This window comes from Rhodococcus sp. WAY2, from assembly GCF_009859915.1.
GTDB classification, from domain to species: Bacteria; Actinomycetota; Actinomycetes; order Mycobacteriales; family Mycobacteriaceae; genus Rhodococcus_F; species Rhodococcus_F oxybenzonivorans.
On record NZ_CP046572.1, the window covers coordinates 2,241,132 to 2,298,279 of the forward strand.

The 57,148-nt window shown below is 67.0% G+C and carries 55 protein-coding genes and 1 riboswitch (1 of these 56 running past the window's edge); of the genes, 19 read left to right on the plus strand and 36 right to left on the minus strand.

Annotated features, from left to right (window positions below):
* Positions 1-99 precede the first annotated feature (99 nt).
* The 5 genes from GFS60_RS10430 to GFS60_RS10450 all read right to left on the minus strand — a co-directional run bounded on the left by GFS60_RS10430 (position 100) and on the right by GFS60_RS10450 (position 4,340).
* Positions 100-1,515, minus strand: coding sequence for a phytoene desaturase family protein (locus tag GFS60_RS10430; protein ID WP_159921016.1), 1,416 nt, complete (start codon positions 1,513-1,515; stop codon positions 100-102).
* 86 nt (positions 1,516-1,601) lie between these two features.
* The gene (locus GFS60_RS10435) at positions 1,602-2,852 is read right to left on the minus strand and encodes an APC family permease (protein WP_159921018.1); all 1,251 of its coding nucleotides are present in this window, start codon (positions 2,850-2,852) and stop codon (positions 1,602-1,604) included.
* A gap of 81 nt (positions 2,853-2,933) precedes the next feature.
* Entirely contained in the window at positions 2,934-3,218 is a 285-nt protein-coding gene (locus tag GFS60_RS10440; protein WP_159921020.1) for a YciI family protein, read from the minus strand.
* Positions 3,219-3,300: 82 nt separating this feature from the next.
* On the minus strand, positions 3,301-3,534 hold the full coding sequence (locus GFS60_RS10445; protein ID WP_236603434.1) for a hypothetical protein: 234 nt from the start codon (positions 3,532-3,534) through the stop codon (positions 3,301-3,303).
* Between the two features lie 128 nt (positions 3,535-3,662).
* The gene (locus tag GFS60_RS10450) at positions 3,663-4,340 is read right to left on the minus strand and encodes a DUF998 domain-containing protein (RefSeq protein ID WP_236603435.1); all 678 of its coding nucleotides are present in this window, start codon (positions 4,338-4,340) and stop codon (positions 3,663-3,665) included.
* Positions 4,341-4,505: 165 nt separating this feature from the next.
* Here GFS60_RS10450 and GFS60_RS10455 point away from each other — a divergent pair, with 165 nt between their 5' ends.
* From GFS60_RS10455 to GFS60_RS10470, 4 genes are all read left to right on the plus strand, one after another.
* The gene (locus tag GFS60_RS10455; protein WP_159921022.1) at positions 4,506-7,385 is read left to right on the plus strand and encodes an FAD-binding and (Fe-S)-binding domain-containing protein; all 2,880 of its coding nucleotides are present in this window, start codon (positions 4,506-4,508) and stop codon (positions 7,383-7,385) included.
* 161 nt (positions 7,386-7,546) lie between these two features.
* Positions 7,547-9,142 carry an FAD-dependent oxidoreductase gene (locus GFS60_RS10460; RefSeq protein ID WP_159927054.1) on the plus strand — a complete coding sequence of 532 codons (1,596 nt, stop codon included), beginning with the start codon at positions 7,547-7,549 and terminating at the stop codon, positions 9,140-9,142.
* Positions 9,139-9,477 carry a 4Fe-4S dicluster domain-containing protein gene (locus GFS60_RS10465; RefSeq protein ID WP_159921024.1) on the plus strand — a complete coding sequence of 113 codons (339 nt, stop codon included), beginning with the start codon at positions 9,139-9,141 and terminating at the stop codon, positions 9,475-9,477. The genes GFS60_RS10460 and GFS60_RS10465 overlap by 4 nt, the downstream gene beginning before the upstream one ends.
* Positions 9,478-9,614: 137 nt before the next feature.
* Complete coding sequence (locus tag GFS60_RS10470) at positions 9,615-10,031, plus strand: pyridoxamine 5'-phosphate oxidase family protein (protein WP_284707866.1); 417 nt, start codon at positions 9,615-9,617, stop codon at positions 10,029-10,031.
* A gap of 23 nt (positions 10,032-10,054) precedes the next feature.
* Here the strand turns inward: GFS60_RS10470 and GFS60_RS10475 are convergent, their stop codons facing one another.
* The gene (locus tag GFS60_RS10475; protein ID WP_159921028.1) at positions 10,055-10,207 is read right to left on the minus strand and encodes a hypothetical protein; all 153 of its coding nucleotides are present in this window, start codon (positions 10,205-10,207) and stop codon (positions 10,055-10,057) included.
* 335 nt (positions 10,208-10,542) lie between these two features.
* Here GFS60_RS10475 and GFS60_RS10480 point away from each other — a divergent pair, with 335 nt between their 5' ends.
* Positions 10,543-11,190 (plus strand): restriction endonuclease, encoded by a 648-nt coding sequence (locus tag GFS60_RS10480; RefSeq protein ID WP_159921030.1) that lies wholly within the window; start codon positions 10,543-10,545, stop codon positions 11,188-11,190.
* Positions 11,191-11,195: 5 nt separating this feature from the next.
* Here the strand turns inward: GFS60_RS10480 and GFS60_RS10485 are convergent, their stop codons facing one another.
* Both GFS60_RS10485 and GFS60_RS10490 read right to left on the minus strand, forming a co-directional pair.
* Entirely contained in the window at positions 11,196-11,654 is a 459-nt protein-coding gene (locus GFS60_RS10485; RefSeq protein ID WP_159921032.1) for a 6,7-dimethyl-8-ribityllumazine synthase, read from the minus strand.
* A gap of 23 nt (positions 11,655-11,677) precedes the next feature.
* Entirely contained in the window at positions 11,678-12,190 is a 513-nt protein-coding gene (locus GFS60_RS10490) for an Lrp/AsnC family transcriptional regulator (RefSeq protein WP_109328528.1), read from the minus strand.
* Between the two features lie 138 nt (positions 12,191-12,328).
* Between GFS60_RS10490 and GFS60_RS10495 the strand changes: the two genes are divergently transcribed.
* Both GFS60_RS10495 and GFS60_RS10500 read left to right on the plus strand, forming a co-directional pair.
* Positions 12,329-15,838 carry an indolepyruvate ferredoxin oxidoreductase family protein gene (locus GFS60_RS10495; RefSeq protein WP_328799827.1) on the plus strand — a complete coding sequence of 1,170 codons (3,510 nt, stop codon included), beginning with the start codon at positions 12,329-12,331 and terminating at the stop codon, positions 15,836-15,838.
* 6 nt (positions 15,839-15,844) lie between these two features.
* Positions 15,845-16,939 carry a Glu/Leu/Phe/Val family dehydrogenase gene (locus GFS60_RS10500; protein WP_159921036.1) on the plus strand — a complete coding sequence of 365 codons (1,095 nt, stop codon included), beginning with the start codon at positions 15,845-15,847 and terminating at the stop codon, positions 16,937-16,939.
* A gap of 54 nt (positions 16,940-16,993) precedes the next feature.
* Here the strand turns inward: GFS60_RS10500 and GFS60_RS10505 are convergent, their stop codons facing one another.
* Positions 16,994-18,295, minus strand: a complete 1,302-nt coding sequence (locus tag GFS60_RS10505) for an ISL3 family transposase (protein WP_159918917.1) — start codon at positions 18,293-18,295, stop codon at positions 16,994-16,996.
* Between the two features lie 152 nt (positions 18,296-18,447).
* Between GFS60_RS10505 and GFS60_RS10510 the strand changes: the two genes are divergently transcribed.
* Positions 18,448-19,572, plus strand: coding sequence for a methyltransferase (locus GFS60_RS10510; protein ID WP_159921038.1), 1,125 nt, complete (start codon positions 18,448-18,450; stop codon positions 19,570-19,572).
* Between the two features lie 51 nt (positions 19,573-19,623).
* Positions 19,624-20,934, plus strand: coding sequence for an MFS transporter (locus tag GFS60_RS10515; RefSeq protein WP_236603436.1), 1,311 nt, complete (start codon positions 19,624-19,626; stop codon positions 20,932-20,934).
* Here the strand turns inward: GFS60_RS10515 and GFS60_RS10520 are convergent.
* The 6 genes from GFS60_RS10520 to GFS60_RS10540 form a co-directional block, all read right to left on the minus strand.
* Positions 20,909-21,934: an ABC transporter substrate-binding protein gene (locus tag GFS60_RS10520; protein WP_159921040.1), complete on the minus strand. Its 1,026-nt coding sequence runs from the start codon at positions 21,932-21,934 to the stop codon at positions 20,909-20,911. The two genes, GFS60_RS10515 and GFS60_RS10520, sit on opposite strands and share 26 nt — an antisense overlap.
* Before the next feature lie 163 nt (positions 21,935-22,097).
* On the minus strand, positions 22,098-22,232 hold the full coding sequence (locus GFS60_RS39925) for a hypothetical protein (RefSeq protein ID WP_257792473.1): 135 nt from the start codon (positions 22,230-22,232) through the stop codon (positions 22,098-22,100).
* A gap of 95 nt (positions 22,233-22,327) precedes the next feature.
* Entirely contained in the window at positions 22,328-23,719 is a 1,392-nt protein-coding gene (locus tag GFS60_RS10525; protein WP_159921042.1) for a T3SS (YopN, CesT) and YbjN peptide-binding chaperone 1, read from the minus strand.
* A gap of 70 nt (positions 23,720-23,789) precedes the next feature.
* Positions 23,790-24,491, minus strand: coding sequence for an ESX secretion-associated protein EspG (locus GFS60_RS10530; RefSeq protein ID WP_236603437.1), 702 nt, complete (start codon positions 24,489-24,491; stop codon positions 23,790-23,792).
* A 2-nt stretch (positions 24,492-24,493) separates the two neighbouring features.
* Positions 24,494-25,483, minus strand: coding sequence for a hypothetical protein (locus GFS60_RS10535; RefSeq protein WP_159921044.1), 990 nt, complete (start codon positions 25,481-25,483; stop codon positions 24,494-24,496).
* A 125-nt stretch (positions 25,484-25,608) separates the two neighbouring features.
* On the minus strand, positions 25,609-26,172 hold the full coding sequence (locus GFS60_RS10540; RefSeq protein WP_159921046.1) for a hypothetical protein: 564 nt from the start codon (positions 26,170-26,172) through the stop codon (positions 25,609-25,611).
* A 172-nt stretch (positions 26,173-26,344) separates the two neighbouring features.
* Between GFS60_RS10540 and GFS60_RS39930 the strand changes: the two genes are divergently transcribed.
* Positions 26,345-26,467, plus strand: a complete 123-nt coding sequence (locus GFS60_RS39930; RefSeq protein ID WP_257792474.1) for a hypothetical protein — start codon at positions 26,345-26,347, stop codon at positions 26,465-26,467.
* Between the two features lie 3 nt (positions 26,468-26,470).
* On the opposite strand, the gene GFS60_RS10545 is transcribed toward GFS60_RS39930, so the two are convergent.
* Complete coding sequence (locus tag GFS60_RS10545) at positions 26,471-27,496, minus strand: alpha/beta hydrolase (protein ID WP_109328548.1); 1,026 nt, start codon at positions 27,494-27,496, stop codon at positions 26,471-26,473.
* A gap of 175 nt (positions 27,497-27,671) precedes the next feature.
* Between GFS60_RS10545 and GFS60_RS10550 the strand changes: the two genes are divergently transcribed.
* Positions 27,672-29,036 (plus strand): WS/DGAT/MGAT family O-acyltransferase, encoded by a 1,365-nt coding sequence (locus GFS60_RS10550; protein WP_201453546.1) that lies wholly within the window; start codon positions 27,672-27,674, stop codon positions 29,034-29,036.
* Positions 29,037-29,068: 32 nt separating this feature from the next.
* Here GFS60_RS10550 and GFS60_RS10555 read toward each other — a convergent pair whose 3' ends face one another.
* From GFS60_RS10555 to GFS60_RS10570, 4 genes are all read right to left on the minus strand, one after another.
* A complete protein-coding gene (locus GFS60_RS10555) occupies positions 29,069-29,881 on the minus strand; it encodes an ABC transporter ATP-binding protein (protein WP_159921050.1) in 813 nt (270 codons plus the stop codon).
* Complete coding sequence (locus GFS60_RS10560) at positions 29,874-30,695, minus strand: ABC transporter permease (protein ID WP_159921052.1); 822 nt, start codon at positions 30,693-30,695, stop codon at positions 29,874-29,876. The genes GFS60_RS10555 and GFS60_RS10560 overlap by 8 nt, the downstream gene beginning before the upstream one ends.
* Entirely contained in the window at positions 30,673-31,701 is a 1,029-nt protein-coding gene (locus GFS60_RS10565; protein ID WP_159927060.1) for an ABC transporter substrate-binding protein, read from the minus strand. Before GFS60_RS10565 ends, GFS60_RS10560 begins: the two co-directional genes overlap by 23 nt.
* A complete protein-coding gene (locus GFS60_RS10570; protein WP_159921054.1) occupies positions 31,698-32,420 on the minus strand; it encodes a TenA family protein in 723 nt (240 codons plus the stop codon). The genes GFS60_RS10565 and GFS60_RS10570 overlap by 4 nt, the downstream gene beginning before the upstream one ends.
* Positions 32,414-32,509, minus strand: a riboswitch (TPP riboswitch). It overlaps the preceding gene by 7 nt.
* A 110-nt stretch (positions 32,510-32,619) precedes the next feature.
* Here GFS60_RS10570 and GFS60_RS10575 point away from each other — a divergent pair.
* A complete protein-coding gene (locus GFS60_RS10575) occupies positions 32,620-34,173 on the plus strand; it encodes a carboxylesterase/lipase family protein (RefSeq protein WP_159927062.1) in 1,554 nt (517 codons plus the stop codon).
* On the opposite strand, the gene GFS60_RS10580 is transcribed toward GFS60_RS10575, so the two are convergent.
* The 6 genes from GFS60_RS10580 to GFS60_RS10605 all read right to left on the minus strand — a co-directional run bounded on the left by GFS60_RS10580 (position 34,166) and on the right by GFS60_RS10605 (position 39,527).
* Positions 34,166-35,407 (minus strand): MFS transporter, encoded by a 1,242-nt coding sequence (locus GFS60_RS10580; RefSeq protein ID WP_159921056.1) that lies wholly within the window; start codon positions 35,405-35,407, stop codon positions 34,166-34,168. The genes GFS60_RS10575 and GFS60_RS10580 overlap by 8 nt on opposite strands.
* Positions 35,408-35,491: 84 nt before the next feature.
* Positions 35,492-36,016, minus strand: a complete 525-nt coding sequence (locus tag GFS60_RS10585; RefSeq protein WP_159921058.1) for a DUF3558 domain-containing protein — start codon at positions 36,014-36,016, stop codon at positions 35,492-35,494.
* Positions 36,013-36,555 carry a DUF3558 domain-containing protein gene (locus tag GFS60_RS10590; RefSeq protein ID WP_159921060.1) on the minus strand — a complete coding sequence of 181 codons (543 nt, stop codon included), beginning with the start codon at positions 36,553-36,555 and terminating at the stop codon, positions 36,013-36,015. Before GFS60_RS10590 ends, GFS60_RS10585 begins: the two co-directional genes overlap by 4 nt.
* Positions 36,539-36,814: a GNAT family N-acetyltransferase gene (locus GFS60_RS10595; RefSeq protein WP_109328564.1), complete on the minus strand. Its 276-nt coding sequence runs from the start codon at positions 36,812-36,814 to the stop codon at positions 36,539-36,541. Before GFS60_RS10595 ends, GFS60_RS10590 begins: the two co-directional genes overlap by 17 nt.
* Before the next feature lie 56 nt (positions 36,815-36,870).
* The gene (locus tag GFS60_RS10600; RefSeq protein ID WP_159921062.1) at positions 36,871-38,043 is read right to left on the minus strand and encodes a DUF4185 domain-containing protein; all 1,173 of its coding nucleotides are present in this window, start codon (positions 38,041-38,043) and stop codon (positions 36,871-36,873) included.
* A gap of 110 nt (positions 38,044-38,153) precedes the next feature.
* Entirely contained in the window at positions 38,154-39,527 is a 1,374-nt protein-coding gene (locus tag GFS60_RS10605) for an FAD-binding oxidoreductase (RefSeq protein ID WP_159921064.1), read from the minus strand.
* Positions 39,528-40,040: 513 nt separating this feature from the next.
* Between GFS60_RS10605 and GFS60_RS10610 the strand changes: the two genes are divergently transcribed.
* Positions 40,041-40,370, plus strand: coding sequence for a hypothetical protein (locus GFS60_RS10610; protein WP_109328568.1), 330 nt, complete (start codon positions 40,041-40,043; stop codon positions 40,368-40,370).
* Between the two features lie 42 nt (positions 40,371-40,412).
* Here GFS60_RS10610 and GFS60_RS10615 read toward each other — a convergent pair whose 3' ends face one another.
* Both GFS60_RS10615 and GFS60_RS10620 read right to left on the minus strand, forming a co-directional pair.
* Positions 40,413-41,093, minus strand: coding sequence for a Type 1 glutamine amidotransferase-like domain-containing protein (locus tag GFS60_RS10615; protein ID WP_159921066.1), 681 nt, complete (start codon positions 41,091-41,093; stop codon positions 40,413-40,415).
* A 5-nt stretch (positions 41,094-41,098) separates the two neighbouring features.
* Entirely contained in the window at positions 41,099-41,917 is an 819-nt protein-coding gene (locus GFS60_RS10620) for a maleylpyruvate isomerase family mycothiol-dependent enzyme (RefSeq protein ID WP_159921068.1), read from the minus strand.
* A 161-nt stretch (positions 41,918-42,078) separates the two neighbouring features.
* On the opposite strand from GFS60_RS10620, the gene GFS60_RS10625 reads away from it, so the two are divergent.
* Positions 42,079-43,632: an AMP-binding protein gene (locus GFS60_RS10625; RefSeq protein ID WP_159921070.1), complete on the plus strand. Its 1,554-nt coding sequence runs from the start codon at positions 42,079-42,081 to the stop codon at positions 43,630-43,632.
* A gap of 19 nt (positions 43,633-43,651) precedes the next feature.
* Here GFS60_RS10625 and GFS60_RS10630 read toward each other — a convergent pair whose 3' ends face one another.
* Positions 43,652-45,025, minus strand: a complete 1,374-nt coding sequence (locus tag GFS60_RS10630) for an APC family permease (protein ID WP_442972196.1) — start codon at positions 45,023-45,025, stop codon at positions 43,652-43,654.
* 242 nt (positions 45,026-45,267) lie between these two features.
* Positions 45,268-45,663, minus strand: coding sequence for a DUF488 domain-containing protein (locus GFS60_RS10635; RefSeq protein ID WP_159921074.1), 396 nt, complete (start codon positions 45,661-45,663; stop codon positions 45,268-45,270).
* 269 nt (positions 45,664-45,932) lie between these two features.
* Between GFS60_RS10635 and GFS60_RS10640 the strand changes: the two genes are divergently transcribed.
* Genes GFS60_RS10640 through GFS60_RS10650 form a run of 3 tightly spaced genes read left to right on the plus strand, consistent with a single transcriptional unit; the run spans position 45,933 to position 48,802 of the window.
* Positions 45,933-47,045, plus strand: coding sequence for a Re/Si-specific NAD(P)(+) transhydrogenase subunit alpha (locus GFS60_RS10640; RefSeq protein ID WP_159921076.1), 1,113 nt, complete (start codon positions 45,933-45,935; stop codon positions 47,043-47,045).
* Positions 47,046-47,378: an NAD(P) transhydrogenase subunit alpha gene (locus GFS60_RS10645; protein WP_159921078.1), complete on the plus strand. Its 333-nt coding sequence runs from the start codon at positions 47,046-47,048 to the stop codon at positions 47,376-47,378.
* Entirely contained in the window at positions 47,378-48,802 is a 1,425-nt protein-coding gene (locus GFS60_RS10650; RefSeq protein WP_159921080.1) for an NAD(P)(+) transhydrogenase (Re/Si-specific) subunit beta, read from the plus strand. Before GFS60_RS10645 ends, GFS60_RS10650 begins: the two co-directional genes overlap by 1 nt.
* Before the next feature lie 68 nt (positions 48,803-48,870).
* Here GFS60_RS10650 and GFS60_RS10655 read toward each other — a convergent pair whose 3' ends face one another.
* From GFS60_RS10655 to pdhA, 5 genes are read right to left on the minus strand one after another with little or no spacing between them, the layout of a single operon-like run.
* On the minus strand, positions 48,871-49,488 hold the full coding sequence (locus tag GFS60_RS10655; protein ID WP_159921082.1) for a hypothetical protein: 618 nt from the start codon (positions 49,486-49,488) through the stop codon (positions 48,871-48,873).
* A 32-nt stretch (positions 49,489-49,520) separates the two neighbouring features.
* Positions 49,521-50,747 carry an MFS transporter gene (locus tag GFS60_RS10660; RefSeq protein ID WP_159921084.1) on the minus strand — a complete coding sequence of 409 codons (1,227 nt, stop codon included), beginning with the start codon at positions 50,745-50,747 and terminating at the stop codon, positions 49,521-49,523.
* A gap of 19 nt (positions 50,748-50,766) precedes the next feature.
* Positions 50,767-51,993, minus strand: coding sequence for a dihydrolipoamide acetyltransferase family protein (locus GFS60_RS10665; protein WP_159921086.1), 1,227 nt, complete (start codon positions 51,991-51,993; stop codon positions 50,767-50,769).
* Positions 51,994-52,036: 43 nt separating this feature from the next.
* Positions 52,037-53,020: an alpha-ketoacid dehydrogenase subunit beta gene (locus GFS60_RS10670; RefSeq protein ID WP_159921088.1), complete on the minus strand. Its 984-nt coding sequence runs from the start codon at positions 53,018-53,020 to the stop codon at positions 52,037-52,039.
* Positions 53,017-54,114, minus strand: a complete 1,098-nt coding sequence (gene pdhA / locus GFS60_RS10675) for a pyruvate dehydrogenase (acetyl-transferring) E1 component subunit alpha (protein ID WP_159921090.1) — start codon at positions 54,112-54,114, stop codon at positions 53,017-53,019. The genes GFS60_RS10670 and pdhA overlap by 4 nt, the downstream gene beginning before the upstream one ends.
* A gap of 342 nt (positions 54,115-54,456) precedes the next feature.
* Here pdhA and GFS60_RS10680 point away from each other — a divergent pair, with 342 nt between their 5' ends.
* On the plus strand, positions 54,457-55,485 hold the full coding sequence (locus GFS60_RS10680; protein ID WP_159921092.1) for a phosphotransferase family protein: 1,029 nt from the start codon (positions 54,457-54,459) through the stop codon (positions 55,483-55,485).
* 30 nt (positions 55,486-55,515) lie between these two features.
* Here GFS60_RS10680 and GFS60_RS10685 read toward each other — a convergent pair whose 3' ends face one another.
* Positions 55,516-55,998: an acyl-CoA thioesterase gene (locus GFS60_RS10685; RefSeq protein WP_159921094.1), complete on the minus strand. Its 483-nt coding sequence runs from the start codon at positions 55,996-55,998 to the stop codon at positions 55,516-55,518.
* 81 nt (positions 55,999-56,079) lie between these two features.
* On the opposite strand from GFS60_RS10685, the gene GFS60_RS10690 reads away from it, so the two are divergent.
* On the plus strand, positions 56,080-57,148 hold the 5' portion of the coding sequence (locus GFS60_RS10690) for a benzoate/H(+) symporter BenE family transporter (RefSeq protein ID WP_159921096.1). Its footprint extends 122 nt past the window's final position; 1,069 of the gene's 1,191 nt are visible here — the first part of the coding sequence; its start codon is at positions 56,080-56,082; the stop codon falls past the right edge of the window.

Here is a 57,148-nt window from a genome sequence, read left to right on the forward strand (position 1 = left end):
GGCCACCCGGTACTTGACGGTGATGCGGTGCACTGTTAGCAGCTCGGCCGTGTGGACGTAATTCTCACCGGTGAGGAAGCTCGCCCGCGGTTATGACCATCAGTTCTCGAGATGCTTCAGCGCCGACTGGGCTGCGTTGAAACCGCACATGCCGTGGACACCGCCCCCCGGCGCGGTCGCGGAGGAGCACAGGTACACCCCCGGGATTCCGGTGGAATATGGGTCGAGGCCGATGCGGGGCCGCATCGCAATCTGCAGTGCGGTGTTGGCGCCCACTCCGATGTCGCCGCCGATGTAGTTGGCGTTGTACTGTTCTATCTGCGCCACCGAGCGCACGTGCTGCCCCACGATGCGATCCCGGAACCCGGGTGCGAACCGCTCGATCTGGTCGATGATCGCCTGCGTGGCATCGCCCGAATACCCATGGGGGACGTGCGCATACGCCCAGATCGGGTTGATATCCCCAGCGGAGCGGGACGGGTCCGCGAGGTACTGCTGCCCGACGAGCACCGTCGGCCTCGCGGGCATGACACCCCGCGTGATCTGTCCTTCGGCCTCGGCGACCTCTTCGAACGTTCCGCCGAGATGCAGCGTCCCCGCCGCGCGGCAGTGCTCGTTGGTCCACGGAACATGGGCGTCGACGGCGAAATCGACCTTGAAGGCCGCCGGCCCGTACTTGTATCGGCGGTAGGCGCGGGCGACCCTGCCCGGCAACCGATCACCCGCTATTCGCAGCACCGCACGCGGTGCCACGTCGAGCATCACGAGGTCCGGTGAGCCCAGCGAATCGAGCGAATCCACGTACACCCCGGTCTCGATGGTGCCGCCGAGCTTGCCGAGCAGTGACGCCATCGCGTCGGTGATCGACCGGGAACCGCCCTCGGCGACCGGCAACCCGTACGCATGGCCGGCGGCGGTGAGCATCAGACCCACGGAACTGCTCATCGGGGTGTGCAGCGAACTGAACGCGTGCGCCGCCACCCCGCCGAACAGTGCTCGTGTCTCCGGTCGCTTCCACCGGCGGGCCGTCAACGCCGCCGGGACGAGCGCGTTGACGCCGAATTTGGCGAGCTGCAGAGGATGTGCAGGCCAGTGCGCGATCGGACGGAACACGTCACCGGTCAGCTCGTCGAACGACGTCGACAGCCGGCCGAACATCCGCTGCCAGGCCTTGCCGTCCTCACCCATGTTCGCGGCGGTGCGGTCGATGTCGCGCCAGAGCACCCCGGCCGATCCCGAGTCGAGGGGGTGGACCAGGTCGATCTCCGGCCACAGCCACCGAAGTCCGTAGTCGCCCAGACCGAGCGACTGCAGAAAGGGCGAAGCCACCCCGGTGGGGTGGAACGCCGAGCAATCGTCGTGGATGAGGCCCGGGAGGGTGAGTTCGGAGGAGCGGGTGCCGCCACCGATCGTGTCCTTGGCCTCGAGGACCCGCACCGACACCCCCTGTCTGGCCAGGTGGATGGCGGCAGCGAGCCCGTTGGGCCCGCTGCCGACCACTACCGCAGTTGTCACGAGGTCGTCCTCACTTCAGTGCCGTCGGCTTCGGCGCCTCGGTCACCACTTCGTGCGCGCTTTGCGAGGCATCCCGCCAAGACCATTCAACCTCGAGGGGGATGGGCCCGTAACCAGTACACGGCGACGCCGACACCGAGGACGACGGTGCCCCACACCACCGAGGGAAGGGGAAGGAACGCGGCGAGGATCAGACATCCGGCCGCACCCGTCGCCGCGACTAGCCGGGGCCATAGCTGGCCAGACAACGTCCACGCAGAGGCGTTCGCGATCAGGTAGTAGACCAGCACGGCGAACGACGAGAACCCGATGACGCCCCGCAGATCCGCTGTCGCGGCGAGGACAGCCACGACGGTTCCCACGGCCAGCTCGGCGCGGTGCGGTACCGAGTACCGCGGGTGGACGGCGTCGAGGAACCGGGGCAGGTTTCCGTCGCGGGCCATCGCGAACGTGGTGCGGGATACGCCGAGGATCAGCGAGAGCAGCGAACCGAGTGCGGCGATCACGGCGGCCATCCGCACCACGGGCTCGGCACCAGCGAATCCGGCCGCAGCGACCGCCTCGGCCAGCGGGTCGGTCGCTGCGGCCAGCCGGTCCGGACCGAGGACGGTCAACACCGCGACCGCGACCAGCAGGTACACGAGCAGGGTGACGGCGAGCGCAAGGGGGATAGCCCGGGAGATGGTCCGGCGCGGGTCCCGAACCTCTTCACCCAAAGTCGCAATACGGGCGTACCCGGCGAAGGCGAAGAACAACAAGCCGGCCGCTTGCAGAACACCGGTGATGCCGTATCCCCGGGTCAGTACCGGGCCGTCGAAACCCGTGTCGGTGGCGGTGAGGCACAGCAACACGACCAAGGCCAGGACGGCGAGGACGAAGAACACGATTCCGCGGGTGGCCCACGCCGATTTCTGAACACCCAGATAGTTGACCGCGGTGATCACCGCGACGGCGACGACCGCGATGACGTGCTCGTAACCCGGCCAGGCGTAGGCGCCGACGGTCAGGGCCATGGCCGCACAGGAAGCAGTCTTCCCGACAACGAAACCCCAGCCGGCCAGATATCCGAAGAAGGGGCCGAGCCGTTCGCGGCCGTACACGTACGTCCCCCCGGACTGGGGGTAGAGCGCCGCCAGGCGGGCAGAGGAGTTGGCGTTGCAGTAGGCGATCACGGCTGCGACCGCCAACCCGAAGAGTAACGCGCCGCCCGCCGCGGCAGCAGCCGGAGCGAGCGCCGCGAAGATGCCGGCCCCGATCATCGACCCGAGGCCGATCACCACCGAGTCGAACACACCCAGTCGGCGTTTCAGCTGCGGCGCCGATAGTGGCTCGGTCATGCGGTCCCTTCCAGCGGTCGACGGTGGTCGGTGGCCGACGCTACCGCGCCCGGTCCGATACCGCCGACCACGCCGATCGGGTCACTCGCTGAATTCGCCCATCACCGGATGCCATTCGCTGACTCGCATGTTCGACACGAGTTTCGCCTGAACGAACGGATCCTGCTGGAACAGTCGAGTGACCGTTTCTTCGTCGGGCCCATCGGCAATGATGAAGGCGCCCGTGCCGTCGGCGAGGGGACCGGTCGAACGCACCACCTTCCGCCGGATCATTTCCGCGATCCAGCCGCGATGATCACCCCGGTGATCGTCACGCCGCGACGACGTCTCCGGGTTGTAGGTGTATTCCACGACGAACAGAGACATGCTGTTCTCACTTCCTCAGGAGAATCGCGATGTTCTCAGTCTGCAGCACTCATTCTTCGAGCGATTCGGTAGGCGCAGAGCCTCAGGGGGTGATGGTGTTGATCACGTCGAACACGGCCGGTGGCGGGATCTCCTGCGGCAACTTCGGGCGGATCACCTCGTCGAAGAACTTGTCGTGGTCGGCCTGGGACTCCCAGATCTCGGAAACCGTCATGCCGTCACCCTCAGCGAATGCGTAGTGGGCGATGAAACCGCTGGCATTCCGGAGCGCATCGGTGGTGGGCGTGGCAACCGCGGAGTACTGATCGGCCGTCATCCCTGAAGCGTGGTGTCGTACTACAACAGACATTGGTTTTGTCCTCTCGATGACTGGAGCCGTACCTGCCGGTCACACGGGACGGGAGAGCACGGTAGATACAACCCTTCTCGGTCGAAAACGGGCGGTCAAGGCTCGACACGCCGCGAGTCGAGGCCCCGGCTCACCACCAGTGCTGCGACTCCGGCGCTGACCACCCAGAGGGTGAAGGGGTACAACGCAAGCCGTTCGGCGGTGCCGAACGACGTGCCGGGGACGACGATGGCGATGGTGCCGAGCATTCCCGCGAGGCAGCACGACCCCGTCCATACGGCGAATCCTCGCCACCGCTCGAGCAGCGCCACAGCGAGGAAGGCGAGTGCTGCGTTGCGGGCCACGAATGTCGGGGTGGCAACGATCTGGTGCAGGTCGGCGTCCACGTTGATGGGCACCAGTCCGGTCAGTGCCGCGCTCAGTGCGGCCAGCCCGAGTAGAGCCAGGGCGGTCACCCGCAGCCGCCCAGCGGGGAGGAATCCCCGCAATCCGAAGGCACCGACGATGATCAGCACACCGGTCATGACGAAAGCGCCGTTCATCAGCGCGTGGAGGGGTGAGCAGATTCGGGCGACCGCCAGTTGGGACGCGGATCCGTCACATCCCGTGGCACCGAGCTTGCTGATCGAGTCGGTAGTCGCCTCGTACCGTCTGGGCCACGCTGCTGCGGTGACCACCTCCGCGACGAAGTACAGCGAAATCAGTACCCACGCAGCGCCGCCTACGCGCACGGCACGGGCATCGTGTGCTGAGCTGATGTTCAGAACGCTCACCTCTTGTGAACCGTCGCGTGGTGCGCGGCCTCGACCCACGCTACAGACGCTCGATCCACTATCGTGTGATTGTTGACAATCTCAGGGCGCGACTCGACCATGTAGCCATGGCCTTGCCGACTACGCTTCCTGGACGGGACTTCGAGACGGAGGGACAGGACACGCGTGGCTGAGCTGACCGGTGTTGGCGCCGGCCTCCGCGCTGACCTGGCGGCGCGGGGCATCGACCTCGACACCGGGTCGCGCAGGCGGGCCGAGTACTCCTTCGACGCCTCGAACTACCGCGTGCCGCCGCTGGCCGTGGCGTTTCCCCGCACCGTGGACGATGTGGTGTCGATAGTCCGGGCATGCACCGAGCGCGCGATACCCATCACCAGTCGCGGCGGCGGTACCTCGCTCGCCGGCAACGCCATCGGCAGGGGAGTGGTCCTCGACTTCTCCCGGCACATGGCCGCCGTCCACTCGGTGGATGCCGCCGCGCGCACAGCCGTCGTCGAACCCGGGATCGTGCTCACGGACCTGCAGAAAGAGGTCCAGCTGGCGACGGACGGGGCCTTCACCTTCGCCCCGGACCCGTCGAGTAAGTCCCGCGCCACCGTCGGTGGTGCGATCGGGAACGATGCCTGCGGCAACCACTCCGTGCGATACGGGCGCACATCGGACCACGTCATCGCACTCGACCTCGTCACCGCCGGGGGACATCGGTTGACCGCGACCCGGAACGGTGTCCGCGCCACCGACCCCGACGACGCGTCCGCCGTGGCCGAAGCGGAACGGATCGGGACGGGACTGCGGGACCTGGCCGACAGTCACCTCGGCGAGTTCCGGCTCGAACTCGGTCGGATCCCGCGACAGGTGTCCGGATTTCATCTCGCGAACCTGTTGCCGGAGAACAGATTCGACGTCGCACGCGCCCTCGTCGGCAGCGAGGGAACGTGTGCGGTGATCGTGGCCGCCACCGTGGCGCTGGTGCCGGTGCCCCCGGCGGCGATGCTGTTGTGCCTCGGCTACCGCGACCTGGTGGACGCGGCGCGAGACAATGCGATGCTCCTCGCATACGCACCGGCGGCGATCGAGGGCATCGACTCGGCGATCGTCGACACCATGCGACACCTCCGCGGAGCCGACTCCGTCGTGGGACTTCCCGAAGGCTCGGCGTGGCTGTACGTCGATCTCGACGGGGACGATTCCGCCGAGGTCGAGCGGCGCGGCGCCGAACTGGTGTCCAAGCTGCGGGCGGCGGGACGGCTCGTCGACGCCCGCGTGGTCGCGGATCCTGCCGAACGCGCGTCGCTGTGGCGGGTGCGTGAGGACGGCGCCGGACTGTCTGCGCGGCTCGTCGAGGGCGGTGAGTCGTGGACCGGCTGGGAAGATTCCGCGGTCGCTCCCGAGCAACTCGCCGACTACCTGGTGGACATCAAGGCGCTTCTCGCCGAGTTCCACCTCACCGGAGTGATGTACGGCCACTTCGGTGCCGGCTGCATGCATATCCGCATCAACTTCGATCAGCGCACCGAGGAAGGCCGGGACGTCATGTCGCGGTTCATCCATCGGGCGGCGGAACTGTGTGTCCGCTTCGGCGGTTCGATGTCGGGCGAGCACGGCGACGGACGCGCACGCTCGTCGCTGCTACCGCTCATGTACTCGCCGACCGTGATGTCGGCGTTCGCCCGGTTCAAACAGCTCTGGGATCCGGCCGCGCTGCTCAATCCGGGCAGCATCGTCGATCCGGAACCGTTGCTCGGAAGTCTCGCGCTCGACGGCGTCGACCCACGACCCTGGCAGACCAGCTTCGACCTCACACCCACCAGTGAGGTGCCCGTCGCCCCATTCGTCCATGCGGTGCAGGGCTGTATCGGCGTGGGGCGGTGCCGCGCGTCGACGGGCGGCGTGATGTGCCCCAGCTTCCGGGCGACCGGCGACGAGAAGGACTCCACCCGCGGCCGGGCGCGTGCCCTCCAGGAGATGGTGCGCAACTCGCCGACGATCGCCGACGGCTGGGCCTCCGAGGACGTCAAGGAATCCTTGGACCTGTGCCTGTCCTGTAAGGCGTGCTCCACCGACTGCCCGGTGGGTGTCGACATGGCCACCTACAAAGCCGAATTCCTCGACCACCACTACCGCGGCCGGATCCGTCCACTGTCGCACTACTCGCTCGGCTGGTTGCCGGTGTGGCTGCGGGCCGCGGAACGGTCGGCGCCCGTGGTCAACAAACTCACCACCGGACGGCTCGCGAAGATGGCTGCCTGCCTGGGCGGTATCACACCACACCGAGAGCTACCGGACTTCGCGTCGCGCAAGCAGATTCGACGCGAGGTAGGGAGCACGTCGGGAAACACGACCGCGGATGTCGTGCTGCTCGCCGACACCTTCACGCGGGGTTTCCGGCCGCAGGTAATCGGCGCGGCCACGCGGGTGCTCGAGCAGGCGGGGCTCAGTTCCCAGTGTCGCAGCGACGCATGCTGCGGCCTGACCTGGATTTCGACCGGCCAACTCGATCGTGCCAAGAAGACCCTGACCAAGGCGGCAGAGCTGCTCGACGACGGCACAGACCGTCCCATCGTCGTCCTCGAACCCAGTTGTGCTGCGGCACTGCGCAAAGATCTACCCGAACTCGTCCACACCGACGCCGCACGACGCGTCGCGGCCAGGGTGCAGAGCTTCGCCGGTGCGGTGCTCGACCGCGTCGCGGCGGGGTGGCAACCGAGCGCCGCGCTTCCGGAAGACGTCACCGTGCAGACCCATTGCCACGAGTACGCGGTGTTCGGTGCGGCCACCCAGCGCAAGTCCCTCCAGGCAGTAGGTGTGGCGCGGGTGCGGGAAGCTACCGGATGTTGCGGCGTCGCAGGGAACTTCGGATTCGAGGACGAGCACTACGACGTCAGCATGCAGGTGGCCGAACAAGCCCTCGCCCCCGCCCTACGCGCAACCCCCGACGAGGCCGCAGTCCTGACCGACGGATTCAGCTGCCACATGCAGGTCCGGCAACTCGAACCGTCGAGGTCGTCGATGCACCTCGCTGAACTCCTCGACCCGGGGCCCTAGGCGCTCCGCGCCCGTGCGCCTTTTTGGTTGTTCCAGCTACCAGAAAGGCGCACGGGCGGCGGAGCCGCCCGTTCGGTTCACGCTGATTCTGACAATGGCGGCGGCCGCGGTCGTGGTGAAGCGTGGAGGGGCAGATGTCCGCGCTGACAGGAGTGTCCTTCATGACCGAACTTCTCGACCTGAGTACCGACGTTCTCGTCATCGGCGGTGGGCCCGCCGGTGCGTGGGCGGCTCTGCGCGCCGCCCAGTCCGGCGCCGACGTCGTCCTCGTCGACAAGGGGTACTGCGGGACGAGTGGTGCGACGGCACCCTCGGGAACCGGGGTCTGGTACGTGCAGCCCGACCCGGCCGAGCGCGCCAAGGCGAAGGCCAGCCGCGAGACGCTCGGCGGTCACCTCGCCGACCACCAGTGGATGGACCGTGTCCTGCACCAGACATACGTCAACATGAACCTTCTCGGCGAGGACGGAAGGTACCCGTTCCCCGTCGACCCCGACACGGGACAGCAGATCCGCACCGGACTGCAGGGACCCGAGTACATGCGCCGGATGCGGGCGTGGATCAAGAGGGCGGGCGTCCGGATCCTCGACCACTCACCGGCGCTCGAGCTCCTCATCGACGCCGACGGCGTGGTACGCGGCGCGGCGGGATACCAGCGTCAGGATCACCACGACTATCGCGTCGCTGCCGGCGCGGTCGTGATCGCCAGCGGGGGTTGCGCGTTTCTGTCCCGCGCGCTCGGCACCAACGTCGACACCGGGGACGGTGCGCTGATGGCGGCGGAGGTGGGGGCCACGTTCTCCGGGATGGAATTCTCCAACGCCTACGCCCTAGTGCCCGCCAACTCGACCATCACCAAGACCGCCTACTACGGCTACGCCACCTTCTTCCGCGCCGACGGCAGCGTCCTCGAGGGTGCCGGCTCGACCAAGGGTCGCTCGGTGATAGCGCGCACGTTGCTGTCCGAACCGGTCTACGCGCAGCTCGACCGCGCCGACGACGTGGTGCAGCGACAGATGCGACTGGGTCAGCCCAACTTCTTCCTGCAGTTCGATCGTCGGGGCATCAACCCGTTCACCGACCGCTTCGAGGTGAGCATGCTCGCCGAAGGCACCGTGCGAGGGACCGGCGGCATCGAGGTGGTCGACGACAGCTGCGCCACCACGGTTCCCGGATTGTTCGCGGCCGGGGACGCCGCTACCCGGGAACGTATCTGCGGAGGGTTCACCGGTGGTGGCAGCCACAACTCGGCATGGGCGATGTCGTCGGGCAGTTGGGCCGGGACGGGTGCCGCTCGCTTCGCTCGCTCGGCCGGCCGGATTCGCGCGTCCGAACTCCGGACGGTGGGCCGAGCGGGACTGCGGCCGACGTCGCGATCCGAATTGGACGCCCCGGCCGTCGTGGCGGCTGCGCAAGCGGAACTGCTCCCGTATGAGAAGAATCTGCTGCGTGACGGAGGACGCGTGCAGGGTGCCCTCGACGAACTGGAGTCGTTGTGGACGGCGGTGTCTTCGGGCCTCGGCGCCGACTCCGGTGACCAACGGGTCCGGGCCCGGCAGGCGGCGGCGATCACTGCAGTCGGCCGCTGGATGTACCACTCGGCGCTGGCACGCACCGAAACGAGGGGCATGAGCAAGCGAGCCGATTTCCCCGACCTCGACCCCGCCCAGCATCATCACATCCTCACCGGCGGCCTAGAGGAAGTGTGGACCGCGGCCGGATCGCTCAAAGGTACAGAACTGCAGGTGGCTTCGTGATCGAGGTGGTGCTGGCCGAGGCGTGCATCGGCTGCGACAAGTGCGTCGACGCATGCCCCACCAACGTCTTCGACCGCACCGAGTCGGGGGTTCCGACGATCGCCCGCCAGTCCGACTGCCAGACGTGCTTCATGTGCGAGGCGTACTGCCCCGTCGACGCCCTCTACGTCGATCCCCGGTCCACGCCGCTGCCGGACGGTCAGCACATCGCCGACGAGCACATTGGCCGCTACCGGGAAAAACTCGGATGGGGGAAGGGTCGAATCGCCGGATCGCTCACGGCGATCGGCCCCACCCTGCCGCACGGCGCACCGCCGCCGAGACTCCGCCCGTGAGTGGTTGAGGAGTCCAGGGACTCGTTTACCGCTCACAGCGAGGAATACCGTCGTATCGTCGCGAGTTGGTGCTGTTGCCTGCACCGGCGAATCCGAGCGAATCGAGTAGATCGGAGCACGACGTGTCCGAGATGACCATGAGTAAAGCCGATCGTGAAAAGTTCCTCGCGGCACTCCATGTGGGCGTGATCGCGGTCGATAGGGAAGGTCGTGCGCCTCTCGCCGTTCCCATCTGGTACGGCTACGAACCCGGCGGTGAGGTTTATGTGTGGACCGGGCGGGGATCGCTGAAAGAACGCCTGATCCGGGCGGCGGGTCGGTACAGTCTCGTCGCCCAGGACGAGGCGCCGCCGTATCGGTATGTCAGCGTGGAAGGTCCCGCGACATTCGACGAGTCACCGACTGCCGACGACATCCGTGGCCTCGCCACCCGGTACCTCCCCGCCGACGAGGTCGACGCCTTCGTGGAGCAGTCCTTCGACGCAGCCAGTGCTGTCCTCATACGCATGCGGCCCGAACACTGGCTGAGTGTCGACTACGGCAAGGGTTCCTGACACCCGAACGCGCAGAGCAGCGCTCAGAAATCGACGTTATCGTCGGGGCCCTCGCCCGTGAGCGCGTCGACGACGGCAGCAAGGTCGGTGGTCGAGACCGCGCCGGCCGGTTCTCTGCGCCGGTCCTCGAGGCGGACCGGGCGCGACTGCTCGACGTGTGGTCGTGCATCCGTCATGGGAAACAACTCCTTCTGCGAGTGCCCGAGCGGCCCGGGAGGAACCGTCTCGACGCCCATCCTCCACCTGCCGTATTGCTCAGTAGTTACCAGCTAATTACTGGACGCTGCGTCCTGGGTAACGGAACACCGCGGGTCATGCCACCAGCTCATTCTCACCACTCGTGGTTCTCACGCTGTCTACCTCCACGATCCGCGACTTCGGTGGAAACCGCTGCACCGCCCACCAACTCGTAGGTCTGGCTGTGACGTTCGCCCGCAGATAGCTGATTTGGGCGAACGTCCGGGTACCGTCGACAGGAAGGACTGTTTTCGAGTTGTGGGGGAGGAATGGCATGGCACGCATACGCACGGCGGCAGAAGCAGAGGTCAACGCAGCCGAGCAGATGCAGCGACTCGGGTACCACGACGCCACCGCGCTGCTCGGTGGTGTGGACGGCGGTATCGACGTGTATTCGGCGCGGGCCTATGCGCAGGTGAAATGGCGCGGCGGACGCGCAGACCGGGCGGATCTGCAGAATCTCTACGGTGCCCGCGGCACGAGTTCCGGCCGCGACCTTCTGTACTTTGCAGCCGCCGGATACACCGACGACGCCGTCGAGTACGCCGAGGCACTCGGCATCGCCCTGTTTCGCTGCGAGCCCGACGGCGAGACACCGCCGGTGGGCAGCCACGCTCCGAAGTTGATTACCGCCGCGCGTCACTCGGCGGTTGCGGTGGCGTCGGCACCATCGCAGGCGCAGGCACCTGGCAAGGCGTCGCCCGTGCTCTCCGTCGCCCGCACCGTCTGGGCGCGGGTCGCAGCATTCCTCGGTACTCACTGGCGCCTGATCGGCGCGATCGTGTGCACGCTGGTCCTGCTGATCGCCCCCTTCGGCGAGGGAGACGTCGGACTGCGCGTCTTCGCCACCGTCGCGAGTGTGGTCGGCGCCCCGGTGTTCTGGTTGCTCTACCTTCAACACCGACAAGTGCCGGGCAGGTAGCAGGGCTATTCGGTGGGCAGTGCCTTCAAAGACCTGACGGTGGCGACGCAGGCGCGCGCGGCCTCGGCGCCCTTCTTGACGAAGTGCTCCCCGAAGAAGGTGAGGTGCTCCTCGTGCTCGTGGAAGTGGTGCGGGGTGAGCACCACCGAGAACACCGGCACATCGGTGTCGAGCTGCACCCGCATGAGGCCGTCGATCACGGCGGTGGCAACGAATTCGTGCCGGTAGATTCCGCCGTCGACCACGAGCGCAGCCGCCACGACGGCGTCGTATCGTCCGATGAGCGCGAGGCGGCGAGCGTGGAGCGGAATCTCGAAGGCGCCCGGCACCTCGAAGAAGTCCAGCTGGTCCTTCGAGTACCCGAGCGTGGCCACCTCGTCGGTGAAGCCGTCGCGGGCGCGATCGACGATGTTGCGGTGCCACGTGGCCTGGATGAACGCGATCCGTCCCTGACTCTCACTCATGGTCTGAAACTACTGCACCGGTCCTAGCGTTGCGAACGCGGCAGGGCCGTGGATCGACCCCAACCGGACTCGCCGGTGAGGTGCTCGAGTAACGGCTGGATCCGATACGGCAGCGGGCTGGTCAGGGCAATCGTGGTGGTGGAGTGGGTGATCCCGGGGAGATTGGCGATCTTCTCGAGCAGCTTCTGCAGTTCGGCGTGCGTCGACGTGGCCACGCGTACCAGCAGGTCCTCGCGGCCGGTGGTCGCATGAATCTCGATGACTTCCGGCAGATCGACGAGCCGGTTGCCGACCGCGGTGAGTTTGCCCTGCTCCAGTTCGAGTCCGACGAAGGCCTGAATCGGAATGCCCACCTGAGCCAGGTCGAGGTTGGGGCGGAAGCCGGTGAGCAGTCCGCTGGTCTCCATCCGCTTCATCCGGGACTGGACGGTGTTGCGGGCGACGCCCAGCGAGTTGGCGAGTTCGGCCACGCTCATGCGTGAGTCCTTGCCGAGCAGTCCGAGCAACTGCACGTCGAGCTTGTCGATGCTGAGCACTTTGGGCACCTCCGGGAAGTGACGACCGTCACCTGTTGCGTGAACTGATCAGTTGATCCGATTTGCGTTGACCAAATCTTAGACCAGATACAGGATCAAGCTCACGAAATGCTCAACGCGACGGATCGGGAATCGCAGATGACTCAGCTAGACGACGCTCGTACCAGTGCAGCATCCTTTGATCTCGCCGACCGATACCGGGCCGACTCGGGCCCGGTGTTGATGACCGGTGTCCAGGCCATCGCCCGCCAGCTGGTGGAGCAGCACGAACGCGACCGCCGCGCGGGACTGAACGTCGCAACGTTCGTCTCCGGCTACCAGGGCAGCCCCCTGGCCGGCCTCGACCGCACCATCGCCGCGATCCCCACGTTGAGCACCGATCACGACGTCAAGTTCGTGCCCGGCATGAACGAGGAACTGGCCGCGACGTCGGTCTGGGGCAGCCAGGTGGACCTTCCCGCCGGCGAGCGTACCCACGACGGTGTCGTCGGCGTCTGGTACGGCAAGGGTCCCGGTCTCGACCGCGCCAGCGACTCCATCCGGCACGCCGCCATGTACGGCGCCAACGCCCGCGGCGGTGTCCTCGTCCTGGTCGGCGACGACCCCAACGCCAAGTCCTCCACCATCCCTTGCGCCAGCGAGCGGTCGATGGCCGCGATGGGCATGCCGGTGTTCTTCCCGCGCAACGCCGAAGAGGTCATCGCCTTCGGCCTCTACGGGGTGGCGTTGTCGCGGATCTCCGGCTGCTGGTCGGGCATGAAGATCGTCGCCGACGTGGCCGACGGACTCTGGACCCTCGACCGCAACTTCGCCGACCTCGACATCGTGCTCCCCGAGATCGAGTGGAACGGCAGGCCGTGGTCGTATCAGCAGCGCGTGCTGGCGTCCCCGCCCGACAGTGTCTACGCCGAGGCCGACCTCTACGGGCCGCGCTGGGCGATGGTCGAGGCGTTCAACGCCGCCAACGATATCGACCGGATCGAGGTGAACCCGCGCAGCGCGTGGCTGGGCATTGCCGCCGTCGGCACCGCCTACGACTCGCTGCGCCAGGCCCTGCTCGACCTCGGGCTCGGCGACTCCCAGCTCGAGGACGCCGGCATCCGCATTCTCCGCGTCGGCATGCCCTACCCGCTGGGGGCCGACAAGGTTCGCGAACTCGCCGACGGCGTCGAGCAGGTCCTCGTGGTCGAGGAGAAGATGCCGTTCGTCGAGTCGCAGCTCAAGGACATCCTTTACGGCGCCGCGAGCGCTCCCGCCGTGCTGGGCAAGAAGAACGCGCAGGGCAAGAACCTGATCCCGGTCGACGGTGAACTGACCGCCGCTCGCCTCACCGGGCCGCTGCGCCGCGTCCTGAAGGATCGGGTCGCGCTGACGCCGGCGCCGCCGCCGCGTCTCGAGCTGACCGTCCTCCCGACATCGCGCACCCCGTACTTCTGCTCCGGCTGCCCGCACAACCGGTCCACCGCGGTGCCCGAGGGATCGATCGCGGGCGGCGGCATCGGCTGCCACACGCTGGTCACCATGTCGGGTCGCACCGACAGCTCCGTCACGATGCTCACGCAGATGGGCGGTGAGGGCGCGCAGTGGATCGGGCAGGCCCCGTTCACCGACGTCCCGCACATGTTCCAGAACGTCGGCGACGGCACCTACTTCCACTCCGGTCAGCTCGCCGTGCAGGCGTGCGTCGCCGCCGGCGTCAACATCACCTACAAGGTGCTCTACAACTCCGCCGTCGCGATGACCGGTGCGCAGGACGCCGAGGCCGGGCTGACCGTGCCGCAGCTGACCCACAAGCTGGCGTCCGAGGGCGTCAAGCAGATCATCGTCTGCGCCGAGGACCCCAAGCGGCACAAGGGTGCCCGCTTCGCGGCCAACACGCTGCTGTGGGACCGCACCCGTCTCGACGAGGCGCAGCGCGTCCTGCGCGACATCGAGGGCGTCACCGTGCTGATCTTCGATCAGCAGTGCGCCGCCGAGGCCCGCCGCAAGCGCAAGCGCGGCAAGCTGCCCGCCCGCCGTACCCGCGTCGTCATCAACGAGGCCGTCTGCGAGGGTTGCGGTGACTGCGGCGTGAAGTCCAACTGCCTGTCCGTGCAGCCCGTCGACACCGAATTCGGTCGCAAGACCAAGATCGACCAGACCAGCTGCAACACCGACTACTCCTGCCTCGAGGGCGACTGCCCGTCGTTCGTGACGGTCGAGCTGCCCGAGGAAGGCGCGCCGAAGACATTGCGCGAGATCCCGGTTCCGCCGGAGGTCGGCGACCCCGATCCCGCCGTGTGGACCGGAACGCACAACCTGTTCATGGCCGGTGTCGGTGGTACCGGCATCGTCACCGTCAACCAGGTGCTGGGCATGGCCGCGTTGCGTGCCGGGCTGCACGTCGAGGGACTCGACCAGACCGGTCTCAGCCAGAAGGCCGGACCCGTCACGTCGCACCTGCGGCTCAGTGATCAGAAGACGCGTTCGGGGAGCTCGGCGCCGTCCAACCGGATCAGCCCCGCGACCGCCGACTGCGTCCTCGCTTTCGACCTGCTGACCGCAGCCGACGCCAAGTACGCCGGATACGGCAGCTCCGAGCGCACCATTACCGTCGCATCGACCAGCCAGACCCCGACCGGCGACATGGTTTACGACCCCGCCGTCCGCTACCCGGACGAGGACAAGCTGCTCGAGCGTCTCGACGTCTCGGCCCGCGAACTGACCGCGATCGACGGGCTCGCCGCCGCCACCGCATTGTTCGGCAGCACCGCCGCTGCCAACTTCCTGCTGGTCGGCGCGGCCTACCAGGCCGGCGGACTTCCCGTTCCTGCCCGCTTCATCGAGGAAGCCCTCGAAATCAACGGGGTGGCCGTCGAGTCCAACAAGGCCGCCTTCCACTGGGGACGCGTCGCCGTCGCCTACCGGGAGGCCTTCCTCGCCGCCACCAGCTCGGCCGCCGTGCCGCAGCGCAGCGACACCGTCGTCCCGACGCACCTGTTCGCCGGGTCCACCCTCGGCGGTACGACGCGCGAGCTCACCGAACGCCGCGCAGCCAACCTTGTTGCCTTCCAGGGCGACCGGGTCGCCGCCCGCTACATCGCCCTGGTGCAGCAGGCGTGGGACGCCGAGCGTGACCTGGGTGACCGCACCGAGTTCAGCGAGTCCGTCGCCGCCGGGCTGCATAAGCTCACCGCCTACAAGGACGAGTACGAAGTGGCCCGGATGCTCACCGACCAGGCCTTCCTCGACGCCGCGGCGGGCGAGGTGCCCGGCGCCGGCAAGCTGACCTACAAGCTGCATCCGCCCGTCCTCAAGGCGATGGGCCGCAAGAACAAGATCGGCCTCGGGCCACGCTCGCACGTCGCCCTCAAAGCCCTCGCCAAGGCGAAGTTCCTGCGCGGCACCGCCTTCGACCCGTTCGGCTACGCCAAGGTCCGCCGGCTCGAGCGTCAACTGCTCGCGCATTACGAGTCGACGGTCAGCGAACTGATCGCCGATCTCACCGCCGAGAACTACGACACCGCCGCTCAGATCGCCGCAGCACCCGACCTCGTGCGGGGCTACGAAGACGTGAAACTCCGCAATGTCGCCGTCTACCTCCAGCGTCTCGCCGAACTCGGCGTCGACACCTCAGCCATCACGATCACCACTCCGGAAAGGTCCTGAGAAAAGATGACTCTCACCGTCGAACGTACCGATACTGCGCTGCCCGAGAAGGCTGGTGTCTTCGGACGCACCGACTTTCCCGCCGACTCGGCGCATGAGCAGGTCACGTTCTTCCAGGATCCCGCCACCGGTCTGAAGGCGATCGTCGCGATTCACGACACCACACTCGGACCTGCCCTCGGGGGCACGCGCTTCTACCCGTACGCCGACGAGGCCGCCGCGCTCGAGGACGTGCTGCGGCTGTCGCGGGGCATGACCTACAAGTCGGCGATCGCCGGAGTAGACCTCGGTGGCGGCAAGGCCGTCATCATCGGCGACCCGGCCACCGGCAAGTCGGAAGCGCTGCTCGAGGCGTACGCCCGCTTCGTCCAGACCCTCGGCGGCCGGTACATCACCGCCGGTGACGTGGGAACCAACTCCGACGACCTCGACGTCATGGGCCGCGCCACCGACTACGTCGTCGGCCGCAACACGTCCGCCGGCGGATCCGGCGACAGCGCGCCGATGACCGCGCTCGGTGTCTTCCAGGCCATGAAGGCCGGCGCCCAGGCCACGTGGGGGACCCCCAGCCTCGCCGGGCGCACCATCGGCGTCGAGGGCACCGGCAAGGTCGGCTACCAGCTGATCAAGCTGCTGCTCGCCGACGGCGCATCCGTGGTCGCCACCGACGTCAACGCCGCCGCCCTCGACCGGGTAGTCCGCGACTTCCCCGAGGTGAAGGTGGCGTCGAGCGTCATCGATCAGGAACTCGACGTCTACGCGCCGTGCGCGATGGGCGCCACCCTGACCGACACCTCCGTCGCCGCGATCACCGCCGAGGTGATCTGCGGTGCCGCCAACAACCAGCTCGCCCACCCCGCGGTCGAACACGACCTCGGCGAACGCGGCATCACCTGGGTCCCCGACTACGTCGCCAACGGCGGCGGCATCATCCAGGTGGCCGGTGAACGCATCGGCACCCCGGCAACCGACGTCCGCGCGCAGGTCGAGAAGATCTTCGACACCGTCGTAGAGATCCTCGACACGGCCCGACGGAACGGCATCCTCGCCGGCGCCGCAGCCGACGCCGTCGCCGAGGCCCGCATCGCTGCAGCCAGGTAGGCGGCTCCGCCGCCCGTGCGCCTTTCTGGTTGCTCCAGCTACCAAAAAGGGGCTCTACTGACTCATTCGTGGGTGGATTCGGCCGGGTAATTGTGGGCGGGCGCCCCCGAGGCTGAGCATCGCGAGTGCGATGACGGCCTCGGGGGTGTGGAACCCGAATCCGCGGCGGGTGATGAGGCGAATCTTGGTATTGACCGATTCGATCCGACCGTTCGAGAGCCCGTGCTCGATGGCGGCGAGGATCGCGGGTCTGTGGACGAGGATGCTTTTCTGCAACGCGACGAACGCCGGGATCCGGCACCGCCGGGCCCAGTCGATCCAGCGGTCGAGTTCGGCAGCGGCCTGCTCGACCGGGAGCTGGAAGATCAACCGCAAACTCTCCTTGAGCCGGTAGCCGCGGTGCAGGACCGGATCGTGGAGTTCGATCCACCGCAGCACCGCCTGCTGCTGCGCGGTGAGGGCGTCCGGGTTCTTCAGCAACGCCCACCGGCTGCGTTTGACCGACCGAGCCGGGCCGGCCTTCGGGCGACGCCGCGGTTTCCACCCACCGCCGCGGGAGGCGTTCTCGGTGGACCGTGCCCGGTTCCACGCCGCCCGCCGCACCGTGTCGAGGGCCTCGGTGGCCCAGGCGACCACATGGAACGGATCCGCGCAGCGCACCGCATCCGGGCAGAACCGGGTCACCACCGACCCGATCCATCCGGCCGCGTCCGAGGTGACGTGGGTGATCTTCGCGCACCGTTCGGGCCCGAGCAGGTCGAAGAACCCGGACAGGGTCGCCGCGTCACGGCCCGGGGCCGCCCACACCAGCCGGCCGGAGTCGTGGTCGACGACGACCGTCAGATACTTGTGGCCCTTCTTGTACGAGATCTCGTCGATCCCGATCCGCCGCAGCCCCGCCAGCGGGTCCCGGGCGGGTGTGGTGTCGGCCCACACCCGGTCCACGATCGTCCCGACCGTGCGCCACGCGGTGCGCATCAACTCACACGTCGCGGCCTTCGAGGTATGGGTGGCGAGCCACGCCACCGTCTGGTCGAACGCGTAGGTGTGCCCGGCCCGGTGCCGGGCCCAGGGCACCGCGGCCACCGTGACTCCGTGTTCGCGGCAGCACACCCGCGGTGCGTCGGCCTCGACGAAGGTGCGGACCAGGCCGCAGTCCGGGCCGCGCCACCGCCGCCGACCGGTGCCACCGTCGTAACCGGGGCTCCGACGACCACACACCCCGCACCGGGACCGGGCCCGGGCCTGCGGCCGGACCGCGACGATCACCGCCCCGGCCGTGTCGTCGAAATCGACGCCCTCGATCACCGTCTTTTCGACACCCAACACCTGACGCCATATCCTGGCTTCGCGCACGCCGTTCCCCACATATGTAGCCGACTGACCCTAGACAAGCCAGAACGCTACTGGGACAACGGCGTGCGCCCTCACCCGCACCGAACTCCACCCACGATCACAGCAGTAGAGCCCAAAAAGGCGCACGGGCGCGAAGCGCCTATGGTGGTGCGATGGAAAACGAGTTCGTCCGCTGGACCGAGGACGGCACCGAGCATTCGGCGGTGTGGCGGTCTACCAGCGGTGCGAGGCCGCCGAAGAAGATCCGGGTGGCAGACGACACCATGACAGCCGACGAGGCCTACCGTCTCGCTTGCGAGGGGACGGCGCTGTTGTGGCGCGGCGACTTTCACAACGCCCGGCAACTGTCCGTCGCCGTCGCGAAGCGGACCGACCGCAAACCGCGGAAGGCCTCGGACGACCCCGCGACCGCCTTTCACCTGCACCGGCAGACGCAGTCGAGGCGGGCGGGCATTCTCGGCATGCTGCTGGTCCCGTTCGACGCCGATCAGTCCGTTCCGTTGCGACGGGCCCCCGACGTGCGGCAGGCCGTGCTGGAGGCGTACGGGCCGAGCGATCAGCCCACGGTCACCACTCTGCGCGACCTGCTCGGCGCGATCGGTGCCCACGAATGGCAGAAGAAGGGCGTCGACATTCCGGCCCTGGGCGCCCGAATCCACCCCGGGTACGGCGTGTTCTCCCCGATCCGCGGCGAATACGTCGACCTGGTAGCGGAAACCCCGCTGCCGTCGCTCGAGAAGGCATTCGACATCGGCACCGGAACGGGCGTGCTCGCGGCGGTACTCGCCCACCGCGGCGTAAAGAAAGTGTTTGCCACAGAGGTTGATTCGAATGCCCTCGCCTCCGCCCGGGCCAACCTGGAGCGACTCGGCTACTCGGACCGCGTGCAGCTGGTGGAGGCGGACTTGTTCCCTGAAGGTCGTGCGCCCCTGGTGGTGTGCAATCCGCCGTGGATCCCCGCGAAACCCACCTCGCCCATCGAGTACGCCATCTACGACCCCGACAGCGCGATGCTCCGCGGCTTTCTTGCGGGTCTGATCGAGCACCTCGAACCCGGGGGAGAGGGCTGGCTCGTGCTCTCCGACATTGCCGAGCATCTGGGACTGCGCAGCCGGGACCAACTTCTGGCCCTCTTCGACGAAGCCGGACTTACTGTCGCCGGACGCCGCGACGTGACACCGCGGCACGGAAAGGTTGCCGACCGCACCGACCCACTGCATGCCGCGCGCGCTCGGGAAGTGACGTCGCTGTGGCGGTTGGTGCCCTCGACGCGATAGTCCGGGACGTGGCGCACCGAGAAATACCCGTGCGCCATAGGGTGGTGAGTTGTGCCGCCGCCTTATCCTTCTTCGCCTACCCGCTTCCAGGGTGTGTTTCCTCGGGCACGGGCGTTGCCGCCGCCGGTGAAATTGCTGTTGTCGTCGATGGTCTTGTTCAACGTCGGCTTCTATCTGGTGGTCCCGTTTCTCGCCGTCCACCTGTCCGACGACCTGGGCTTCGCGGGTTGGGCCGTCGGGCTCGTCCTCGGTCTGCGGATGTTCAGCCAGCAGGGCATGTTCTTTCTGGGCGGCAGCGTGGCCGATCGGTTCGGCGTCCGCCCGGCCGTGCTCGTGGGGATCGCGATTCGGGTGGTCGGCTTCCTGGTGCTCGGGTTTTCGGACACGATGATCGCGGTGGTTGTGGGCGTGCTGCTGATCGGTGTCGCCGCCGCCCTGTTCGCCCCGGCCGTCGAGTCGGCCAATGCCGTGTACGGCAGAAAGCTGCAAGAGCAGGGCGTCATGCGGCGCACGGATCTCTTCGCGATGGAACAGATGTGCAGCCGCACCGGGACGGTGATCGGCCCCGCCCTGGGGGCGGTGTTATTGGCCTTCCCGTTCTCGTGGACCGCGGTCACGGCGGCGATGCTGTTCGCGGCGATGTGGGTGGGTTTCTATCGTTGGCTGCCCGCCGACGACGACGCCGCCGTGGCAGTGCGGGAGGCAACCACGCTGCGGTTGGTGTGGCGAAGTGTGCTGACCAACAAGAGCTTTCTGGTGTTCGCCGCGCTGTGCAGCTTCCAGTTGCTGGCCTACAGCCAGCTGTATTTGATGTTGCCGGACCAACTCGAGCGGGGGCTCGGCTCGCAGGCCGCCCTCGGCTGGTTCTACGTCGGAGCCGCCGTGTTCGTGATCGTCGGTCAGACTCCGACGGTGGCCTGTGCCCACCGCATCGGGCACCGGGCGGCAATCCTCGGCGGGCTGACCCTGATCGCCGTGTCATTCCTCGCTCCGGTGGCCGGCGCCGGGCAGGCAGCTACGCCGCTGGTCCAGATCGTCCTGTTGGCAGTGTGGGTGGTCGTACTGCACCTGGGTCAGATGCTGATGATTCCTCCGATGCGCGACACGATCGGCGCCCTCGCCGGCGAGGCCAACCTGGGTGCGCACTTCGGGATGCTCAACACGATCGGCGGGGTGCTCTGCCTGCTCGGGTCGCTGGCGGTGGGGGCGATCTTCGACCTCGTCGATCTCGGTCGTGTCCCAGCGGCCACCTCCTGGGTGGCGGTGTCCGCTGCCGTGTTCGCCGCCACCGCCGCCCTCGCCGTGTGGAAGGCCCGCGCCGGAGCCGTGCGCGCGATTATGCCCCGACGGGTGTCCGGTTGATCCTGTCGACGAACTGGTCGAGAACGAACGGGATGGTCAACGGGTTCGGCATCGACACGGCATCGCTCACGACGGGATCGAGTCCGACGAGCCCACCGGATCGCACGACCTCGAGATTGGTGAACGCCGGCAGGGACGTGAGTCGCTCGCGGGCCGCGTCGTAGTTGTCGACGAGCAGCACATCGCCGTCCAAGAGGTCGAGGTTTTCGGGGGAGACGTCAAAGTAGAGCGCGTTGTCGAAGCGGGTGCTCAATGCGGCGGGCAGCACGAAACCGAGCTGGGTGAGCAGCTGGCTGCGAGCAGCGGAGGGGCTGAAGGCACGCAGCGACCCGTCACCACGGACCGTCACCAGGACGGCCGACTTGCCGGCGAAGTGAGGGTTGGCGGTGCGCGCGCGAACGACGGCTTCCTCCACCTCACGGACCTGCTCGGCGGCGCGTTCGGGCAGCCCGACCGCGGCACCGATCCGCTGGGTCACCTCCTGCCACGGCAGCACCCAGTCGGTCTGATCGGCCGCATGGAGCACGGTCGGGGCGATAGCGCTGAGCTGCTGATACGTGCTCTCGTTGATCGCGTTGTTCACCGCCACGATGAGGTCGGGAGTCGATGCGGCAATCGTTTCGACGTCGAATGAGCTGGTGGCGTTGGCCAGCGCTATCGGGTCGGCCCCGCCCAGGCTCGCGTCGGCCCACTGGCCGATACCGTCGTCGACAGAACCCTTCCAGACCGGAACGAGGACGGGAATCACGCCGAGGGAGAGCAGGACGTCGGCGTCACCGATGCCGACAGCAGCGACCCGTGTCGGTGCCTGGGTGAGGGTCGTGGATCCGTGCACGTGGTCGATGGTGACCGGAAAGGCCCCCGGCTCTGCGCCAGAGGCGTTTTCACCGGCTGCGGCGGGTGACGAGTCGCTGTCCGAGCCGCATGCTGACACGGCAAGACCTGCGACGGTCGCGAACGTCAGGGACAACACGGCACGTCGACTGAGGGTGGGAGGCATGAGGCAGGGTCCTTTCGAGCACTTTGGGTACCCTAATATAGGCGACGGGCCGGGCGGCCGGTTGGGCGAGCACTCGGGCCCCGATGGCGACGGGTGCGGGCTGGGGACAGCACAGTGCGCCGTCACGGTAGTCGGAACTACCACAACGGCGCACTGGTAAGGGTCAGCGCTTCTTGACGTGCGAGACGATCTCTGGATCGACCTGCCCGTTCGACTTCGACTTCTTGTCGGCGCGCTTTTCTTTCAACGACTTACCGGACTTCTTGGACATGGAATTGCGGGGCGATTTGTCGGCCATGGACTCATCCCTGAACAGCGGAACCTGGACGGCGCCGATAGTGCCGACACTACGCCACATTTCGCGTAGACCGGACCAATCACAGAAGAGGGCCGTCAGGACGACGGGTCGTCGAAAAGGGTCTGCTCTTCCGGGTTGTTGAACAGCCCCATCTGCTCCGGCCGGGGCTTCGTTTCGGAAGCTGGATGAGGGGGCGGAAGGACGATCGTGCGCAGCGCGTCACGCAGATCCCCGACTACCCGCTCCCAGCCGTCGGCATGCGAATCGGACGTCTCGGCCATCGCCGTCTCGGCGTGCTGACGGAATTCGTCGGCGTCCCGGCGGAGCTGCGCGACCCACTCGGTGCCGGTGTTGAGCAGCGACACGATGAGGTCGCGGTCGTGACCGCAGACGTCGGCGACGACCGCGGCATCGGTACCGCCGTCGCCCTCGGGGTCGAGGTGGAACAACGTGAGCAGTTCGTTGGGCAGTTCGGCGGCCGTCATGCGGCTTTCGACGATGATGGCCGGCTCCTCGTCGGGGTCGTCGTCCCGGCGGAAGAACAGCTGTCCGCCGAACCGCGCCGCGAAGTCGCCGTCGACGGTCCTCAGGAAGTCGGAGAACACCTTGCAGCTGTCGGTGAGGTGCTGCGGGACGAACGGATTGCCCGACACCTCGAGGAACGCCGACAACCGGTCGTCCACCAGCACGAACTTGATCCGCGACCACGTCCGGTTGAGGTCCGCGGTGACCTCGGCTGCCCGGGTGCGGTCGCTGATGTCGTGGATGAGCGGCGCGAAGAGCTGCACATCCACCGAGTCGGCGAGCGGGCCGATGAACAGGATGGTGTTGCCGACCCGAATCGGAACGTCGCCGTCGGGGTCCCGCTCGGGTAGCAGGCCGAGCATCGGGACCAGGGACAGCGTGATCAGCTCGTGGAGATGCTCCGCGTCGCGTGGGACGACTGCTGCGGCGGGATCGAGCTGGGTGACCAGGGGCGGACGCACGGCGACGGGATCGAATGCCGCGGCCGGGTCGGTGCTGGATGTTTCGGTGCTCAGGAACGCCGGATGCGTCACTCCCCACACGTCCCGGAACGCGGCGACGGTCATCGCGGCGAGCTGATCGGACCACGACCGCTTCTTGTCGACGAAGAACGCGGGCGACCCGTCGTCCGCCTCGTCGTCCGGACCGCGGGTCGGTCGATTCCAGCCCAACTCGGTGAGGTAGTGCTGTTCGGCGTCCGACAACATGCGGTCGGGGTGCAGATAGTGGTTGGACGGCACCTCGCAGCGCACCGTGTCGCCGTCCCAGGCGACGAATTGGATGCAGGGCATCAGTCCACGAGATTCGTCGAGCTCCTCGAAGCCCGATTCGAGTACCAGAAGGTCCTCGTCGTGCATCGCTGCCAGGTAGTCGGCGAGGCGACGCTGGAACTCGGCCCAATCGCGATTTACGCTGACGTCCAGATCGAAGTCCTGCATGTCTGCTCCGTCCGGCTCGGCCACGGGTCACCTACTTTCGCCCTACACGGTAGTCGCGAACGCCGACACCGCAGCGCGGGAGGGGACGAAACGCTCAGACGGGGTGCCCGGCGTCGATACGTCCGGTCAGCCGGTCGACTGCGGCGAGGAGGTCCCAGGACGTGCCCGGCTCCACCGCCACCGTCGTATCACCCCACACCAGGTAGCGACCGTCGCCGTCGATGTCGCGCCAGGCGAGACCGCCCACCGGTTGCGAGGAGTGCCGCCCACCCCGGATCACCGCGATGGTGCCCTGGCTCGTCGATGACTGCTCGAGCAGCTTCGTTACCGCACGGGACCGCACGGACCGCTCTGCTGGTCCGGTCATCTCGGCGCGGGTGACCACGGTGCCGGGGGCGTGGCCGGCGTTGACGTCCGGAAGCTGGGCAATCAACTGGCGGCCGAGGTCGTAGGGCTCGCAGCGGCGGAGCACCACTTCGGCGCCGGCATGCTGCTGGGCGGCGATCGCGTGCCCTCGGGCCGTCGCCCCGAGCAGTCGGATCGGGGTGTTGCTGCCTTCGCCCAGACAACCCGAAATCTCGATCCGCAGTTCCGGCTCGGCGAGTACCACGAGCGCGGCCGCGAGGTGGTCGTGTTCGGGACCGGAGAATTCGTCCCTGACTCTGCTCTGCTCGGCTGCATACTCCGCGGCGTCGGCTTGTCGGCTCCCACCACGGAAGGGAAACGGGAGACGATCCTGTCCGGTCTTAGCCCACAGCGCCGGGAAATGCCCGACGCTCAACGTCCACTGCGTCACGCTCAGCGGCCGATCACAGCCGGGGACACGTGGGACAGTGGGCCGACGACCGGACTCCCCGGATCGATGTTCTCGAGATACGCGGGCTCCTCTGCGGGCGCCTGCTCACCGGTGCCCGTCGACTGAGACTTCGCAGCCGGCTTCTGGGCAGGCGCGGCTGCCGCCGCCTGGTGCGCGGCGACCACCCGGTGCGCGTACTGAGCGACCCCGCCGCCGACCGCGCCGGCCAGGGCCGCACCCGCCACGGACCCGGAGCCCGTTCCGGCGGGCGCATCGTGCTGTCGGGGTGCGTCGGTGACATCGTCGTGAGGGCTTTCACTTCGTCGGTGCTCGTTGCGGAAGTCCTCCGGGCGAGTGTCTTCTGCTACCTGTGGAGCGCTGGGAATCCCGTGTATTCCGTTGGGGCCGTAGTCGAATCCGACGGGCTGGCCAGCGGCGGCAGCGTGCGTCGAAGTGATCTCGGCTGCGTCGGGCGTTCGAGCATCCAGGGTGGGGAGCTGTGCGCCCGCAGTCTGGTATGCCGACGAGTAGACAGAGCCCATCGCCGCTTTCGCCGCGTCCTCCGCAGCCACGGATTCGGCTTCACCGCTCCAATTCCACGGCATCACCCGCGTCCAGTCGGTGGCGTACCCGACCGGTTCGCCGACAGCCGCCCGGACCGCTTCGGCCCCGGCAATCGCCTCCCGTAGCGCCGCCCCGACGTCGCGGAAGCCTTCACCCGCCGGGTGCGCGCCCACGACGTAGGAGTCGATTGCGGAGGCGGCAGCCCCGGCAGCGGGTCCCCGCCACCCGCTCGCGAGCGCACTACGGGTGGCGTCATGAAAAGCGGTGATCGAGTCCTGGAATCGGCGGCCGATCTCGTCCCAGGCGGCCGCCACCGCCTCGGACGTCGCCGGCGACATCGCCTCGACGGCGCCTCTGATCGCGCGGTGGTCCCACTGCTCCGACTGGAAGTTCTCGCCACTCGCCCGGTGGTCGTACTCGTCACTCATGTGAAGCCCTCCCATGCCGGCCACTCTCGGTCCCCGAATGGATCCCCCCGACCCGGCGGGAAGCCACCTTACAGGCGGCTCGACGCGTCACACCATCACGAATCTTCGCGACGGTCCGGCGACGTTCAGCGCTGCGGACGGGTGGTCACCGGCGGAATGGTGATCACCGGACGGGTCGTCGTGGTGGTAGTCGGGGCCGGTTGGGCGGGAATTCCCGCTGCGGCCCGTGCATCGGGCGCCTCGGTGGTCGTGATCACCGGCGCGCGCGTGACCGCGGGCTGGGTAACCGGGGGCTGAGTGACGGGCGCCCGGGCGACCGGAGGCTGGATGACGGGGGCAACGTTGACGGTGGGGCGAGGAACGATCGTCGCAACCGGGGCAGGAGGCAGGGGCGCCGCCGCGGGCGGCAACGTGGTGGTCGGGGCGGGCTCGGTGGTGACCGGGATCGCTCGCGGTGTGGTGAGGTCCGCCATCTGCCACGTCGGGGTCGGTGGCACAAAAACCTGGTAGGTCGCGGGCTCGGCGCTGTAAGCACCGGCGGCCTGCAATCCCTCCGAGGACAGCGGGGGCGGCGCCACATACGCATTACTGCTGTCGAACACCCCGCCCGCAGCGCCCACCATGATGCCCGAGACCGCGGATACAGCGGCAATCGCAAGTGCCCCGATCGCTACGGTTCTGTCGTCCATTCGCTACCTGTCGTCGGCGTCCAAATGCGTCCACCATAGAGGGTGGCCTGCTCGAACGCCGCACGTGTACGCCCGCCGAGAGCATCCGGAGGGTTCGCTCGATAGTTGCCGGGTTCGGCGCACGTTGACGAGAACTCTTGTTCGGTACAGCCCCCACGATCACGATCGATCGGTGTCCATATCGCTCCGACCGGGGGTAATGATGTCTCTACTCGACAAGTTCTTCCGCCGCACGTCGCTGTCCGCGCGAGCCGGGGTGGCTGTCGCTGCGTCCGCCATCCTCTTCGCGTCGTGACGGTTAACTCACCCGTGAGTACTTGTTAACAGCGGGGTGTGCAGAAGTGCTCACGGGTGTGGACTCACGGATGAAGCGGCCGATCTCCCGAATCGCCTTTCTGCCCTCGGGGAGCAGCCCCGCAGCGGCCTGGAAGACGTGCACCTGGCGTTCCCAGATCTGCAGTTCGCACGGGACGCCCGCCTGGGAGAGTCGTTGCGACATCAACTCCGCGTCGACGTACACCATTTCCTGCGAACCGGTCTGGATCAGCGCGGGCGGCATCGCAGCGAGGTCGCCGTCCACGGGGGAGGTGGACGGTTGGTGCCCGCCGCGGGTATCGAGGCGTTCGATGAGTGTCGACAGTGCGCCGACCGCGCGCCGGGGGAACACCGCGCACAGGTCGGCGTTGGGGTGCGCCAGCTTGTTGACCGGGTCCAGGTCGGTCAGCGGCGACAGCGCGACATCCGCGGCGGGGCGGGGAAGTCCCTGCCGTAATGCTTCGAGCGTCACCATGAATGTCAGGAAACCGCCCGCGGAGTCGCCGGCGATGACGATCCGATCGGCGGTGTAACCGTGCGCGAGGAGCCAGCGGTAGCCGTCGACCCCGTCGTCCACCGCCGCGCGGATCGGATTCTGCGGGATCATCCGGTAAGCCACGTTCAAGGTGGACGCCTGGGATTCGGTCGAGATACGGGACACCATCTGCCGGTGCGAATTGATTCCGCAGCACAGAAAGGCGCCGCCGTGCAGGTACAAGATGGCCCGGTTGCCGTTCTCGCCGGCGGGGCGGATCCATTCGGCGCGGCAGTGGGGAAGTCGGATCGGCCTCCGCTGGGTCCCGCGGACGGGGCCGAGGGAGTACCCGAGATAGTCGACCACCCCGGTGGGCCACGGCAGGTCGGGGTAGCGGGCCCAGCCGTCGAGGAACGGCCGGACGGTGCGCCGGAGGGTGTGCGCGAGGGCAGCGGACTGCACGCTCGTCCCCACGAAGTCGCGCCGGGTCAGCGGTAGCGGCGAGGGGCAGAACTCCGCAGCTGCAGTGCTCATGGCCTGCCTCCTTCGGTCCGCGGTCGTCCGGTGACGCCCGTGGTCGGAGTCACCGTTTTTGCGCCGCACGATCTATATCGGAGTTGTGCGCACGGACGCTACGCCCGACGTACCATCCACAGGAAAGTCGTAATGGGATAGTGACCGAGCGGGGGTGAACGTCCAGGTGGGGATAATGCCGGTTACCGATTCGATATTCCTGTTAGGCGAATCGAGGGAGCATCCGATGCATGTCGGGTCGCTCGAATTGTTTACTCCGCCCGATGATGCCGGGCCCGGCTACGTGAAGACGATGCTCGACACGATGCTGTCGCACACGACCGTCGACTCCACGTTCCGGAAGAAGCCGCAGGGTCCCGTCGGCAGCGTCGGCAACCTGTGGTGGGCGGACGAGGGCGACAACGTGGATCTCGAATACCACGTTCGGCATTCGGCGTTGCCGGCGCCGTGCCGGGTCCGGGAGCTGCTCACGCTCACCTCCCGGCTGCACGGCACGCTCCTCGACCGTCACCGCCCCTTGTGGGAGATGTATGTGATCGAGGGGCTCAGCGACGGACGGTTCGCGATCTACACCAAATTGCATCATTCGCTGATGGATGGCGTATCCGGGCTCCGGTTGCTGCAACGCACGCTGACCACGGACCCCACGGTGCGTGATGCCCCGCCGCCGTGGAACTTGCCGCGCGGGGAGAAGAAACCGGACAGCGGCGGTGGTCTGGACCTCCGTTCGGTGTTCGGCGGCCTCCGCCGAACGGTCGGTGAGGTGGCCGGTCTCGCCCCGGCTTCCCTGCGCATCGCCCGTACCGCGCTGGGGCAACACGATATGAAGTTCCCGTACGAGGCGCCCAGGACCATGCTGAACGTCCCGATCGGGGGCGCGCGGCGTTTCGCCGCCCAGTCGTGGCCGCTCGAGCGTGTCAACGCCGTGCGTAAGTCGGCGGGGGTGAGTGTCAACGACGTCGTGCTCGCCATGTGCGCCGGAGCATTGCGCCACTACCTGACCGAACAGGATGGATTGCCGGACGCGCCGCTCATCGCCATGGTTCCCGTCTCCTTGCGTGACGAGAAGAAGGTGGACGCCGGAGGCAACTCCGTGGGAGTCACGTTGTGCAATCTGGCGACAGACATCGAGGACCCGGCCGATCGGCTGTCGGCCATCTCGGCGTCCATGTCCCAGGGAAAAGAGTTGTTCAGCAGTCTCACCCCGATGCAGGCGCTGGCGTGGTCGGCGGTCAACATGTCGCCGATCGCCCTGACTCCGATTCCGGGCGTGGTGCGCCTCACGCCGCCGCCGTTCAATGTGATCATTTCCAACGTTCCAGGACCACCGAAAACGATGTACTTCAACGGATCCCGTCTCGACGGGCTTTATCCGACGTCGGTGGTGCTGGACGGGCAGGCCCTCAACATCACCCTTACCAACAACGGTGGCAATCTCGACTTCGGGGTGGTGGGATGCCGGCGATCGGTTCCGAGTTTGCAGCGGATCCTCATCCACCTCGAAACGGCGCTCGCGGAACTCGAGAAGGCCCTGGTGTGACGTGACGTTGCTCGAGCGGGGGCGCGGCGTGGTCAGCCTCGCCGCGACTCCTGCTCGACCAGCGCGCGCTTCGACTCCTCGTGCAAGACCTCGAGAAGTTCGTGTTCGACGTCCGCGAACTCCGGGGACGTCATCATCGACAGCTCCCGGGGGCGGGGCAGATCCACGGTCACCTCACGCCGGACGGTGGCCGGGCGTGCCGACAGGACGACCACCCGGTCCGACAAGTACACGGCTTCACGAATGTCGTGGGTGATCATCAACACCGTCCACCGATAGCGCTGCCACACCTCCTGCAACCAGGCCTGCATCTCGGTGCGGGTCAAGGAATCCAGGGCACCGAACGGTTCGTCGAGGAGGAGAACGGGGCGCTCCTGAACGACGGTGCGGAGCATCGCAGCGCGTTGCCGCATCCCGCCCGACAACTGGCTGGGTCGCGCGTCCTCGAACCCGGCGAGGCCGAACACGGGGAAGAGGGCGCGGGCGCGTTCGCGTGCGTCACGTCGGGGCATGCCCTGCACCTCGAGACCGAGGGTGGTGTTGTCGAGAACGGTGCGCCACGGGAACAGAAGGTCCTTCTGCGGCATGTAGGCACACTGTGCCGAACCGCCACCGGCCGCGGGCACCGGCGTGCCGCCGATCGTGACGGTGCCGGAGTCGGGTCGGTCGAGTCCGGCGAGCATCGCGAACGCTGTGCTCTTCCCGCACCCGCTCGGTCCGATGACCGACACGAACTCGCCCGGTTCGACGGTGAACGACACCGTGTCGAGTACGGGCCGGACGCCGCCGCGAACCGGGAAGGCCTTGGACAACCCGCACAGTTCGACCCGCGCGTCGTCAGTCATTACGGCCCCTCTCGGCGGCGATCCACGGCGCGACGGCACGTTCGACCGCGAAGGTGAGCAGGTAGAGGCTGACGCTGATCACCGCTGTCACGAGCACCGCGGCCAACACCAGGTCGGTCCGGAACGAGTTCTTCTGGGTGGCCATGTAAATGCCCAGACCCGAGGTTGCGCCGACGTATTCGGCGAACACCGCTCCCACGACGGCGTAGGTGATGCCGATCCGCAGGGCCGTGAAAAAGCGCGGAATTGCCGAGGGCAGTCGGACGTAGCGGAACTCCTGCCACCGGGACGCGCCCATGCTGCGCAGCAGTGATCCGGCCTCCCGATCGGCCGCCGCGAACCCTTCGATCAGGCCGATCGTCATCGGGAAGAAGGTGGCGAGCGCGATGACGAGAATCTTGGGCAGCAAGCCGAAGCCGAACCAGATGATCATCAGTGGTGCGATCGCGATGATGGGCAGTGTCTGCGACACCACGAACAGCGGCACGAACGCGCGCCGCAGCCATGGCGAGAAATCGACCAAAACCGCGAGCGCCCAGGCACACAGCAGAGACACCGCGAAGCCGATGATGGTGACCTGAAGGGTGGCGGAGGCATGTCCGGCGATGACGTCGCGGGCACGCCACCCCTGCGCGACCACACGGAGCGGCGACGGCAGCACCTGCGGACGGATTCCGCTGACACTGACATAAATCTGCCAGGCGACCACCAGCGCCACGACGACCACGAGCGCAGGGAGTCCCCGCCGCAGGACCGAGGACGTCCCCGGCCCCGCGGAGCGAGAACTCGTCTCAGGGTGTGTCGAGGTACTCATTGGTGAAATATGTCGACCAGTCGGGCTCGGCGGTCAGCGGCGCTCCGTCGGGTCCCGTCAGCAAGCCGTGTTCGAACAGGAAGCCCGAGTACCCTGCCCACTTCTCCGTGGTCTGTGTACCGACGGACCCGGCGGGATCTTTCATGTACTGCGACGAGAGCATCTGCTGGCTTTCCCGCACCAGCGACTCGTCCGGGAACGCACCGGGATTGGCGTCGATCAGCATCTGCGCGGCCTGATCGGGCTGGTCGGCCGCGAACTGGTAGCCCCGCTGCAGGGCCTGGACGAACTTCCGTGCCTCCTCGGGGTGCTCGGCCATCCATCCCTCGTTGCCCTCGATCACGAGTGCATACGCGTCGGGAAATCCGAAGTCCGTGTAGTGGAAGTACCGCATCGGCGTTCCCTGGTGCGCGGCCTCGATGCCTTCCCACGCGAAGAAGGACACGGTGAAGTCGGCGGTGCCGGAGTAGACCGCCTCGTACGCGGACGTGCCGAGGGTGACGGTGGTGAACTCACCCTTGCCGCCGTCGTTGCGGATGATCTGTTTCAGCGTCGCTTCGCCGTCGGGGTCGGCGAAGCCCGCGTAGATCTTGCCGTCCAAGTCCCGAGGACGGGTGATGTCGGGGCGGTCTGCCCTGACCGCGATGCCCGTGGCCCAGTGCTGCAGAGGTGCGAGCACGGACTTCGTCTGGGCACCCGCAGCCTTGGAGAACGTCGCCGAACTCTGGAAACTCACGCCGAACTCGGCATTGCCGGCGTCGACGAGCGTGTCAGGGGACGTGTCGTTGTACGGCAGAACCTCCACGTCGAGTCCGGCGTCGGCGAAATAGCCCTGTTCGAGGGCGACGAACAAACCGGTGTGATTGGTGTTCGGCGTCCAGTCGAGGGCGAATCTGATGGTGTCGTCCGACGACCCGTTGCCGGCGCACCCGGCCAGTACAGAGAGTGCGGACACGAGGACGACGGCTGCAGCGGCGGCGCGCTTGGTGCGCGCGAAGAACGTCACGACTTCGGCCACTTCTGCTCGTTCAGGGCGGTATCCCAGAACAGGAGTTCGTACCGGCTGGCGACGACGAACGCCTCGATCATGGCCTCACGCTGCGCTTCGGTGGCGGCATCGGCGGCAGCGTCCACCAGTTCGCGGGCGGTGGCCACGGCAGCGTGGAATTCTTCGGCATCGTAGGTGGTCACCCACTGCGCGTACGGATGCGACGGGTCCGCGGAGAGCACCTCGCGGGCGCTGGCGGCGAGTCGTCGTCCCACGTCGGCGTAGATCCAGAAGCAGGGCAGTACCGCAGCCGCGGCAACCGGATACGGCTCGGTGGCGGCGACGGCCGTCAGGTAGGAGACGTACCCGAGGCAGGCCTGCGAATGCTGCGGCTGAGCGTCCGACGCGGGCAACTTTCCGCCGCTCAGCAGATTCTGGTGCAGGCTGGCCTCGACGGTGGCTGCGGTGGCGGCGGAGTTGGCCCAGAATCCGGCCGCGACCGGGTCCGGAGCGTGCGCGGCCACCAGTGACAGCGCTTTCGCGTACCCGGTGAGGTACAGAAAGTCCTGTTCGATGTACGTGCGGAACACGTCCAGCGGAAGCGTGCCGTCACCGAGTCGGCGGAGAAATTCGAGCTCGTCGATCGCGTCCCGCAACACCGTGGTCCGGTCCCATAAGAGGTCCGTGAATCTGGTGTGCCGGCCCACGACGGCGGCATCATGGACAGAGCTGTTCACTACAATGACATCCCTTCGTCAGCATTACCTGAGCAGGTTCCCGGGTGTGATCTCAGCCCCGCCCGTGCGGAGCACCCCGTGTCAGAACAAGCCGACCCTAGCACCGCCCGCCGGGAGAGCGGAAAAGCCCCGTTCACCCGGACGCCCCTGCGCATCGTTGGTACCTTGGCCGGAGATTCCCGGTGAGGGGGTGTCAGTCGTGGAAGTCGAGAAGTCCGGCGACACGCTGGTCGTCCGCGCCCGCGACGGAGCGGTGTGCGGGCACGCCGACGGCGACGTCTACGCATGGAAGGGCATCCCGTTCGCGGCAGCCCCCGTCGGAGCGCTGCGCTTCCGGGCGCCGGCCCCCCCGTCCCCCTGGAACGGTGTGCGCGACTGCGCCGTCTTCGGGCCCATGGCGCCGCAGGGGCACGGCACCGCCGTGCCGATCGACGCGGGACTCGAGATGGACGAGGACTGCCTCTCGATCAATGTGTGGGCCCCGGAGCCGGACGGCACACCGCGGCCGGTGATGGTGTGGGTCCACGGGGGTGCGTACTGCCTGGGAACGGCGGCGCAGAGCATCTACGACGGGCGCATCCTGTCCACTGTCGGTGACCTGGTGGTGGTGTCGTTCAACTACCGGGTGGGTGCGCTCGGCTTCCTCGACCTGTCGTCGTTCTCCACGGCTGAGCACGTGTTCGAGACCAACATCGGACTACGCGATCAGGTCGCGGCACTGGCATGGGTGCGTGAGAACATTTCGGCCTTCGGCGGGGATCCGGACGAGGTCACAGTGTTCGGCGAATCGTCCGGCGCCGGATCGATCACCACACTGATGACCTGTCCGAGCGCGGAAGGACTGTTCCACCGTGCGATCGCGCAGAGCCCACCGGCCACCTCCGTCTACGGGAGCGAGCGCGCCGCCACGGTGGCCCGGCAATTCCTCGACATCCTCGGGCTGGCGCCGGAGGCATCCGCCACTCTCCTCCGCCTTCCGTACGACCAGATCATCGAAGCCAGCGACACGCTGGTCAACGAGGTGCCCACCAAGATTCCGGGCACACTTGCCATGGCGCCTGTCGTCGACCGCGATTTCCTGCCGCGGTACCCGGTGGCAGCATTCCAGAAGGGGTACTCCCACCGGATCCCGCTCATCATCGGTTCCAACAAGGACGAGTCCTCGCTCTTCAAGCTGATGAAGTCGCCGTTGCTGCCGGTCACGTCCGATTCGGTGCAGGAGATGCTCCGGGCCATCGCCGCCGATCATCCCGACCTCCCCGCCAACCGGCTCGCCGACATCCTGGCCGCCTACCCGGACCGCGCAAAATCTCGGGGTGCGCTGGCGATGTCCCGAGATGCCGCGTTCCGGATGCCCGCCCTGTGGGTGGCCGACGCACACAGTCGCCACTCACCGACGTGGATGTACCGGTTCGATGCAGCCACCCCGATCCTCAAGGCTGCGCGCATCGGGGCGGGGCATGCCACCGAGCTGCCGTACGTGTTCGGCAACTTCGGCACCCTGAACGTCGATCCCACGTTCTGGCTGGGCGGGCGGAAGACGGCAATGGAGGTGTCCGGCCGCGTCCAGCGCCGCTGGCTCGCGTTCGTGCGGCACGGCGTTCCGGCGGCGTTGGACGGGTCGAAACACTGGGCTCCCTACGACGAGAACACTCGCGCAACGCTGCTGATCGACAGCTCCGACACCCTTGTACAGGACCCGGACCGCGAGATGCGCCTGGCCTGGGGCAACGAGGTGATGGGCTTCAGCTGACGGTCGCCGGGGCGTCCAGTTCCTTCAGAACCGGAAACGCGCAACAGGCGATACCGAGGACGAGGACCGGGACGGCGAGCACGAAGAACGTCGGCTGAATGCCCCAGGCGTCGATCATCGGCCCGGCAAGCAGATAGCCCAGCGGACCGGCAGCGTACGCCGTGGACGTCATGACCCCCGTAATCCGTCCGCGCATGTGCTCGGGGCTACGAGTTTGCATGGCATAGTTGGCAATCGGGCCGACCGGCCCGAAGACGAGTCCCTGCAGCAAGGCCAGCGCGAGGATCGCCCACAGGGGCGGGAGAAACGCCATGGCCACCATGGCTGCGCCCAGGACGATCACCGCGACGAGCATGATCACCCGTTTGGACACGAAGGGGGAGAGCGGCCCGTACGCCAGGGCCCCCACGACTCCGCCGACGCTCAGTGCCATCAGCACCGAACCCAGCTGTGCGGGTTTGTCGAGTTCGGTGAAGTACACCGGGAACACGACGGACTCGACAGGCAGGTACAGCGCGACCACCGCCATGTCGACCAAGGCGATCGTGCGCAGAAGGCGGTTGTGCCACACGAACTTCAAACCCTCGACGGTGCCGCGCCAGAGTGAGGTCGGCGCCGACGAGGCGTCGGGCCGGCCGGCATTGTCGAGCCGGAGGAAGGTGATGGTGACGATGGACAAGACGAAGCCGAGGGCGGTCACCCACAATGTGTTCTCGGCCCCGACCGTGGCGATCAGGACCCCGCCGATACCCGGTCCGACCAGGTAGGCCACGTTGTAATTGGCTTCGTAGAGGCTGTTCATCCGGTCGAGCGACCACCCGGCCGACGTCGTGGCTGCAGGCAGCATCGATTCCCTCGCCGCGATGCCTGCCGGGTCGAACGCGGCGCCGACTGCCGCGAGGACGGCTATGACCAGGACCGATAGGCCCGCCGTGTTTGCCACGATCGGGATGGCGGCAGCCGAGAGTGCGGAGAGGCAATCGGAGATGATCGAGGTGCGGCGCCGACCGAACAGGTCGACGACGGTGCCCGCGAACAGACTCGACAACAGAAGGGGAAGAGTGGCCGCGCCGGCGACCACCGCGGCGTCGGAGGCGCGGCCGGTTCGCTCCAGCACCAACCACGGCAACACGACGATCGCGATACCGTTCCCGGTGGCGGAGAACAGGGTTGCCAGATTGAGCAGCACCAGAGGGCCGAGCCGGCGAGGCGCTGCCGTCTCGGTGGCGGTCACGGCTGAGTCCTCTGGTCGGAGCGGAAAGGTGTTTACTCGACGCTAACAGCGCCGCCGAGACCGCCGCGACCCATTTTGTACTCGTCACTGATTGCGCTGTAGCGTCAATTCCGCGAGGGTCCGAGCCCCCGCACAAGGATCGCCCGTACCCGAACGGTTCTGCACCCACCAGGTGATCACCCCGGAGTAGGCGGCGGTGATTCCGCACGTCGCACTGTCACCTGGCCGCCGGGCGGTGAAGGCCGACGCACCTGCGACGGAGGTGGTCTCCACCTGGTACCCGAGCCGATCGGCGACATCACGCTCGCGCTGCAGCGAGTTGTTCTCGAACCAGCCGAACGTCACGTCGAGGGAACCGGCGTGCGACAACACCGTCCACATGCAGACAGCGCCGTAGAAGTACTGATCGATTCCGTCACCGCCGAGCACCTCCGCGATCTTCTCGTTCGGGACCGCCTCACACTCGCGCAGCAGCTTGTCGAATCGGTCGGAGCCACCGACGCTCATACCTGCACCTTCAGGGAGGGGAGTGCCGGTGATCGAGTTACCGCACCCGGTAAGCAGGAGCACTGCCGCGACAACGGCGGCGAATGTGCGGACGGCCCTCATTTCGCCTTCTTCAGAGTGAGGTCGACGAGAGCGGTAGGAGCTGCGCACGGATCGGACGGTGTGACGCCGACGCCGTACCGGACCAGCCAGTGCACGAAATCCGCCCCCGTCGCCACCGCCACCTCGCAGAATCCCTCGTTCTGTGAGGAAAACCCCCGATGCCCGGCGATGTCGAGGTCGTGGACCTCGTGCCCGATTCCCTGCGCCACCGACCGTTCCCGGTCGATCGGGCTGCCGCGGTACCAGGTGAACATCACATATCGGGCTCCGCCGTCGGCCTCCCAGCGGCATTTGATTCCATTGCGGGACACGGGCGTGAGCCCGGACATCCCCGCCCGCTCGTAGACCTCGCCGTCGGTGAGTGAGCCGCACTCGCCCACGAAGGCTCCCGGCCGGGCGGCCGTCGACGTCCGCGGAAGGGTGTCCGGCATGCCGGCATCGTCACCGTTTCCTGATGCGCAGCCGACCAGTGTGAGGGCGGCGGCAGCGGCACACATGCCACGGACGGCCAGACGCTCCGACTCAGACGAGCTCCGCATAGCTCGGATTCTCGGCGATGTAATGCTCGACGTACGAGCAGGACGGAACCACGGAGAAGCCACGATCCTTCGTGTCGTCCAGGGCAGCTTTGACCAGTTGAGCGGCCAATCCCTGCCCCCGGAACTGCGGGTAGGTGACGGTGTGGTGGAAGTCGCGGACACCGTTCCTCTCGGCGTAATCGGCGTACCCGGCGAGCTGACCGTCGAGGAAGATCTCGAACCGGGACTCGGACACGTCGTGCTCTACCTTGACCGCCACAACCACTCCTCTGTTCGCATCGAGCGTGCAGTGCTGCGCACACTCGCAGATTACCGTCAGTCGGCGAGGTTGGTGCGCAGGAGCATGACGTTGTAGTCGGACCAGGTGGTGGCGAGGAAGTACAGATCCGACCCCTTCGACCACGGATGCATGTAGGCGCCGTACAGCTCGGGCACGTCGCGGCTGCTCACCAACACTTCCGGTGCACTCCAGCCGGATTCGAGCCGATCGGACCGCCGCATGACCACCGAGTTGCCGGCGTCCGTGTACATCGCGACGAACTGGCCGAGGTACTCGTTGAACTGCACGGACAGCTCGCTGACGGGCCCTGGGATCACGGGGGCGGCAAGGGCGGCATTCGCCTTCACCCATGCCTTGCCGTCCCAGTACTCGTACGCGGTGAGGTTTCGAATCTCCGCTTCCGGCACCCGCGACAACCGTGCGTCACCCGAACGGCCGGACGGCGTGCCGAAGGCGTAGACGAAACCGTCGTGTTTGACGTAGGAGCCCATCTGGAAGTTCTCGGCACCGGTGCCGGGCACATTGGGACGCAGGGTCAGCGGATCCGTGACCCAGTTCTCGCCGTTGTCGACGGAGTACGCGATTCCCGACGCGTTGGTGTCCCATTCGCCGGGAGCGCCCCAGCTCCGCACGGACATGTAATTGATGTACTGCACGGGACCCACCGAAATGCCGGTGGTGGGGATGACAGTTTGCTCGACGCCCGGAATCTTCTTGCTCTGGATGATTTCCTTGGAATGATTCGGGCGGTCCACGGGCGAGTTGTCGATACTCATACCGTTGGCGAGATCGCGGTCGCTGCTGCGAAGCAGAATGTTGCTGCGCCAGTCGCCGACGAGCCCGCACAGGGGATTGTCGCTGAGGCCGACCGTATCGCCGAAGGCGGTGAGAACCTGGCCGGCTCCGTTGTCCCACATGATGCCGAGGTCGGTTCCGAGGACGCTGAATCGGAAGATCGTGTCGTTGGGACTGCGGGGCCCGGTGATGTGTGCGACGGCCTGCGTGTGGCCGCGTAGTTCGGGAAGGCGGCCGTCGCTGCCGTTCAGCCATGGAATCGGATTGATATCGTTGTTCGAGCTCGAACCCAGGCTGCCTGATCCGAGGCACGGCGCCGCCGTCGCGACGGAGGGTGACCACGCGAAAAACGTGCAGCTAGACGCCAATAGGGCGGGCATGGCCAGTGAAACGACACGGCGGAGCTTGGTCACGGGCGCACCTCTCTGCGACATTTCGAGCAGGTCCGGTCACGCTAGCAACACCTCAGCTGTCACACCAGCCCCTTGCATAACCATTTGGGTACCGTGACGGCCGCGGATACCTACAGAATGGCGCCCGGGTTGAGGATTCCCAGAGGATCGAGCGCCTGCTTCACCCGGGCCGTCACATCCATGACGTCCTTACCCACTTGGTCGGGAAGCCACGCCTTCTTCAGCCTTCCCACCCCGTGTTCACCGGTGATCGTTCCCCCGAGGGAAATGGCGAGATCCATGATCTCGCCGAACGCGAGCCGGGCCCGTGCCGCCATCGCGGCATCCGCGGGATCGAACACGATGAGTGGATGCGTATTGCCGTCGCCGGCATGAGCAATGACGGCGATCAGCACATTTCGTGTCCGTGCGATGGACGCAATGCCTTCGACCAGCGCGGGCAGCTTCGGCAGTGGGACTCCGACGTCCTCGAGGAGAAGGCTTCCGAGTCGCTCCACTGCGGGAATGGCGAATCGCCTTGCCGCTGCGAAGGCTTCGCCCTCCTCGGGATCGTCGGTGGTGAACACCTCTGACGCGCCGCTCACGGTGCAGGCGTCGGCCATGAGCGAGATCTCCTCCGAGGCAATCGCCCCCGGTGCATCCGAGCGGGCGATGAGCATGGCTTCTGCAGTCCGGTCCAGGCCCATCTTCAGCGCATCCTCGACGGCGCCGATCGTCGTGCGGTCCATGAACTCCAGCATCGACGGGCGCAGCGAGCGCGTGATGGCCAGCACGGTGTCGGCGGCCGCCTGCACCGACGCGAACGTCGCGACCAAGGTGCACGACGGCGGTTGCGCCGGGATCAGTCTGAGGGTTACCTCGGTGACGACTCCGAGCGTGCCCTCACTGCCGACGAAAAGTTTGGTCAGCGACAGTCCGGCGACATCCTTGAGGCGGGGTCCGCCCAACCGCACCGCCGTTCCGTCCGCAAGCACCACTTGGAGGCCGAGCACGTAGTCGGTGGTGACCCCGTACTTCACGCAGCACAGCCCGCCGGCGTTGGTCGCCACGTTGCCGCCGATGGTGCACATCTCGAACGAGGACGGGTCGGGCGGATACCACAACCCATGTTCCGCGGCCGCCGCCTTGACCTCGGCGTTGAGCAGGCCGGGCTGGGCGACGGCGATACGGGTGACGGGGTCGACGTCGATCCGGCGCATCCGCTCGGTACTGACGACGACGCTGTCCCGTACCGCGGTGGCACCTCCGCTGAGACCCGAACCGGCCCCGCGGGGGATCACCGGGACCCGATGTCTGCCGGCCCAGCGCAGCACCGCCTGGACCTCCTCGGTGCGCGTCGGCCGTGCAACGGCGGCGGGCAGGACAGCGTCCGGGTCGCGTGCCCAGTCGTGGCTGTAGGACGCGAGAAGATCCGGATCGGTGAGCAGGCATCCATGGGGGAGGGCAGCGTCGAGTTCCGCGAGAACGTCCGGTGCGATCGTCATGTTGTGCTCCTCGCGGGCGGTGGCGGCGTACCCGACGGTAGCGCCGCCCAGACTGGACTGCACCCGATTTGGTCGAGCGTCCAACTGAACCGATTCGGAGGCTTCCCTTCAGATATGGCCTCAACCTGGACGTTCAGTACAGGTCGGGGCGGGTCTCGACCGCTCAACTTGTTACCGACGCGTACGAGTCCCACTATGTGAGAACAGGGGTGTTAATTTTTTTGCCTTGGACGACGGAGGGGTATAGAACCCTCCCGTGCGGGAAACCTGCAGGTAGTCGCGCCTCGGGGCAAATTCGGGCTTGGGAGTTTTCGATGTAACTCAGGTCACATTCGTCACTCTGTTACCGGATCGTATCGAGGGGGCAATGCAAAAAAGCACTTTCCCGGGTTAGCGTTCTGCATCGTCAAACACCGGCGAGGCGTTACACCCAAACGGAGAATCTCACGAAATGTGAGTCAGATCGCAACTTGGGGCCGGTTTTGCCGCACCGACCCCGGAAGGACCCGCACGATGCACGCACTCCACCGAGACCCCAGCAGCTACATTTCCGCGATGTTCTCGTACGAGTTCATCGACGGTGGTATCGACTACGACTCCATCGAACAGATTCACCGCGGGGAATTCGATGAGTGGGTCTTCGCCCTGGCCGGCTCGGGATTGTTCACGAACGACGAAGTTCGCGCGATGGTCACCGAGTGGAGTCTGAACCCCAAGGTTCTCCTCAACACCCTGCTCGCCGACGCCGATGAGGTCACCGCCAAGCGCTGCGAGGTCACCTGGGCAGCACTCGACCGCGTCGCCCCGTTCGCGCCGTCGATGCCCGTCGCCGTCTTCGGCTGACGTCCTCCTGGCGTCTCCGCAACTGGCACGCGCGGTGTTTCGTCACATGAGCTCGGTGGACTCTCCGTCCACCACGATTGCCTGTTCGTCCGTCAGCGTGCGGTACTCGATTCCCGCGACACGCAACGCGGCGACGGTACGCCGGACAGCGGCCGCGTCTTCCAGGGGCACCGTCTCTTCGCCGCCTGAGGGCGTCGCAGGCGGGTGATGCGGCACGATCGCGAATGGCACCACCCCGAGGCCTTCCCAGATCGGCTGCATGCCGCAGGTCCCGAAAACCTCCGACGGGTCATCGGAGGAGTCGAGACCGCGCAACGTCGGTGTCATGACGCAGGCGCCCGCGCTGTATCCGGCGTAGACGAGCGAATCGTTTCTCAGCAGGTCGCGAAGAACATCGTCCGCACCACTACGCGCCATCTGGGCACGCAGGACGAACGTGTTTCCGCCCCGCACCCAGAGCATGCCGAATCCCGCCAGCCGATCTCGCAGCCCGCTCGTGCCGCCGTTCTGCGTTCCGATGTAGTCGCGAAGATCGACTTCCTCCGGCGAGAACCCCAGGCGCCGCAGCGGCGCCACATCACTGACCACCGCTGAGGCGCGGGCGGACGGTGGCCAGGCGTCGGCTGCTGCCGCGATCACACCCACCCGTCCCGGCTTTCCGACGAGCGACATCAGCGGTGCGGGGTCGGCTCCGAACCGGTAGGACGACAGGAACAAGCGCATCGCGGTCAGATCGTGAAAGTGAGATTGTCGACGATCTGCTTGCCGACGGCGGTGTCACCGCCGAGGGTGATGGCGTCGCGGTGATCCGCGGCCTTCACCCGGCCCCCGGCAAGACGGGTGAACAGCCGGGAGTCGAGTGTGATCGTCGTGGTGGCGTCGCCCGGCAACTCGTCCACCACCGCTGCGCGCCCGTCGACGGCGACGTGGATTTCTCTCGCGAGCGGACCAGTCAACTCGAGGGCGATGCGCGAGCCCGACGGCGCCTTGCCACGCTTTCCGACGAGGAACCCGACCGCTCCCATGATCTCCTCGAACGCGGTGTCACCGCGGACTCCGCCCTCGTCCCCGGCAACACCCAGCGCGTCGCGGATGTCGAGTTCGTGCATCCAGCAATCGAACACGCGGACGCGCATGAACCGGATATAGGGTGCTGGGCCGACCGGTGTGGCGGTCTCGGCGTCTAACATCTCATCCGTCATCTGCGCCAGTTCGGAGCGCCTGCGCTCGGTGATGTCCCGGAAGCGGTCGAGCATCTCGGTGCCGGGCCGCCCGCGCAGTCCCTCTACCCACCGTTCGTTGAACGCTCCGATCTCGTTGCGCACATGCGCGAATCCGTGGACATCGACGGTGGTGTGCGGTGCCGGTATCCCCGCGAGCATCGATTCGGTACCGATCAGGTGGGCGGTGACGTCGTGCACGGTCCACCCGGGCAGGGGGGTGGGCGTGAACCAGTCGTCACCCGTCACCGAGGACAGCAACTGGTCGAGCACGTCCCATTCTTCGAACAGCGCGTCGAGTATCCGTTCCTTCTGTAGGGCAGTCACGTCTGATGGCCCTCCTCTCGCTTCAACTGTAGGACCTTGCCGGGTGGTGGCCCGGTGTTTTGGCCACGGGAAAGTCTGCGGCCGGTGAGCGTGAACGGGCCCCGTCCGCGGATGCCTGTGGTAGACCGATGATGAGAATCTCCATTAACAAAGGAGCGTGGATGTTTCCCGGAAATTTTGTCGCCACCACCCCGGACAAGCCGGCCGTCGTCCGGCCGTCGACGGGGGAGCAGCTCACCTACCGGCAGCTGGATGAGCGGTCCATCCGGTTGGCGCGACACCTGCGTGGGCTCGGCCTGAAGGTCGGGGATCACCTGGCTCTGGTGTCGAGCAACGACCTCCGTGTTCTGGAGGTCTACTGGGCGGCCCTGCGATCGGGCCTCTACATCACCGTGGTGAACTGGCACCTCACCGCGGACGAAGCCGGCTACGTCGTGAACGACTGCGGAGCCGCCGTTCTCATCGCCTCGGCTGATGCGGCACTGGCAATTCCCGCCGACCCGGCCCAGTTGCCCGGCGTCCGGCACCGGCTCGTCTACGGCGGTGAACTGGACGGCTTCGACAGCTACGACGCGGCGGTGGCGGCGCAGTCCGGCGACCCACTGGAGACGCAACCTCGTGGGCGGGACATGCTCTACTCGTCGGGTACCACCGGCAGGCCGAAGGGAATCAAACCCGCACTGCCGGAAGGTGAAGTCGACTCGACGACGGACCCGTACACGGCGGTGTTCGCGCCCATGTACGGATTCGACGCGGACACCGTCTACCTGTGCCCCGCGCCGCTGTATCACGCGGCGCCCCTCCGCTTCTGCGGCACCATCACGTCCGTCGGCGGAACCATCATCCTCATGGACAGGTTCGACGCAGAGGAGGCGTTGCGCCTGATCGAGAAGTACGAGGTGACGCACAGTCAGTGGGTTCCCACCATGTTCGTGCGAATGCTCAAGTTGCCGAATGAAGTTCGCGAGAAGTTCGACGTGTCGAGTCTGAAGGTGGCGATTCATGCGGCAGCCCCCTGTCCGCCCGAGGTGAAGCGTGCGATGATCGACTGGTGGGGCCCGGTGATCCACGAGTACTACGCCTCCACCGAAGGTGCCGGCGCCACGTTCATCGACAGTGCGCAGGCACTCGCCAAGCCGGGATCCGTCGGGCACGACGGGGTGATGGGCATCGTGCACATCTGCGACGACACCGGTGCGGAGCTGCCCACCGGTGAGATCGGAACGGTGTACTGGGAGCGCGAGGAGCGGCCGTTCGAATACCACAACGACCCGGCCAAGACCGAATCCGCAACGCATCCCAGTCATCCGACGTGGACCACTAGCGGTGACATCGGATACCTCGACGACGATCGGTTTCTGTACCTCACGGACCGGGCGGCCTTCATGATCATCTCCGGCGGGGTGAACATCTACCCGCAGGAGTCCGAGAACATTCTCACCATGCATCCCAAGGTCTTCGACGTCGCGGTGATCGGTGTGCCGGACGAGGAAATGGGCGAACAGGTCAAGGCTGTGGTCCAACTCGTCGACGATGTGGAGCCCTCGGATGCGGTCGCCCGTGAACTACTGGACTACGTGCGGGACCGGGTGACGCACTTCAAGGCGCCTCGGAGCATCGATTTCTCGGACGACCTGCCGCGCACGCCCACGGGCAAACTCGTCAAGCACAAGCTGCGGGCACGGTATCTCGCGGGGGCGAAGACAATTGGCTGATCAGAGAGTCCCCGCGTTACTACGCGCGGGGACTCTCGGCGTCCGTTCTCGTGGAACGACGGCGGGAGACTGCGTACAACACGACTCCGACGGCAAGGAGTAGCGCCGCACGCAGCCAGGTGGCCGCGCCCTGCTGGGTGAGCAACGCCACGCAGGTGACGAGGGCGAGGATCGGAAATATCGTCGGGGCCCGGAAGTGGCGGTGCTCCACCGCATCACGACGCAACACCAGGACCGCGATGTTGGTGCTGATGAAGACGACGAGCAGCAGCAGAACCACCGTCTCCGCCAAGGCCGACAGCGAACCGGTGACGCACAGAGCCATGGCTACGGCAGTGGTCGCCACAATCGCCACCCAGGGAGTCCGTCGCCGCGGGAGAACCCGTGCGAACGGACGCGGAAGCAGTCCCTCGGACGCCATTCCATACGTGAGCCTGCTTGCCATGATCATCGTCAGCAGTGCGCCGTTCGCGACGGCGACGAGCGCGATCAGACTGAACAGGCGAGGTGGAACGCCGACGTCGGCGGCGGAGACCACTGCCAGCAGCGGGCCGGACGATGCGGCGAGTTCGCCGGCGGGTAGGACCACCGAGACTGCCAGTCCGACGAGGACATAGACGGCGCCCGCCGTCAGCAACGCTCCGAACAACGCCCGCGGGTACACCGTGCGCACGTTGGTCACCTCTTCGGCGACGTTCGCGGACGTCTCGAACCCCACGAACGAGTAGTAGGCGAGCAGTGCGGCGGCCAGCACCGCGAGCGCCGGCGAACGGCTTTCGTCGAATTCGACCACCCGGCCCAGGGTGCCGTCACCACGTCCGAGCACGATGCCGGCCAGAACCACCACCAGGACCAGGCCGGTGACCTCCACCACCGTCATGACGACATTGGCGCGCACCGACTCCTTGATCCCCCGGGCGTTGAGCAATCCCACGAGGAGAAGGAACACGAGTGCCGCCGGGACGGTCGGCACATCGACGAACGCGGCGAGGTAATCGCCGGAGAATGCGAGTGCGAGCCCCGCTGCGCTCGTGACTCCGGCGGCGAGCATCGAGAACCCGACGAGGAACGAGATCAGCGGTGTCCGATACGCCCGCTGGGCGAACACCGCCGCCCCACCGGCGCGCGGATACTTGGTGACCAGTTCGGCATACGAGGTCGCCGTCAGCAACGCCATCACCAGTGCCAGCAGCAACGGCACCCAGACTGCGCCGCCCACCTCGCCGGCGATGACCCCCACCAACGCGTAGATTCCGGCACCCAGCACGTCGCCGAGAATGAAGACGAAGAGGAGCGGGCCCGTGATCGCGCGGGCGAGAGGGGTCCCGTGTCCGGCGTCCTCGTCGAGGTGCTCGGCATCTCCCTCGTTCACTGGCCGGGCGGCGCGTCGCATCTGCAAGGTTCATCCCGTCTGCCACGGTGACGTGCCGCCACCTCAGGTGCAGTCATGTACCCCCGAGACACGGTCCCAAACTGAGGACAGTTACGCGGTCCGTTCGCACCCGCACCGTGGACACCGCGGTGCCGTCCGGTCCGTCAGGAACAGTCCGCAGTCGGGGCAGACACGGTCGAGCCAGCACACGGAGTCGCCGCCCAGGTCCTCGTCCGTAAGGTCGCCGGGGTCCCCCTCGCCCGTCACAGCTGACCGCGCAGATAGTCGGCAAGGACTTCCGCATGACTGTGGGTGACGTCCTTGGTGGCGGTCAAGAGAACGATGGGGCGTCCGTGCGCGAGCTCCCGAACCCTCGCGACAGCCTTGCGTCCCGGCGGGGAGTCCAGCTCGGACACGTACCGTTCCCGGAACTCGCCGAATGCGGCGACGTCGTGTGAGTACCAATGGCGAAGCTCGGTCGAGGGTGCGAGATCACGGGCCCAGTCGTCGAAGTGAAACGCATCCTTACGGAGGCCGCGCGGCCAGAGGCGGTCGACGAAGAGCCGGAGTCCGTCGCCGTCGGTGGGGTGGTCGTAGACCCGTTCCACCACCACTGGTGAGTCGACGTCCGTCTCCGGACGTCCCTGTCGTTTGTGCATCACCGAACCTCCGCTTCTGTGCGGGTTTCTCTCCTCACCCTACGACGCGGCCGTGTGTGACTGGCCTCACAAACTAGAGGAAAGGTGGGTGAGAACGGCTGTTCGGACTCGATTCAGACAGACTCCGGCCGGCTTCTCTGTTCACTACGTCACGCGGTCTCTGGCTATCATCAGCTGAAATCAGTCGAGGCTGGGGACATATTCCGCTCATCAACGGTTGGTTGCCGCTCGTCGCGGCATGCAGACCATCTACCGCAGGAAGTCGATAAATGGATACATCGCAGAGCGCGGCGCAGCCGCGCCCGACGGTTGGCGTTCCTCGTGAGTCGAACGAGGGCGAACGTCGGGTAGCGCTGGTGCCGAAGATCGTGGCCGCATTGACGGGTAAGGGTGTCGATGTGGTGGTCGAGTCGGGTGCCGGATTGGGCGCACTGATCCCGGACGAATTGTACGTCGGGGCGGGCGCCAAGATCGGCGATCCGTGGTCGGCGGACGTGATCGTGAAGGTCGCGCCGCCGTCGGACGAGGAAGTGGGCCGGCTGCATGCCGGGCAGACGTTGATCGGGTTCCTCGCCCCCCGCAATCAGGACAACCAGGTCGCCGCGCTGAAGTCGGCGGGGGTGCAGGCGTTCGCGGTCGAGGCGATCCCGCGGATTTCCCGCGCCCAGGTGATGGACGCGCTCTCCTCGCAGGCGAACGTGGCCGGATACAAGGCGGTGCTGCTCGCGGCGTCGGAGTCGACTCGGTTCTTCCCGATGCTCACCACCGCGGCCGGTACCGTCAAACCCGCGACCGTGCTGGTGCTCGGTGTCGGTGTCGCCGGCCTGCAGGCATTGGCGACGGCGAAGCGGCTCGGTGGCCGGGCCACCGGCTACGACGTGCGCCCGGAGGTGGCCGATCAGGTTCGCTCGGTCGGTGCGCAGTGGCTCGATCTCGGGATCGACGCCGCCGGTGAAGGCGGGTACGCCCGTGAACTCACCGAAGCTGAGCGCGCGCAGCAGCAGCAGGCGCTCGAGGACGCGATCAAGGGCTTCGACGTCGTCATCACCACCGCCCTGGTGCCGGGACGTCCGGCCCCCCGGTTGGTGACCGCCGCCGCGGTGGAGGGCATGAAACCCGGCTCCGTGGTGGTCGACCTGGCCGGAGAGACCGGCGGTAACTGCGAGCTCACCGAACCCGGTCAGACCGTGGTCAAGCACGGGGTGACGATCTGCTCGCCGCTGAACCTGCCCGCGTCGATGCCCGAGCACGCCTCGGAGCTGTACTCGAAGAACATCTCCGCGCTGCTCGAGTTGATGTTGGTCGAAGGCCGGTTGGCCCCCGATTTCTCGGACGAAGTCCTTGCCGCGTCCTGCGTCACCCGTGAGGAGGGTGTGTCCTAGATGTATACCGAATTGTTGGCGAACATCGCGATCCTGGTGTTGGCCGGGTTCGTGGGGTTCGCGGTGATCTCGAAGGTCCCGAACACGTTGCATACCCCGCTGATGTCGGGGACGAACGCGATCCACGGCATCGTGGTGTTGGGTGCGTTGGTGGTGTTGGGCAAGGTCGACAATCCGCCGTGGGGTCTGCAGGTGATCTTGTTCGTGGCGTTGGTGTTCGGAACGATCAACGTGGTCGGTGGTTTCGTGGTGACCGACCGGATGCTGGGCATGTTCAAGTCCAAGCCCGCTTCTCCCGCCGCTGCTGTCGCTGAGAAGGGTGGGGACAAGTAATGGGATATGTCGTCAACGTGTTGTACATCGTGGCGTTCTCGATGTTCATCTACGGTCTGATGGGTTTGACCGGGCCGAAGACCGCGGTCCGCGGTAACCAGATCGCCGCGGTCGGCATGGGTGTCGCCGTGGTCGCCACCCTGATCGCGATCCGGGACACCTCCAACTGGGTGCTCATCGTCGCCGGTCTGGTGATCGGTGTGGTCCTCGGTGTGCCGCCGGCGTTGCGGACGAAGATGACGGCGATGCCGCAGCTGGTGGCGTTGTTCAACGGGGTCGGCGGCGGCACCGTCGCCCTGATCGCCTACGCCGAATTCCTGGATTCGGACGGGTTCACCGCCTTTCAGCACGGTGAGTCGCCGACCGTACACATCGTGATCGCCTCGCTGTTCGCGGCGATCATCGGATCGATCTCCTTCTGGGGATCGGTGATCGCGTTCCTCAAGCTGCAGGAAACCCTGCCCGGCCGCCCGATCGGCATCGGCCGGTTGCAGCAGCCGCTGAACGCTTTGTTGCTGATCGGCGCGGTCGCGCTCGCGGTGATCATCGGAATCAAGGCGATCGACCCGACCGGGCCCACCGGCCAGTGGTGGATCGTCGGAGTCCTCGTCCTCGCCGCGATCTTGGGGTTGATGGTTGTGCTGCCGATCGGCGGCGCCGACATGCCCGTGGTCATCTCGCTGCTCAACGCGCTCACCGGTCTGTCCGCTGCCGCCGCGGGTCTGGCCCTGAACAATCAGGCGATGATCGTGGCCGGCATGATCGTCGGCGCGTCGGGTTCGATCCTGACGAACCTGATGGCGAAGGCGATGAACCGGTCCATCCCGGCGATCGTGGCCGGCGGGTTCGGTGGCGGCGGGGCTGCCGCGGTCGCCGATGACGGCACGGTGAAGACGGCGAAGTCGACCTCGGCGGCGGACGCGGCGATTCAGATGGCCTACGCCAATCAGGTGATCGTGGTCCCCGGCTACGGGTTGGCCGTCGCGCAGGCCCAGCACGCGGTCAAGGACATGGCCAAGCTGCTCGAGTCGAAGGGGGTCGAGGTCAAGTACGCCATCCACCCGGTCGCCGGCCGGATGCCCGGGCACATGAACGTGCTGCTCGCCGAGGCCGATGTCGAGTACGACGCGATGAAGGAAATGGACGACATCAACGACGAGTTCGCTCGCACCGATGTCACCCTGGTGATCGGGGCGAACGATGTCACCAACCCGGCCGCCCGCAACGACCCGTCCTCGCCAATCCACGGGATGCCCATCCTGAATGTGGATCAGTCGAAGTCGGTGATCGTGCTCAAGCGGTCGATGAACTCCGGGTTCGCCGGCATCGACAACCCGCTGTTCTTCGCCGACACCACCTCCATGCTCTTCGGCGACGCGAAGAAATCCGTCGCCGACGTCACCGAGGAACTCAAAGCCCTGTAGGCCCTCCGGGCTCGTGCGCCTTTCTGGTTGCTGCTGCTACCAGAAAGGCGCACGAGCGGCGGAGCCGCCTAGCGGTGGCGGGAGAAGACAATAGCCGCGGTGTCGGGCCGAAGCGCCTCACGCTCCGCGGCGACGGGGGAGTACAGCATCAGTATCGACGCCAGCGCCCACCAGATCGACGCCACCACAAGGCTCGCGACGAGCCCGTAGACGCTGATCGGTTCGACGAGGGCTGCGGCCCCTGCGACCCCGAGGATCAGAGCGAAGCCCAGTCCAGCGACCACGGGCCGAAATCGGGGCGCCGACACGAGGATCGCCGAGCCGTACAGGGCGGCGACGGCGACGACATGGCCGCTGGGCAGCAGAACGGTGGGTGCATCCGACGCCCACGCCCGGACGGCGGCGCTGGTGAGGTTCGCGCCGAGACAGAGCAACAGGATCGCGCCGATTCCGTACGACAGTTTCCGCACCGTCGCGACCACCGCGAGGACGACGGTCGCGACCAATACGGAGTTGACGTCGACGACACTGATCACCTGGTCCGCGATGGACCGTAACGGCTCCGGGAACGAGAGCGCTGTCGAGGCGGGCTTGACGAGATACAGCGCGCACAGCAACACCACACCTGCCGCCGATAGGGCAAGACGGTGAACGCTGCGGCGCAGCGTGCTGTTCGATTCGGTCACGGTCTCCAGCATGCCAATCCACGCTGAACGAACTATGAGAGTGCGCTGTGATCCCGGTGTACGGAGTGGGGCGTTCGCCGGACCGCACCGGCACACGCTGCGGCGATCAACACACATCCCAGCGGCACCACCATCGCCGTTGTGAGGGGAATCACCTGAGTGATCCAGCCGATGGCGGCCGGGCCTGCGAGGAATCCCACGTATCCGAGTCCGACGACGCGGGACATGTTGGTGCCCGCGGATCCTGAGCCGAGGTTTCCGGCGGCGGTGAAGATCTGGGGGACTCCACCGGACAGTCCCAGGCCGAACAGCGCCCAACCGAAGATCGTAAGCGGGAGTGCGCCGGACACCAGCACGAGCGCCATTCCGCCGCCGGCGAGCAGTGCGCCGTAGCGGACGACGGCGACGGGCCCCACTCCACCACTGACGCGGTCGGCGGTGAACCGTCCTACGGTCATCATCACCGAGAAGGCACCGAAGGCGAGGGCGGCGACCGAGTCGGAGGTGGCGAGGTGCTCCTTGACTTGCAGTGCGCTCCAGTCGTTGGCGGCGCCTTCGGCGAGCATGAGCACGAACGCGATGCCGCCGAGCCCCAGGACTCGCGCCGACAGTCGTCCGTGTGCCTTCTCGGCGGATCCGTCCGTCTGCGCGGTGCGCGGCCGATCCTGCATGAGCCACCGCGCACTCGCGCCGACGACCGCGATCCCGACACCCCCGGCGACCAGGAGTGCCGCGGCGGGTGTCCAGTCGGCGGCGAGTGTCGCGGCGCCGACGAGCGATCCCGCGACCCCGCCGACGGAGAAGAGAGCGTGGAAGGCGGACATGATGGGCCGCCGATAGCGCTGTTCCACCTCGACGGCCTGCGAGTTCATCGACACGTCGAGGGCCCCGTTGGCGAACCCGAAGACGAGAAGTGTGAGACCCAGCTGCCACGCCTCGGTGGCCAGTCCGGGGCCGATCGTGGCGACCGACAGTGTGAGCCCGGCGGCGATCACGGTCCGCCTGCTTCCGAACCGGTCGGCGAGGGGTCCGGTGAGTTGCATGCCGAAGATGGCGCCGATCGCGAGAAGGAGGAGAAGAGATCCGAGCGTGGAGTGGCTGATGCCGGTACGGTCCTCGATCGCGGGAATGTGCACCACCCACATCCCGAGGAGGAACCCGTTGATTCCGAAGATCGCGAAGATCGCCGCCCGGGCGGATCTGAGCGGTTCGGGTACCCGTGCGCGCTTGTTCACCGCGGGCGGTTGAGAAGTACTCACGGGGCCAACGTACCCAGCCTCACAGTTGTGCGAGCAGCGCTACCGGGTCGTGCAGCATCGCGGCGACGGACGACAGGAACTTCGACCCCTGATCGCCGTCGACGACGCGGTGATCGAAGGACACACTCAGCGTGGTGACCCAGCGGACGGCGAGCTCGCCCTCGTGTACCCACGGCCGCTGGGAGACGCTGCCCAGGCACACGATCGCGGATTCGCCGGGGTTGATGATGGGTGTGCCTGTGTCGACACCGAAGACACCGACGTTGGTGAGCGAGACGGTGCCGCCGGTGAGCTGAGCGGGATCGGCTTTACCGCTACGCGCGATGGCGGTCAGTTCGGTGATCGCCCGGCAGAGTTCGAGCAGGCTCAGCGACTGCGCTTCTCTCACGTGGGGGACGACGAGACCACGCGGAGTGGCCACGGCGATGCCGAGGTCGACGTAGTGCTTGACGACGATCTCCTGGTGCTCTTCGTCCCAGGAGGCGTTGAGATCGGGGTGCTCTCGTAGGGCAACGATCATCGCCTTCGCGGCAATGCTGAGGGGAGTCACCGATAGTCCCTCGAATTCCCGCCGGCCACGGAGATGTTCGAGGAGTTCGACCGAACGCGTGACGTCGACGGTGACGAATTCTGTGACGTGGGGCGCGGTGAACGCACTGCGGACCATGGCTGCGGCCGTCTGCTTCCGCACGCCCCGCACAGGGGTGCGAGTCTCTCGCTCGCTCGGCCCGGCCGCCACGCGCGGTGCGGCGGAACCGGCGTACTCCTCGACGTCGTGCCGGGTGACGGCCCCGGACGGACCCGTGCCCGGGACAACGGTGAGGTCGATCCCGCGCTCGCGTGCTGCCAGCCGGGCGGCCGGCGAGGCGTCGGGACGCACGCGTTCGGGCTGTGCGGTGCCCTCCGGCGTCGCGGCCGCGCGTGGGCGTGCACGCCTGCTCTGGGCGGCGGCCTCTGGTCCGTACCCGACCAGCACTGGAGTCCGCGTAGGTGGCGTGTCCGACGCCGAGTCGGTCGCGATCCTGATGAGCGGTGTGCCCACCGGCACGGTGGCCCCGGCGGGAATCAACAGCTCCTCCACGACACCTGCGTAGGGCGACGGTAGTTCGACCAAGGCTTTGGCAGTCTCGACCTCGGCGATGACTTGATTCAGTTCGACGCTCTGGCCGACCTCGACGGACCACGACACCAACTCGGCCTCGGTCAACCCCTCGCCGAGGTCGGGCAGGCAGAATTCCTGCGCCAACGGACACTCCTCTCCTTCGGGCCTCTCCTTCGGGCGGAGCCGGTCAGGCCGCGAGGCTGCGATCCACGGCGTCGAGCAGGCGATCGGCGTCGGGAAGGTGGTGACGTTCCAGCTTCGCCGGGGGGTAGGGAATGTCGAAACCGCCGACGCGCAGAACCGGGGCCTCGAGCTGGTAGAAGCACCGCTCCGATATCCGGGCGGCCACCTCGGCGCCGAGGCCGAGGAACGTCGATGCCTCGTGTGCCACGACGAGTCGGCCGGTTTTGCGGACCGACCGTTCGACGGTGGGGAAATCGATCGGGGAGAGGGACCGCAGGTCGATCACTTCGAGGGAGTTGCCCTCCTGCTCGGCGATGGCCGCAGCCGACAACGCCGTCGGTACGACGGAACCATAGGTGACTATCGTGGCGTCCGAGCCCTCGCGCAGTACACGCGCGCTGTGCAACGACAGGTCGGGTGCGGCGTCCACATCGAATTCTGCTGTGTCCCAATACCGCCGCTTCGGTTCGAAGAACACCACCGGGTCGTCCGACGCGATCGACTGCTGGATCATGTGGAAGGCGTCACCGGGGTTGCTCGGCGTGACCACCCGCAGTCCGGCGGTATGCGCGAAGTAGGCCTCGGGGGACTCCGAGTGATGTTCGACGGCCCCGATTCCACCGCCGTAGGGAATCCGGATGGTCAGGGGCGCCGTGACCTTTCCCTCCGTGCGGTAGTGAATTTTCGCGACCTGCGAGACGATCTGGTCGAAGGCCGGGTACACGAAGCCGTCGAACTGGATCTCGCACACGGGCCGGTATCCGCGCAGCGCCATACCGAAGGCCGCACCGATGATCCCTGATTCGGCGAGCGGGGTGTCGATCACGCGGTTGTCGCCGAAATCCTTCTGCAGGGTGTCGGTGACCCGGAAGACGCCACCGAGGCGTCCGACGTCCTCACCCATGATCACGACCTTGCGGTCCCGTTCGAGTGCGCGCCGCAGACCCGCTCCCACAGCCGCACCGAGCGACATTCTGGTGGTGCTCATGACAGTGCCTCCTCGGTGTCGGTGACCGCTGCGAGGTACGCGGCGTACTCGGCGCGCTCCTCCTCGAGGAGCGGATGTTCGCTGGCATAGACGTGATCGAACACGCTGAGCGGCGGCGGCGTGGGTGCGCCCACGGCCCCCGACCGGAGTCGCGCGGCGATCTCGTCGGCGGTGGTCCGAACCCGGGTCAGGAACGCCTCGTCGAGCAGGCCTTCCCGGTCGAGCAGGCGGTGCATGCGGTCGATCGGATCGCGGGCCTTCCATTCCGCGGTCTCCGCCGAAGATCGGTACCGCGTGGGGTCGTCGGAGGTCGTGTGGGGACCCATCCGGTAGGTGACGGCTTCGATGAAGGTGGGGCCGCTCCCCTCGCGTGCGCGCTGTGTGGCCTGGCGGGTGACGGCGAGGACGGCGAGGACATCGTTGCCGTCCACCCGGACGGCCGGCATCCCGTAGCCGGCGGCACGCTGGGCGATCGGAACGGGACTCTGCAGGTGCACCGGTTCGCTGATCGCCCATTGATTGTTCTGGCAGAAGAACACGACCGGGGCGTTGAAACTCATCGAGAAGCCCAGTGCCTCGGCGATATCTCCCTGGCTGGTGGCACCGTCACCGAAGTAGGCGATGGTCGCGATCTCGGCACCGTCGAGGTGGGCGCCCATTGCGTATCCGGTGGCGTGCAGTCCTTGAGATCCGACGACGATGGCCGGGTTGGTGACCTTCACCGCGTGTGGATCCCAGCCCGAATGGGCGGTTCCCCGCCACATCCGGGTCATTTCTGCGGGGTCGACGCCGCGGCAATAGGCGACGGCATGCTCGCGGTAGCTGACGAAGGCGTAGTCGTCGGGGCGGAGGGCTCGGGCCGAACCGACCTGCGCTGCCTCCTGGCCGAGCATGGGCGCCCACAGGCCGAGTTCGCCTTGTCGTTGCAGAGCAGTGGCTTCCACGTCGATGCGGCGCGTGACAACCAGATCTTCGTACAGTCCGCGCAATTCGTCCGGACCGATATCGCGCACCAGGTTCGTGTACTCGGGCCGTAGGACCCGTCGGCCGTCCGGCTGTAGGAGCTGGACCGGATAGGCAATCTTGTCGACCATCGGACTCACCTCGCTGTGTCGAGTCCCGGAGACCTTGTGAGTTCGCGGGAGACGTGCGCTGCGTTCAGGACGTGTATGTGTCCTACTTCACAGCATCCACGGGAACGCGAACTGCGCAAGTGGTCGCATTTCGGTAGAGCACATTGCCCAGTCGACGGGCCCGCGGAGGAGTCGTACTGCGTCTTATGACCAGTCCGGACGCCGCCGAAGCTGAACTGTTATGGAGTGGTGATCCGAGGATCCGTCCGGCGTGGAGGTCTCGGACCGAATCCACCTCACCGTTACCGCCGGTGCGTCACGGTTCCCAACGCACCAGGCTCCCGAGCGGTTAGCATCGAGCGCGTGAATGCTGTGGGGTTGAACGAAGATGCCGTCTCCGCGTGGATTGCCGGACTCGGTGTAGGAGCGATCGCACCGCTGAGCTTCGAACGGATCGGAAACGGTCAGTCGAACCTCACGTATGCGGTCAGTGATGCAGGTGGCGGCCGATGGGTGCTTCGGCGTCCGCCGCTCGGAAACCTGCTCGCCTCGGCGCACGACGTGGTCCGGGAACATCGAATCCTGTCCTCGCTGCAGGGCTCGGACGTGCCGGTGCCGAAAATTCTCGGACTCACCGAAGATCCCGAGGTGACCGACGCCCCACTCGTGTTGATGAGTTACGTGGCCGGCGTGGTGATCGACAGCATCGGGGTCGCCAAGAAATTGACACCCGAGCAGAGGCGCGGTGTCGGGCTCGCGATGGCGCGCGCGCTCGCGAAGATTCACGCCGTCGACCTGGCGGACACCGGGCTCGAGGACCTGGCGAGCCACAAGCCCTATGCGGCAAGGCAATTGAAGCGTTGGGCAGACCAGTGGGAAAAGTCCCGTACCCGGGATGTCCCGGAGGTCGAGCAGCTGGCGGACATTCTCCAGCGCAACATGCCCGAGCAGAAGGAACTGTCGCTCGTGCACGGTGACTTCCATTTGAGCAATGTCATCACGTCGCCCGAGGAGGGCGAGGTGCTCGCCGTGGTGGACTGGGAACTCTGCACCCTCGGAGATCCGCTGGCTGACGTCGGTGCACTTCTGGCCTATTGGCCGGAGGCCGGTGACGACGATGCCGGACCCTTCCCTGCTTCCACGCTGGAGGGTTTCCCGACGAGGGCCGAACTCGTGGAGGCGTACACCCAGGAAACCGAGCGCGACGTCACGCACGTGGGTTATTGGCACGTGCTGGCACTGTGGAAACTGGCGATCATCGCCGAAGGCGTCCTGCGCCGGGTGACGGACGATCCACGAAACCAGGCCGAGACAGGTGCGCCCACGGTCAAGCTGATCGACGGCATCATCGCCCGGGCCGTGGCCACGGCGGAGGCCGAGGGCCTGCGCTGAACCGAGGCGCTGCTCAGTGGTGCCGGGCGCTCACTTTGTGCCCGGCACCACCAATAGCTCTGCCGCACTGAGAATGTCGGGTGGGATGGGCACCGGCTTTCGTGTCTTCGCGTCGACGTACACGTGCACGAATCGGCCGAGAGCCGCCAGGTCGAGGGCCTTGTCGCGTTCGTCGAGGGCCTCGCCGCGTTCCCGGAAGATGGCGAGCGCGTACACGATGCTGCGAGTGCCGAGCCGCTCTATCGACAGTCCCACTTGGAGGCGGTCCGGGAAGGTCAGTTCACCGAGGTACTTGCAGGATGTTTCGGCAACGACGCCGATCGCCGGCAACTCCCGGATGTCCGTGCCCGTTTCCGCGATCAGCCAGGCGTTGACCGCGGTGTCGAAGTACGAGTAGTAGGTGACGTTGTTGACGTGCCCGTAGTGGTCGTTGTCTGCCCAGCGGGTGGGTACCGGCCAGAGGACCGGGAAGTCGTCGGCGGTCGGCAAGGCGGGAGCGTCGTCGTGTGTCATCGCCTCGACCTTAAACGTCGGGGTTCCCGTGCCCTGGGCAGGCCCGCCGGGCGTGCCGCGCATCGGGCAGAATCGCGTCCTATGTCCGTACCCGACAGTGACGTGCGTTCGCCTTCTTCGGCCGCCCAGCCGGTCAGTGCGGGAATCGTCACGGCCTTGGTGGGATTCACCAGTTCCTTCGCCGTGGTCCTCACGGGTTTGACCGCGGTCGGCGCGGATTCCGCCGAGGCGGCGTCGGGCCTCCTCATACTGTGTGTGACGCAGGCACTGGGGATGCTGTGGTTGTCGCGGCGTTATCGTATGCCGATCACCCTCGCCTGGTCGACGCCCGGCGCCGCGCTCCTCGCCGGGGCCGGGGCCGTGGGCGGTGGCTGGCCCGCCGCGGTGGGCGCGTTTGCCATCGTGGGTGTTGCGATCCTTCTCACCGGGTTGTGGCCTCGGCTCGGGCGGGTGATCGCCGCAATTCCTTCCGCGTTGGCGCAGGCGATGCTGGCCGGGGTGCTGCTGCCCCTGTGCCTGGCCCCGGTGCTCGCGCTACGGGACGCACCGCTCGCCGTCGCCCCGGTCGTGCTGGTGTGGCTGGTTCTGCAGCGGTATTCCACACGCTGGGCGGTCCCGGCAGCATTCGCCGCCGCGGGTGTGGTGATCGCCGTCAGCCTCGTCGTCGGGAAAGTCGGACTCGATGCCAGCGCCTTGCTGCCGGAGCTGGTGCTGACGACACCGACGTGGTCCTGGCAGGCATTGATCGGGATCGCCGTGCCGCTGTACATCGTGACCATGGCGTCGCAGAACATTCCCGGCACCGCAGTGATGAAGTCCTTCGGATACGAGGTCCCGTGGCGGCCCGCGATGCTGGTGACGGGGATCGGAACCCTGGTGGGGGCACCCGCTGGTGGGCACGCCATCAACCTCGCGGCGATCAGTGCCGCCCTCTCCGCGGCACCCACCGCCCACCCCGACCCCCGGAAACGGTGGCGTGCGGCCTTCACCGCAGGCTGGGCGTATCTGGTCCTCGCGGCCTGCTCGGCGGCTGTGGCCGCGCTCATTGCGGCGGCTCCGGTGGGCGTCGTGGAGACGGTGGCCGGTCTCGCCCTCCTCGCGACTCTGGGTGGTGCGCTCGCGTCCGCGCTCGCCGACATACGCGAACGTG

Bases quoted from the DNA above. Each gene is read 5' to 3' on its own strand.
- GFS60_RS10435 (WP_159921018.1), bottom strand. From the start codon at position 2,852: ATGACCGAGCCACTATCGGCGCCGCAGCTGAAACGCCGACTGGGTGTG.
- GFS60_RS10440 (WP_159921020.1), bottom strand. From the start codon at position 3,218: ATGTCTCTGTTCGTCGTGGAATACACCTACAACCCGGAGACGTCGTCG.
- GFS60_RS10445 (WP_236603434.1), bottom strand. From the start codon at position 3,534: ATGACGGCCGATCAGTACTCCGCGGTTGCCACGCCCACCACCGATGCG.
- GFS60_RS10460 (WP_159927054.1), top strand. From the start codon at position 7,547: ATGACCGAACTTCTCGACCTGAGTACCGACGTTCTCGTCATCGGCGGT.
- GFS60_RS10470 (WP_284707866.1), top strand. From the start codon at position 9,615: ATGAGTAAAGCCGATCGTGAAAAGTTCCTCGCGGCACTCCATGTGGGC.
- GFS60_RS10475 (WP_159921028.1), bottom strand. From the start codon at position 10,207: ATGACGGATGCACGACCACACGTCGAGCAGTCGCGCCCGGTCCGCCTC.
- GFS60_RS10480 (WP_159921030.1), top strand. From the start codon at position 10,543: ATGGCACGCATACGCACGGCGGCAGAAGCAGAGGTCAACGCAGCCGAG.
- GFS60_RS10485 (WP_159921032.1), bottom strand. From the start codon at position 11,654: ATGAGTGAGAGTCAGGGACGGATCGCGTTCATCCAGGCCACGTGGCAC.
- GFS60_RS10495 (WP_328799827.1), top strand. From the start codon at position 12,329: ATGACTCAGCTAGACGACGCTCGTACCAGTGCAGCATCCTTTGATCTC.
- GFS60_RS10500 (WP_159921036.1), top strand. From the start codon at position 15,845: ATGACTCTCACCGTCGAACGTACCGATACTGCGCTGCCCGAGAAGGCT.
- GFS60_RS10510 (WP_159921038.1), top strand. From the start codon at position 18,448: ATGGAAAACGAGTTCGTCCGCTGGACCGAGGACGGCACCGAGCATTCG.
- GFS60_RS10520 (WP_159921040.1), bottom strand. From the start codon at position 21,934: ATGCCTCCCACCCTCAGTCGACGTGCCGTGTTGTCCCTGACGTTCGCG.
- GFS60_RS39925 (WP_257792473.1), bottom strand. From the start codon at position 22,232: ATGGCCGACAAATCGCCCCGCAATTCCATGTCCAAGAAGTCCGGTAAG.
- GFS60_RS10535 (WP_159921044.1), bottom strand. From the start codon at position 25,483: ATGAGTGACGAGTACGACCACCGGGCGAGTGGCGAGAACTTCCAGTCG.
- GFS60_RS10540 (WP_159921046.1), bottom strand. From the start codon at position 26,172: ATGGACGACAGAACCGTAGCGATCGGGGCACTTGCGATTGCCGCTGTA.
- GFS60_RS10545 (WP_109328548.1), bottom strand. From the start codon at position 27,496: ATGAGCACTGCAGCTGCGGAGTTCTGCCCCTCGCCGCTACCGCTGACC.
- GFS60_RS10550 (WP_201453546.1), top strand. From the start codon at position 27,672: ATGCCGGTTACCGATTCGATATTCCTGTTAGGCGAATCGAGGGAGCAT.
- GFS60_RS10555 (WP_159921050.1), bottom strand. From the start codon at position 29,881: ATGACTGACGACGCGCGGGTCGAACTGTGCGGGTTGTCCAAGGCCTTC.
- GFS60_RS10560 (WP_159921052.1), bottom strand. From the start codon at position 30,695: ATGAGTACCTCGACACACCCTGAGACGAGTTCTCGCTCCGCGGGGCCG.
- GFS60_RS10585 (WP_159921058.1), bottom strand. From the start codon at position 36,016: ATGAGGGCCGTCCGCACATTCGCCGCCGTTGTCGCGGCAGTGCTCCTG.
- GFS60_RS10590 (WP_159921060.1), bottom strand. From the start codon at position 36,555: ATGCGGAGCTCGTCTGAGTCGGAGCGTCTGGCCGTCCGTGGCATGTGT.
- GFS60_RS10605 (WP_159921064.1), bottom strand. From the start codon at position 39,527: ATGACGATCGCACCGGACGTTCTCGCGGAACTCGACGCTGCCCTCCCC.
- GFS60_RS10610 (WP_109328568.1), top strand. From the start codon at position 40,041: ATGCACGCACTCCACCGAGACCCCAGCAGCTACATTTCCGCGATGTTC.
- GFS60_RS10615 (WP_159921066.1), bottom strand. From the start codon at position 41,093: ATGCGCTTGTTCCTGTCGTCCTACCGGTTCGGAGCCGACCCCGCACCG.
- GFS60_RS10625 (WP_159921070.1), top strand. From the start codon at position 42,079: ATGTTTCCCGGAAATTTTGTCGCCACCACCCCGGACAAGCCGGCCGTC.
- GFS60_RS10630 (WP_442972196.1), bottom strand. From the start codon at position 45,025: ATGCGACGCGCCGCCCGGCCAGTGAACGAGGGAGATGCCGAGCACCTC.
- GFS60_RS10635 (WP_159921074.1), bottom strand. From the start codon at position 45,663: ATGCACAAACGACAGGGACGTCCGGAGACGGACGTCGACTCACCAGTG.
- GFS60_RS10640 (WP_159921076.1), top strand. From the start codon at position 45,933: ATGGATACATCGCAGAGCGCGGCGCAGCCGCGCCCGACGGTTGGCGTT.
- GFS60_RS10645 (WP_159921078.1), top strand. From the start codon at position 47,046: ATGTATACCGAATTGTTGGCGAACATCGCGATCCTGGTGTTGGCCGGG.
- GFS60_RS10650 (WP_159921080.1), top strand. From the start codon at position 47,378: ATGGGATATGTCGTCAACGTGTTGTACATCGTGGCGTTCTCGATGTTC.
- GFS60_RS10670 (WP_159921088.1), bottom strand. From the start codon at position 53,020: ATGAGCACCACCAGAATGTCGCTCGGTGCGGCTGTGGGAGCGGGTCTG.
- pdhA (WP_159921090.1), bottom strand. From the start codon at position 54,114: ATGGTCGACAAGATTGCCTATCCGGTCCAGCTCCTACAGCCGGACGGC.
- GFS60_RS10685 (WP_159921094.1), bottom strand. From the start codon at position 55,998: ATGACACACGACGACGCTCCCGCCTTGCCGACCGCCGACGACTTCCCG.